Source organism: Pseudomonas sp. zfem005 (genome assembly GCF_032621735.1).
In the GTDB taxonomy this organism is placed as follows: Bacteria; Pseudomonadota; Gammaproteobacteria; order Pseudomonadales; family Pseudomonadaceae; genus Metapseudomonas; species Metapseudomonas solani.
In genome coordinates this window covers 1-55,351 of the sequence record NZ_JAVYJE010000020.1, presented here as the reverse complement: position 1 = coordinate 55,351, position 55,351 = coordinate 1, and the positions used below count along the sequence as shown (strand labels likewise).

Annotated in this window: 54 protein-coding genes, 1 pseudogene and 1 riboswitch; of the genes and pseudogenes, 11 read left to right on the top strand and 44 right to left on the bottom strand. The window is 67.7% G+C overall.

The annotated features are described in order from the left end of the window. Positions 1–191: 191 nt before the first annotated feature. The 4 genes from RTW82_RS30725 to RTW82_RS30710 all read right to left on the bottom strand — a co-directional run bounded on the left by RTW82_RS30725 (position 192) and on the right by RTW82_RS30710 (position 3,769). Positions 192–1,250 (bottom strand): DUF2167 domain-containing protein, encoded by a 1,059-nt coding sequence (locus RTW82_RS30725; protein ID WP_043246203.1) that lies wholly within the window; start codon positions 1,248–1,250, stop codon positions 192–194. A 136-nt stretch (positions 1,251–1,386) separates the two neighbouring features. Then, complete coding sequence (locus tag RTW82_RS30720; RefSeq protein WP_021222715.1) at positions 1,387–1,935, bottom strand: glutathione peroxidase; 549 nt, start codon at positions 1,933–1,935, stop codon at positions 1,387–1,389. 177 nt (positions 1,936–2,112) lie between these two features. Next, positions 2,113–3,312: an MFS transporter gene (locus tag RTW82_RS30715; protein WP_316927451.1), complete on the bottom strand. Its 1,200-nt coding sequence runs from the start codon at positions 3,310–3,312 to the stop codon at positions 2,113–2,115. A gap of 43 nt (positions 3,313–3,355) precedes the next feature. Further along, positions 3,356–3,769, bottom strand: a complete 414-nt coding sequence (locus RTW82_RS30710; protein WP_316927450.1) for a MarR family winged helix-turn-helix transcriptional regulator — start codon at positions 3,767–3,769, stop codon at positions 3,356–3,358. Between the two features lie 162 nt (positions 3,770–3,931). Here RTW82_RS30710 and RTW82_RS30705 point away from each other — a divergent pair, with 162 nt between their 5' ends. Together RTW82_RS30705 and sph are read left to right on the top strand one after the other, a co-directional pair. Then, positions 3,932–5,752 (top strand): acyl-CoA dehydrogenase C-terminal domain-containing protein, encoded by a 1,821-nt coding sequence (locus RTW82_RS30705; protein ID WP_316927449.1) that lies wholly within the window; start codon positions 3,932–3,934, stop codon positions 5,750–5,752. A 168-nt stretch (positions 5,753–5,920) separates the two neighbouring features. Beyond that, positions 5,921–7,474, top strand: a complete 1,554-nt coding sequence (gene sph / locus RTW82_RS30700; RefSeq protein ID WP_316927448.1) for a sphingomyelin phosphodiesterase — start codon at positions 5,921–5,923, stop codon at positions 7,472–7,474. 34 nt (positions 7,475–7,508) lie between these two features. On the opposite strand, the gene RTW82_RS30695 is transcribed toward sph, so the two are convergent. The 11 genes from RTW82_RS30695 to btuB are packed head-to-tail and all read right to left on the bottom strand — an operon-like array spanning position 7,509 to position 18,137. Next, positions 7,509–8,240 carry an adenosylcobinamide-GDP ribazoletransferase gene (locus tag RTW82_RS30695; RefSeq protein ID WP_316927447.1) on the bottom strand — a complete coding sequence of 244 codons (732 nt, stop codon included), beginning with the start codon at positions 8,238–8,240 and terminating at the stop codon, positions 7,509–7,511. Continuing rightward, the gene (gene cobC, locus RTW82_RS30690; protein WP_316927446.1) at positions 8,237–8,785 is read right to left on the bottom strand and encodes an alpha-ribazole phosphatase family protein; all 549 of its coding nucleotides are present in this window, start codon (positions 8,783–8,785) and stop codon (positions 8,237–8,239) included. Before cobC ends, RTW82_RS30695 begins: the two co-directional genes overlap by 4 nt. Continuing rightward, positions 8,782–9,840 carry a nicotinate-nucleotide--dimethylbenzimidazole phosphoribosyltransferase gene (gene cobT, locus RTW82_RS30685; protein ID WP_316927445.1) on the bottom strand — a complete coding sequence of 353 codons (1,059 nt, stop codon included), beginning with the start codon at positions 9,838–9,840 and terminating at the stop codon, positions 8,782–8,784. The genes cobC and cobT overlap by 4 nt, the downstream gene beginning before the upstream one ends. Then, positions 9,837–10,358 (bottom strand): bifunctional adenosylcobinamide kinase/adenosylcobinamide-phosphate guanylyltransferase, encoded by a 522-nt coding sequence (cobU, locus tag RTW82_RS30680; RefSeq protein ID WP_316927444.1) that lies wholly within the window; start codon positions 10,356–10,358, stop codon positions 9,837–9,839. Before cobU ends, cobT begins: the two co-directional genes overlap by 4 nt. Further along, a complete protein-coding gene (locus RTW82_RS30675) occupies positions 10,351–11,817 on the bottom strand; it encodes a cobyric acid synthase (RefSeq protein ID WP_316927443.1) in 1,467 nt (488 codons plus the stop codon). Before RTW82_RS30675 ends, cobU begins: the two co-directional genes overlap by 8 nt. Beyond that, complete coding sequence (cobD, locus tag RTW82_RS30670) at positions 11,814–12,806, bottom strand: threonine-phosphate decarboxylase CobD (protein ID WP_316927442.1); 993 nt, start codon at positions 12,804–12,806, stop codon at positions 11,814–11,816. The genes RTW82_RS30675 and cobD overlap by 4 nt, the downstream gene beginning before the upstream one ends. Continuing rightward, positions 12,799–13,707: an adenosylcobinamide-phosphate synthase CbiB gene (gene cbiB, locus RTW82_RS30665; protein WP_316927441.1), complete on the bottom strand. Its 909-nt coding sequence runs from the start codon at positions 13,705–13,707 to the stop codon at positions 12,799–12,801. Before cbiB ends, cobD begins: the two co-directional genes overlap by 8 nt. Next, positions 13,704–14,354, bottom strand: a complete 651-nt coding sequence (bluB, locus tag RTW82_RS30660; protein ID WP_316927440.1) for a 5,6-dimethylbenzimidazole synthase — start codon at positions 14,352–14,354, stop codon at positions 13,704–13,706. Before bluB ends, cbiB begins: the two co-directional genes overlap by 4 nt. After that, positions 14,351–15,649, bottom strand: a complete 1,299-nt coding sequence (locus tag RTW82_RS30655) for a cobyrinate a,c-diamide synthase (RefSeq protein ID WP_316927458.1) — start codon at positions 15,647–15,649, stop codon at positions 14,351–14,353. Before RTW82_RS30655 ends, bluB begins: the two co-directional genes overlap by 4 nt. Next, positions 15,646–16,257: a cob(I)yrinic acid a,c-diamide adenosyltransferase gene (gene cobO, locus RTW82_RS30650; RefSeq protein WP_021222700.1), complete on the bottom strand. Its 612-nt coding sequence runs from the start codon at positions 16,255–16,257 to the stop codon at positions 15,646–15,648. The genes RTW82_RS30655 and cobO overlap by 4 nt, the downstream gene beginning before the upstream one ends. 11 nt (positions 16,258–16,268) lie before the next feature. Continuing rightward, positions 16,269–18,137, bottom strand: coding sequence for a TonB-dependent vitamin B12 receptor (gene btuB, locus RTW82_RS30645; protein WP_410478880.1), 1,869 nt, complete (start codon positions 18,135–18,137; stop codon positions 16,269–16,271). Positions 18,138–18,192: 55 nt separating this feature from the next. Continuing rightward, a riboswitch (cobalamin riboswitch) is annotated at positions 18,193–18,405 on the bottom strand. A 113-nt stretch (positions 18,406–18,518) separates the two neighbouring features. Here btuB and RTW82_RS30640 point away from each other — a divergent pair. Further along, positions 18,519–18,854, top strand: coding sequence for a four-helix bundle copper-binding protein (locus RTW82_RS30640; protein WP_316927439.1), 336 nt, complete (start codon positions 18,519–18,521; stop codon positions 18,852–18,854). 1 nt (position 18,855) lies between these two features. Here the strand turns inward: RTW82_RS30640 and RTW82_RS30635 are convergent, their stop codons facing one another. The 9 genes from RTW82_RS30635 to ttcA all read right to left on the bottom strand — a co-directional run bounded on the left by RTW82_RS30635 (position 18,856) and on the right by ttcA (position 24,320). Continuing rightward, entirely contained in the window at positions 18,856–19,263 is a 408-nt protein-coding gene (locus RTW82_RS30635; protein ID WP_316927438.1) for a type II toxin-antitoxin system VapC family toxin, read from the bottom strand. Beyond that, complete coding sequence (locus RTW82_RS30630) at positions 19,263–19,499, bottom strand: AbrB/MazE/SpoVT family DNA-binding domain-containing protein (protein WP_316927437.1); 237 nt, start codon at positions 19,497–19,499, stop codon at positions 19,263–19,265. Before RTW82_RS30630 ends, RTW82_RS30635 begins: the two co-directional genes overlap by 1 nt. A 69-nt stretch (positions 19,500–19,568) precedes the next feature. Next, positions 19,569–19,889, bottom strand: coding sequence for a hypothetical protein (locus RTW82_RS30625; protein WP_184487955.1), 321 nt, complete (start codon positions 19,887–19,889; stop codon positions 19,569–19,571). Between the two features lie 4 nt (positions 19,890–19,893). Next, positions 19,894–20,556: a class I SAM-dependent methyltransferase gene (locus RTW82_RS30620; RefSeq protein ID WP_316927436.1), complete on the bottom strand. Its 663-nt coding sequence runs from the start codon at positions 20,554–20,556 to the stop codon at positions 19,894–19,896. An 8-nt stretch (positions 20,557–20,564) separates the two neighbouring features. Then, positions 20,565–21,092: a C40 family peptidase gene (locus tag RTW82_RS30615; protein ID WP_271658496.1), complete on the bottom strand. Its 528-nt coding sequence runs from the start codon at positions 21,090–21,092 to the stop codon at positions 20,565–20,567. Between the two features lie 174 nt (positions 21,093–21,266). After that, on the bottom strand, positions 21,267–21,878 hold the full coding sequence (locus RTW82_RS30610; RefSeq protein WP_031289040.1) for a C40 family peptidase: 612 nt from the start codon (positions 21,876–21,878) through the stop codon (positions 21,267–21,269). Between the two features lie 66 nt (positions 21,879–21,944). After that, positions 21,945–22,718 (bottom strand): NAD-dependent deacylase, encoded by a 774-nt coding sequence (locus tag RTW82_RS30605; RefSeq protein ID WP_316927435.1) that lies wholly within the window; start codon positions 22,716–22,718, stop codon positions 21,945–21,947. A gap of 26 nt (positions 22,719–22,744) precedes the next feature. Next, complete coding sequence (locus RTW82_RS30600) at positions 22,745–23,416, bottom strand: DNA-3-methyladenine glycosylase I (RefSeq protein WP_021222690.1); 672 nt, start codon at positions 23,414–23,416, stop codon at positions 22,745–22,747. Between the two features lie 79 nt (positions 23,417–23,495). Beyond that, the gene (gene ttcA / locus RTW82_RS30595) at positions 23,496–24,320 is read right to left on the bottom strand and encodes a tRNA 2-thiocytidine(32) synthetase TtcA (protein ID WP_021222637.1); all 825 of its coding nucleotides are present in this window, start codon (positions 24,318–24,320) and stop codon (positions 23,496–23,498) included. A 100-nt stretch (positions 24,321–24,420) separates the two neighbouring features. Here ttcA and RTW82_RS30590 point away from each other — a divergent pair, with 100 nt between their 5' ends. The 4 genes from RTW82_RS30590 to RTW82_RS30575 all read left to right on the top strand — a co-directional run bounded on the left by RTW82_RS30590 (position 24,421) and on the right by RTW82_RS30575 (position 27,103). Beyond that, positions 24,421–25,017, top strand: a complete 597-nt coding sequence (locus RTW82_RS30590) for a DNA-J related domain-containing protein (RefSeq protein WP_021222636.1) — start codon at positions 24,421–24,423, stop codon at positions 25,015–25,017. 165 nt (positions 25,018–25,182) lie between these two features. Beyond that, positions 25,183–25,782, top strand: a complete 600-nt coding sequence (locus RTW82_RS30585; RefSeq protein WP_021222635.1) for a Yip1 family protein — start codon at positions 25,183–25,185, stop codon at positions 25,780–25,782. 142 nt (positions 25,783–25,924) lie between these two features. Next, positions 25,925–26,521 (top strand): Yip1 family protein, encoded by a 597-nt coding sequence (locus tag RTW82_RS30580; protein ID WP_316927434.1) that lies wholly within the window; start codon positions 25,925–25,927, stop codon positions 26,519–26,521. Between the two features lie 87 nt (positions 26,522–26,608). Then, entirely contained in the window at positions 26,609–27,103 is a 495-nt protein-coding gene (locus tag RTW82_RS30575; protein ID WP_316927433.1) for a SprT family zinc-dependent metalloprotease, read from the top strand. Positions 27,104–27,289: 186 nt separating this feature from the next. Here the strand turns inward: RTW82_RS30575 and RTW82_RS30570 are convergent, their stop codons facing one another. From RTW82_RS30570 to RTW82_RS30550, 5 genes are all read right to left on the bottom strand, one after another. Continuing rightward, entirely contained in the window at positions 27,290–28,471 is a 1,182-nt protein-coding gene (locus tag RTW82_RS30570) for a CaiB/BaiF CoA-transferase family protein (protein WP_316927432.1), read from the bottom strand. A gap of 22 nt (positions 28,472–28,493) precedes the next feature. Beyond that, on the bottom strand, positions 28,494–30,131 hold the full coding sequence (locus RTW82_RS30565) for an AMP-binding protein (protein WP_316927431.1): 1,638 nt from the start codon (positions 30,129–30,131) through the stop codon (positions 28,494–28,496). A 99-nt stretch (positions 30,132–30,230) separates the two neighbouring features. Then, a complete protein-coding gene (locus RTW82_RS30560) occupies positions 30,231–31,061 on the bottom strand; it encodes an amidohydrolase family protein (RefSeq protein ID WP_021222631.1) in 831 nt (276 codons plus the stop codon). A 67-nt stretch (positions 31,062–31,128) separates the two neighbouring features. Beyond that, on the bottom strand, positions 31,129–32,268 hold the full coding sequence (locus tag RTW82_RS30555; protein WP_021222630.1) for an acyl-CoA dehydrogenase family protein: 1,140 nt from the start codon (positions 32,266–32,268) through the stop codon (positions 31,129–31,131). Between the two features lie 232 nt (positions 32,269–32,500). Next, on the bottom strand, positions 32,501–33,799 hold the full coding sequence (locus RTW82_RS30550; RefSeq protein WP_316927430.1) for a dicarboxylate/amino acid:cation symporter: 1,299 nt from the start codon (positions 33,797–33,799) through the stop codon (positions 32,501–32,503). A gap of 322 nt (positions 33,800–34,121) precedes the next feature. Between RTW82_RS30550 and RTW82_RS30545 the strand changes: the two genes are divergently transcribed. Then, the gene (locus RTW82_RS30545; protein ID WP_316927429.1) at positions 34,122–35,120 is read left to right on the top strand and encodes an AraC family transcriptional regulator; all 999 of its coding nucleotides are present in this window, start codon (positions 34,122–34,124) and stop codon (positions 35,118–35,120) included. An 88-nt stretch (positions 35,121–35,208) separates the two neighbouring features. Here RTW82_RS30545 and RTW82_RS30540 read toward each other — a convergent pair whose 3' ends face one another. Next, positions 35,209–35,529: a putative quinol monooxygenase gene (locus RTW82_RS30540; RefSeq protein WP_316927428.1), complete on the bottom strand. Its 321-nt coding sequence runs from the start codon at positions 35,527–35,529 to the stop codon at positions 35,209–35,211. Positions 35,530–35,690: 161 nt separating this feature from the next. Between RTW82_RS30540 and RTW82_RS30535 the strand changes: the two genes are divergently transcribed. Further along, complete coding sequence (locus RTW82_RS30535; protein ID WP_316927427.1) at positions 35,691–36,281, top strand: NAD(P)H-dependent oxidoreductase; 591 nt, start codon at positions 35,691–35,693, stop codon at positions 36,279–36,281. A gap of 108 nt (positions 36,282–36,389) precedes the next feature. Here RTW82_RS30535 and modC read toward each other — a convergent pair whose 3' ends face one another. The 3 genes from modC to modA are packed head-to-tail and all read right to left on the bottom strand — an operon-like array spanning position 36,390 to position 38,943. Continuing rightward, a complete protein-coding gene (gene modC, locus RTW82_RS30530; protein ID WP_316927426.1) occupies positions 36,390–37,478 on the bottom strand; it encodes a molybdenum ABC transporter ATP-binding protein in 1,089 nt (362 codons plus the stop codon). Positions 37,479–37,497: 19 nt separating this feature from the next. Further along, positions 37,498–38,178: a molybdate ABC transporter permease subunit gene (modB, locus tag RTW82_RS30525; protein WP_316927425.1), complete on the bottom strand. Its 681-nt coding sequence runs from the start codon at positions 38,176–38,178 to the stop codon at positions 37,498–37,500. Between the two features lie 21 nt (positions 38,179–38,199). Continuing rightward, a complete protein-coding gene (gene modA, locus RTW82_RS30520) occupies positions 38,200–38,943 on the bottom strand; it encodes a molybdate ABC transporter substrate-binding protein (protein ID WP_265170489.1) in 744 nt (247 codons plus the stop codon). A 479-nt stretch (positions 38,944–39,422) separates the two neighbouring features. Between modA and RTW82_RS30515 the strand changes: the two genes are divergently transcribed. Continuing rightward, entirely contained in the window at positions 39,423–40,217 is a 795-nt protein-coding gene (locus tag RTW82_RS30515) for a transporter substrate-binding domain-containing protein (protein WP_316927424.1), read from the top strand. 12 nt (positions 40,218–40,229) lie between these two features. Here RTW82_RS30515 and RTW82_RS30510 read toward each other — a convergent pair whose 3' ends face one another. The 8 genes from RTW82_RS30510 to pqqA form a co-directional block, all read right to left on the bottom strand. Beyond that, entirely contained in the window at positions 40,230–41,909 is a 1,680-nt protein-coding gene (locus RTW82_RS30510; protein ID WP_316927423.1) for a NahK/ErcS family hybrid sensor histidine kinase/response regulator, read from the bottom strand. Beyond that, positions 41,893–43,056, bottom strand: coding sequence for an alcohol dehydrogenase-like regulatory protein ErcA (gene ercA / locus RTW82_RS30505; protein ID WP_271658508.1), 1,164 nt, complete (start codon positions 43,054–43,056; stop codon positions 41,893–41,895). The genes RTW82_RS30510 and ercA overlap by 17 nt, the downstream gene beginning before the upstream one ends. A gap of 141 nt (positions 43,057–43,197) precedes the next feature. Next, complete coding sequence (locus RTW82_RS30500) at positions 43,198–45,054, bottom strand: S9 family peptidase (RefSeq protein WP_316927422.1); 1,857 nt, start codon at positions 45,052–45,054, stop codon at positions 43,198–43,200. A 24-nt stretch (positions 45,055–45,078) separates the two neighbouring features. Further along, entirely contained in the window at positions 45,079–46,242 is a 1,164-nt protein-coding gene (pqqE, locus tag RTW82_RS30495) for a pyrroloquinoline quinone biosynthesis protein PqqE (RefSeq protein WP_316927421.1), read from the bottom strand. After that, the gene (gene pqqD / locus RTW82_RS30490) at positions 46,214–46,492 is read right to left on the bottom strand and encodes a pyrroloquinoline quinone biosynthesis peptide chaperone PqqD (protein WP_043241947.1); all 279 of its coding nucleotides are present in this window, start codon (positions 46,490–46,492) and stop codon (positions 46,214–46,216) included. Before pqqD ends, pqqE begins: the two co-directional genes overlap by 29 nt. Next, a complete protein-coding gene (gene pqqC / locus RTW82_RS30485) occupies positions 46,489–47,241 on the bottom strand; it encodes a pyrroloquinoline-quinone synthase PqqC (RefSeq protein ID WP_316927420.1) in 753 nt (250 codons plus the stop codon). Before pqqC ends, pqqD begins: the two co-directional genes overlap by 4 nt. 28 nt (positions 47,242–47,269) lie before the next feature. After that, positions 47,270–48,184: a pyrroloquinoline quinone biosynthesis protein PqqB gene (gene pqqB, locus RTW82_RS30480; RefSeq protein ID WP_265169318.1), complete on the bottom strand. Its 915-nt coding sequence runs from the start codon at positions 48,182–48,184 to the stop codon at positions 47,270–47,272. A gap of 44 nt (positions 48,185–48,228) precedes the next feature. Further along, entirely contained in the window at positions 48,229–48,300 is a 72-nt protein-coding gene (pqqA, locus tag RTW82_RS30475) for a pyrroloquinoline quinone precursor peptide PqqA (RefSeq protein WP_003243383.1), read from the bottom strand. Positions 48,301–48,708: 408 nt separating this feature from the next. Between pqqA and RTW82_RS30470 the strand changes: the two genes are divergently transcribed. Next, the gene (locus tag RTW82_RS30470) at positions 48,709–50,661 is read left to right on the top strand and encodes a sigma-54-dependent Fis family transcriptional regulator (RefSeq protein WP_316927419.1); all 1,953 of its coding nucleotides are present in this window, start codon (positions 48,709–48,711) and stop codon (positions 50,659–50,661) included. 132 nt (positions 50,662–50,793) lie between these two features. Here the strand turns inward: RTW82_RS30470 and aldA are convergent, their stop codons facing one another. The 3 genes and pseudogenes from aldA to RTW82_RS30455 all read right to left on the bottom strand — a co-directional run. After that, positions 50,794–52,230, bottom strand: a complete 1,437-nt coding sequence (gene aldA / locus RTW82_RS30465; RefSeq protein WP_316927418.1) for an aldehyde dehydrogenase — start codon at positions 52,228–52,230, stop codon at positions 50,794–50,796. Between the two features lie 59 nt (positions 52,231–52,289). Continuing rightward, positions 52,290–54,458, bottom strand: coding sequence for a PQQ-dependent dehydrogenase, methanol/ethanol family (locus RTW82_RS30460; protein WP_316927417.1), 2,169 nt, complete (start codon positions 54,456–54,458; stop codon positions 52,290–52,292). Positions 54,459–55,214: 756 nt separating this feature from the next. Further along, positions 55,215–55,351: pseudogene (locus tag RTW82_RS30455) on the bottom strand (IS1595 family transposase); the annotation flags it as partial.

Sequence of the window (55,351 nt, the reverse complement as noted above, 5' to 3'; positions counted from 1 at the left end):
GCACCGGTAAAGACCGAGCAATAACTTGGGGATCGCAAAGTAGCACAGGTAGGTAGAAAAACTGTAGCTCGTGAAAGAGATATCAGCACTGCGCCTACAAGCGCAGAGGCATAATTCACAGATGGCCATTAGCCTTCATTCCATAAAAAAGCCCGGACAGGTCCGGGCTTTTTTCATTCACTCGAGGTCATTCACTCGACGATCTTGGGCTTGTCGTCCTTGTTCATGTCCATCACCGTCGCCGCCGGCTCGCTCACCACCACGGGCTGCGGTTCGGGAGCGGGCTGCGGCTGGGCCTCGGCGGGTGCTTCCTTCTTCTTGCCGCGGATGCGGTTGATGATCCAGGCGCCGATGGCCAGGGGCACGAAGAAGAACTTCTTCAGGAACACCAGCAGGATGGCGAACAGGCCGGCCTTGGCGGCGACCTTGCCGGCGATCAGGGCGCCCAGGCCATAGGCCGCGACCTTGTCCAGCTCGGGGTTGAAGTCGGCGTAGCGGTTGCCCGGGTTGAACTCGGTCATGGCCAGCACCGCCGGCAGGTTCTGCTCGATGGTCGGCAGCTGGTCCATGTTGGCGATGAAGTTCAGCACCAGCACGCCCTTACGGCCCAGCACGCGGATGTTGTAGTTCAGGGTGTGGGTCTCGGCGTCACCGAACTTCAGCTCCTTGGCCCAGTGCAGCTTGCGGCCTTCGGCGTCGTAGCGCGGCTGGGCGGCCCAGCCGATCAGTTGCACCGGCTCGTAGCCGTTCTCGGCACGCCACTTGTTGTCGGCCTTGGCCTCTTCCTTCATGTCCTTGAGCATGTCGCCGTAGTCGATGTCAGCGGCATCTTCGTCGGAGACGTAGCCGTTCTCTTCGTACTCAACCGTCACCGCCCAGGACTCGTCGGCCAGTGGCGAGATGCCCTTGGGCAGAATCATGCCCAGCGGCAGGACTTCATCCGGCGGGTTGCCCCAGGCATCGGTCAGCACGCGTTCGGCGTCTTCACCAGCGAGGAAGACAAACTGCTCGGGGACGTCGAGGGTGGCGAGGTTGTCGCCGATCACCACCTTGCCCTGCTGGAAGTTCAGGCTGGCGAGGAACTCTTCCTCGGACATCGTCTGGCCATCTTCCTCGATGGTGGCCTCGCCCTCCTCTTCCGCCTGGGTGGCGGCAACGGGTTCTTCGGCGGGGGCTTCGGGTTTGGCGGCGAATGCGGAAGGAATGGCGGCGGCGATAAGGCCGGCCAGGATCAGTTCCTTGATCGACATGGGTAACTCCATGGATGGGCAAAAAGACAGGCGCGAGACGTTACCACGGGCCGGGCCGGGAAAACGGAACCAGCCGAAATATTCGGAAATATTTATCCCGCGCTACGGAACTTTTTGCAAAACATTGGCAATGCGATCAGGGGGTACTGGCCAAAGCCTGCTCCACTGCCTTCACCAGATCCTCGTCATCGGGTTTGGTGAGGCTGGAGAAGTGCGCAATCACCTTGCCCTGGCGATCCACCACGTACTTGTAGAAGTTCCAGCGCGGGCTCTGCCCGGACTGGGCGATGAGGTCGCGGTAGAGCGGCGTCGCCTCGTCCCCGGTGACGTGCTGCGGCTGGGTCATGGCGAAGGTCACGCCGTAGTTCACGTAGCAGACCTTGGCGGTCTCGGCGTTGTCGTCGGCTTCCTGCTTGAAGTCGTCGGAGGGCACGCCCAGCACTTCCAGCCCCTGGTCCTTGTAGCGCTGGTAGAGCGCCTCCAGGCCCTTGAACTGCGGGGTGAAGCCGCAGTGGCTGGCGGTGTTGACCACCACCAGCGGCTTGCCGGCGAAGCGCTGGCAGAGGTCGATGGTTTCCTTGGAACGCAGCTGCTGCATCGAGTGCTGCAGCAACGGCACGCACTCGGTGGCCAGGGCGGGCCCGGCGACAGAGGCCAGCAGGGGGAGAAGGAAGAGACGTTTCATCGGGCACTCCACGCGGCAGGGGCAATGCTCGAAGGCTACCCCCGCCCTGCGGAAGCGGCAATCAGCACAGGCTCATGTTCAGCTGCAGCAACGCCAGGCCGCCGCGCTGCCAGCCCCACCAGGCCAGCGCCAGCAGCAGGGTCGCCCCCACGCCGAGCGCCAGCCCCAGGCGCAGGCTCATGCCAGTGCCTGCAGGCGCGCCACAGGCCGCTCACGCACCGGCCAGTTCAGTGCCGCCGCCATCAGGCTGAGGAGGATGGAAATCTGCCAGACCATGTCGTAGCTGCCCGTGTGGTCGTAGAGGTAGCCGCCCAGCCAGCCGCCGAGGAAGGCGCCGAGCTGGTGGAAGAGGAAGACGATACCACCGAGCATCGACAGGTTGCGCACGCCGAACAGGGTGGCCACGGTGCCGTTGGTCAGGGGCACGGTGGAGAGCCACAGCAGCCCCATGGCGATGCCGAAGGCGTAGGCGCTCCAGGTGCTCAGCGGCGAGTAGACGAAGGCGACGATCACCACCGCGCGCAGCAGGTAGAGCACCGTGAGCAGGCGCGGCTTGGACAGGCGCCCGCCGAGCCAGCCGGCTATATAGGTGCCGAACACGTTGAACAGCCCCACCAGCGCCAGCACCGTGGTACCCACCTGGGCCGGCAGGTGCTGGTCCACCAGGTAGGCCGGCAGGTGCACGCCGATGAACACCACCTGGAAGCCGCAGACGAAGAAGCCCAGCGCCAGCAGCCAGAAGCCGGAATGGCTGCACGCCTCGCGCAGTGCCTCGCCCAGGGTCTGCTCATGGGCGGCCACCGGCAGCGGCTGGTCCTTGAGCATTCCCGCCAGGGGCACGATCAGCGCCACCAGCAGCCCCAGTGCCAGCAACGCCGACGACCAGCCCAGCCAGCCGATCAGCCCGAGGGTGCCCGGCAGCATGGCGAACTGGCCGAAGGAGCCGGCAGCGGCGGCGATGCCCATGGCCATGCTGCGCTTCTCCGGCGGCACTGCGCGGCCGACCACGCCGAGAATCACCGAGAACGAAGTGCCCGACAGGCCGATGCCGATCAGCAGCCCCGCGCTCAGCGAGAGCCCCATGGGCGAGTGGGAATACCCCATCAGCACCAGGCCGACGGCGTAGAGCACCCCGCCGATCACCACCGTCTTCATCGCCCCGAAGCGGTCGGCGATGGCCCCGGTCACCGGCTGCGCCAGGCCCCAGATCAGGTTCTGCAGGGCGATGGCGAAAGCGAACACCTCGCGCCCCCAGCCGAACTCGGCACTCATGGGCGCCAGGAACAGGCCGAAGCCGTGGCGGATGCCGAGGGACAGGGCCAGGATCAGCGACGCCCCCAGGAGAATCCAGCCACTCGTGCGCCATACGGAAGTCATAGAAGGTCCTCTACGGGTATATACCCGCGTTATCGCGAAAAAATCAGTCCAGGGTTTCCAGTTCGCCCAGCAGTGACATCAGCGCATCGCGCCGCTCATCGCCCAGGCGCTCGGTCATCCGCGCCTGCACGCCCTCCCAGGCCTGCAACGCCGCCGCGACGCAGCCCTGGCCTTCGGCAGTCAGGGCCACCAGGCGGTTGCGCTGGTCCTCGCCCTCGCCCATCCGCACCAGGCCCCTGCCCTCCAGCACCCGCAGGTTGCGGCCCAGAGTACTGCGGTCCAGCCCCAGGGCCTCGGCCAGGTCGGTGATGCTCGGCTGGTCGAGGCGCTGCAGGTTCTTCAGCAGCGAGTACTGGGCGACGTTGATCCCGACATGCTCCAGGGCGTCGTCGTAGATGCGGGTCAGGTTGCGGCTGGCGCGGCGCAGCCGCGTGCACAGGCATTGGGTCGTGATCATGGATGCGTGTATATACCCGCATCTAATCATCGTCAATGGAAATCAGCCTGGTGGCCGGCATTGTCCGAACTGCCAGAGGCCTCCGTTACCGCTGCCAAGGCCGCGCCGGCACGGGCGCCGTATAAATCGGCACGTCTGCCACCTGCGTTCCGAGGTTCACCGATGCCCAGCTACAAGGCGCCCCTGCGCGACACCCGTTTCCTGCTCAACGAGGTCTTCGACTTCCCTGCCCACTACCGCGCCCTGGCCAATGGCGGCGAAGCCACGCCGGACATGGTCGAGGCCATCCTCGGCGAGTGCGCGAAGCTCTGCGAAGAGGTCATCGCCCCGCTCTACCACAGCGGCGACGAGGAAGGCTGCCACCTGGAGAACGGCGACGTGCGCACGCCCAAGGGCTACAAGGAAGCCTACGACGCCTATGTGGCCGGCGGCTGGCAGGGGCTCTCGCACCCGGTCGAGTACGGCGGCCAGGGCCTGCCCATGAGCCTCGGCGCCCTCAAGCAGGAGATGCTCGGCACCGCCAACTGGCCCTTCTCCATGTACCCGGGCCTGTCCCTCGGTGCCATGAACACCCTCATGCAACACGGCACCGAGGAGCAGAAACGCACCTACCTGACGCCCCTCACCGAAGGCCGCTGGGCCGGCACCATGTGCCTCACCGAGCCCCAGTGCGGCACCGACCTGGGCCAGGTGAAGACCCGTGCCGACGCCAACGCCGACGGCAGCTACGCCCTCACCGGCACCAAGATCTTCATCTCCTCCGGCGACCACGACCTCACCGAGAACATCATCCACATCGTCCTCGCCCGCCTGCCCGACGCGCCCAAGGGCACCCGTGGCATCTCCCTGTTCATCGTGCCCAAGTTCCTCCCCGGCGCCGACGGCGGCCTCGGCCCGCGCAACGGCGTGAGCTGCGGCGCCCTGGAAAAGAAGATGGGGATCAAGGCCTCCAGCACCTGCGTGATGAACTTCGACAGCGCCACCGGCTACCTCATCGGCCCGCCGAACAAGGGCCTGGAATGCATGTTCACCTTCATGAACAGCGCACGCATCGGCACCGCCATCCAGGGCGTGGCCACCGCCGAACTGGCCTACCAGGGCGCCCTGGCCTATGCCCGCGAGCGCCGCTCCATGCGCGCCCTCTCCGGCACCAAGGAGCCGGGCGAAGTGGCCGACGTGCTGATGCACCACGGCGACGTGCGCCGCATGCTGCTGACCCAGAAGGCCGTGGCCGAGGGCGGCCGCGCGCTGGTCTACCTGGCCACCCAGTACGCCGACCGCATGATCGAAGGCATCCTGCAGAACGACACCGCCAAGTACGAGCACTGGGACGACAAGCTCGGCTTCCTCACCCCCATCCTCAAGGGCTGCCTCACCGAGCTGGGCCTGGAAAGCGCCAACCTCGGCATGCAGGTGTTCGGCGGCCATGGCTACATCCGCGAGCACGGTATGGAGCAGATCGTCCGCGACGCGCGCATCGCCACCCTCTACGAAGGCACCACCGGCATCCAGGCCCTCGACCTGCTCGGCCGCAAGGTGCTGCTGATGACCCAGGGCAAGGCGGTGCGCGACTTCAGCGGCCAGGTGGCGCGCTTCGCCCTCGACCTGCTGAAGACCGAACCGGCCATGCGCGGCCGCGCCCTGACCCTGCTGAAGATCGCCGGCCAGTGGAACGTGCTGACCCTGCGCATCGCGCTGCGCGCGCGCAAGGACCGCGACCTGGTGGGCACCGCCAGCCACGACTTCCTCATGTACTCCGGCTACGCCGCACTCGCCTACTCCTGGGCCCTGCAGGAAGCCGCCGCGCGCCGCCTGCTGCGTGATGGCGGCACCGAGTCGGAGGACTTCTACCGCGCCAAGCTGGCCACCAGCGCCTTCTACTTCGACCGCCTGCTGCCCCGCGCCAAGGGCCACGCCAGCGCGATGCTCAAGCCGACGAAATCGGTGATGGGCCTGCAGAGCGAGCACTTCCTCTTCGAGTGATTCAGCCGCTGGAACGGGCCTCCCGCATGGGAGGCCCGCCGTGACACACCGTTGTAAAACAGCTGGGGTTTTCTACAAGGAAATTAAGGACAGCAGTAACCGGTCCGCCGTCGGGCGGTGGCCTCTCACCGCCCTCAGCATCCACTCATCTCGGACATGCAGATGACAATGACCACTCGCATCACCTGGACGATGCTCACCCTTTTTGCCCTCCTCACCGCCACCCAAACCCCGGCCGCGCCTGACCCCAGGCCTGATGCCTACAACCTGCTGACCCACAACGCCTTCTTCCTCACGCCTCTGCCGTTCAAGTTCAGCTGGAACAACCAGGAGCGCGCGCGCCTGATGACCCGCGCCGCGTACGTGGAAGATCGCGACCTGGTGATCTTCAACGAGCTGTTCGACAACGCCGCCTCCGATATCCTGCTGAACGGCCTGAAGGACCGCTACCCGCACCAGACCCCGGTATTGGGCCGCTCCACCAGCGGCTGGGACGAGAGCACCGGCAACCCCGCCGCCAAGCTCGAGGACGGCGGCGTCGCCATCGTCAGCCGCTGGCCCATCGTGCGCCGGGTCCAGTACCTCTACCGCGACGCCTGTGGCGCCGACGGGCTGGCCAACAAGGGCTTCGTCTACGTCAAGGTACTGCGCGGCGAGCGCCCCTTCCACGTCATCGCCACCCACACCCAGGCCGCCGACGCCGCCTGCCCCGATGGTGGGCAAGCGGTGCGGGAAAGCCAGTTCCGGGAAATGCGCGCCTTCATCGACCGGCAGAACATCCCGGCGAACGAAGTGCTCTTCGTCGGTGGCGACCTCAACGTCGTGCGCGGCAGCGCCGAGTATCCGCGTGTGCTGGCCCAGCTGGACCTGCGCGCGCCCGACAGCTACGCCGGCGCCCCCGCCACCTGGGACACCCGGCGCAACGGTGTGACCGGCTACCAGTACCCCTACAAGGACAATGGCCCCGGCAAGGCGCCGACCAACCCGCCGGAATACCTCGACTACATCCTGGTTTCCAACCGCCACGGCCAGGTGTCCTACTGGCACAACCAGGCGCTGGACATGCCCTCCCCGCGCTGGAGCGCCAGCGACGGCGTGAACAACTGGCACTACCAGGACTACTCCGACCACTACCCGGTCGCCGCCTTCACCTACGCCGACCCGCAGCGCACGCCGCAGCAGGCCTTCAAGCCCACCGACAACCGCTACGCCCGTGTGGTGCTGCGCAGTGTCGACAACGGCAACGCCCTGCGCACCGGGGAGAAGGCCACCAACTGGGTCACCGTCACCGGCAACGGCCGCGACGACGCCAGCACCTTCAGCCTCAATGACTGGGACCACTTCGCCAGCTTCTGCGTGCGAAATGGCGACTACGTGACCCTGGAGTCCCGCGCCTACCCGGGCTACTTCCTCACCTGGTACGAACACGGCGCCGGCAAGTACGGCTACTACCCGGCGGCCGGGAAGCCCTCGCGGCACCTGCGCGTGCAGATCGACAACGACCAGGGGCAATGCCTGAAGGATGGTGACCAGGTGGCATTCATCGACTACAGCGGCCAGCGCCCGCTGCCCGGCCGCGACTACTACCTGAAGATCTGGCCCGACGGCGCCTGGAAGGACCACCTGTTCCTCTGGGGCGAGAGTTACGACGCCAGCCGCTTCCGCGTGGAAGTCGCACCGACCGCGGTCTACGAGAACTGGTACGACAGGCTGCGTTTCTGAGCCCTGACAGCGCCGGGGCCTTGCGCCCCGGCGTTCACCCCAGCAGCGCCAACGCCACCAGCACGGCCACCTCGGCCAGCTCCACCAGCGCCCCGGCCGTGTCGCCGGTGGTGCCGCCCAGCCGCCGCAGCAAGCCGCACCGCCACCAGGCGAATACGGCCAGGGCGGCCGCCAGGGACACCAGCGCCCCCCAGCCGAATACCAACCCGAGCAACACATGGGCGCCCAGTACCCAGGGCAGCTCCCGGCGAGGCAGGTGCTCGGCCAGGGCCTGCCCCAGCCCGCCCGGACGAACGTAAGGCGTGGTCATGAACAGCAGCGGCAGCAGCCCCCGCGCCAGCCAGGGCGCCAGCAACAGCGCGGCGATGGGGCCCTGCTCCAGCAGGGCGACCAGGGCAGAAAACTTCAGCAGCAGGACCAGCACCAATACGACCACCGCAATGGGGCCGCTGCGCGGGTCCTTCATGATGGTCAGGGTGCGCTCGCGGTCGCCGTAGCCGCCCACCCAGGCATCCGCCGTATCGGCCAGCCCGTCCAGGTGCAGGCCACCGCTCAAGGCCACCCAGGCGGCGAGCAGCAGCGCGGCCTTGAGCAGCACCGAGGTGTCACCCAGCAGCCATTCCAGCGCCAGCAGCGCCAGGCCGAGCAGCCCCCCCACCAGTGGGTAGAACAGCAGCGAGCGCCCCACCTGCAACGGCTCGGGCATGCCCGGCAGGCGCACCGGCAGGCGGGTGAGGAATTGCAGGGCGATCAGCAGCGGGATCATGGCAAAACGATCCGGTGCAGCGTGGCGTGGGGCACCTCCACCTGCATCAACTGGGCTCGGGGCAGGCCCCGCGCACGGGCCAGCAGCAGGCGGATCACCCCGCCGTGGCTGACCACCAGCAGGCGCTGGCCGGCGAAGCCTTCCTGCAGCCGAGCAGCCGCGGCGTGGACGCGGGCCTCGAAGTCCAGCAGCGTTTCGCCCCCGGGCGGGGTGAAGCTGTAGGGGTCGTTCCAGAACAGGCCCAGCCCGGCTTCGTCGGTGGCCATCAACTGGGCGGCAGTGCGGCCCTCCCAGGCGCCGAAATGCAGTTCGCGCAGGTCGGCATCGAAGCGCAGCGGCAGGTCCAGGCGCCCGGCCAGCTCCTCGGCGAAGCGCGCGCAGCGTTGCAGTGGCGAGGCGACGATGGCGTCCCAGGGGCCGGCCCCCTCCACTGCGCTGCGCATCTGCGCCCAGCCGGTTTCGGTCAGGGCGTCGTCCAGGCTGCCGCGAAAACCTGCGCCCAGTTCGGTCTCGCCGTGGCGCAGCAGGTCGATGACCAGGCTCATGCCGGGCGATCCGAAACGGCGGCTTCGGCGAAGGTGGCCATGCCGTTGTGCAGGTCACAGGCCAGGCGCAGCAGCGGCAAGGCGATGGCGGCACCGCTGCCCTCGCCAAGGCGCAGGCCGAGGTCGAGCAGGGTTTGCGCCTGCAGCTCCGCCAGCACGGCCTGGTGGCCCGGCTCGGCGGAGCGGTGGGAGAACAGCAGCCAGTCGCGGCAGGCCGGGTTCATGCGCACCGCGCACAGGGCGGCCACGCTGCAGATGAAGCCATCCACCAGCACCGGGATGCCGCGCTGGGCGCAGCCGAGGTAGGCACCGGCCAGGGCGGCGACCTCGAAGCCGCCGAGGCGGCGCAGGCTTTCCAGCGGGCCATGGCAATGGGGGCTGTGCAGGGCCAGGGCGCGCTCGATCACCTCGGCCTTGTGCTGCACGCCCTTGTCGTCCAGCCCGGTGCCGGGGCCGACCAGTTGCGCCGCCGGGGTGCCCAGCAGCGCGCAGGCCAGGGCGCTGGCGGCGGTGGTGTTGCCGATGCCCATCTCGCCGCCGAGGTAGATGTCCGCGCCCGACTCCACCGCGCGCACGGCGCTGGCGCGGCCGGCCTCCAGGGCGGCCAGGCACTGGGCATCGCTCATGGCCGGCTCGCGGGCGAAGTTGGCAGTGCCGGCGCCCAGGCCCAGGTGCAGCACGCCGGGCAGTTTTTCCAGGGGCACGGCGGTGCCCAGGTCGACCAGTTCCAGGGTGGCGCCGAGGCTGTGGGCCAGCACGCTGATGGCCGCGCCGCCGCGCACGAAGTTGCGCAGCATCTCGCCGGTCACCGCCTGCGGGTAGGCGGAAACGCCCTCCGCCACCACGCCGTGGTCGCCGGCGAACACGGCGAACCAGGGCCGCGCTACCTCGGGACGGTCGCTGCCCTGCATGGCGGCCAGGGTGATGGCCAGGCCTTCCAGCTGGCCCAGGGCGCCTCGCGGCTTGGTCAACTGGTCCTGGCGGGTCTGGGCCCGGGTGCGGGCGACATGGTCCTGGGGCTGGCATTCGGCCAACCACCACGCGAAGGTGTTCATAGGGGCTCTCCCTTTAACAGCAAGGGCAGGCCGGCGACGGTGAAGGTCACGCGGGTGCAGCGCTCGGCCAGGGCCTGGTGCAGCCAACCGGCTTCATCGACGTAGCGGCGGGTCAGTTCGCCCAGGGGCACGACCCCGAGGCCGGTTTCGTTGCTCACCAGCAGCACCCGCCCCGGCAGCTCGCCGATGCAGGCCAGCAGGGCATCGCGCTCGGCGACGAGGCGCGCCTCGTCCTCCAGCATCAGCAGGTTGGTCAGCCACAGGGTCAGGCAATCCACCAGCAGGCAGGTGCCGGGGGCGGCATGCTCGCGCAGCACCCGGGCCAGTTCGACGGGCTCTTCCACCAGGCCCCAGTGGTCGGGGCGGCGGGCGCGGTGGCTGGCCACGCGCTGGCTCATTTCTCCGTCCAGGGGCTGGCTGGTGGCGATGTAGGTGACGGCCAGGCCGGATTCAGTGGCGAGGCGTTCGGCCAGGCGGCTCTTGCCCGAGCGGGCGCCGCCGAGGATGAGTTCAACCATGGACGGGCTCCAGGCCGCAGAGGCGGCGCAGCAGGTCGGTATCCAGGTGGCGCTCGACCTGGTCGGCCAGGCGCTCAATGTCACGCTCGCGCAGCGCCGGGTAGTCCACCGCCTGCACTTCGGCGAGGCCGGCCCAGCGCAGCAGCGCATCACGGGCCTCGGCGCCTTCGAACAGACCGTGCAGGTAGGTGCCAAGCACCTGGCCGTCGGCGCTCATGGCACCGTCGGCGCGGCCATCGTCCAGCCGCACCGCCGGTTGCTCCAGGGCAGCACCGCGACTGACCCCGGCGTGGATCTCGTAGCCGCTCACCGGTGCGTTCTCGAGGCCCAGGTAGCCGCGCACGTTACGCAGCTGCTTCTCCGGCTCCAGCACCGTGTCGAAGGCCAGCAGGCCGAGGCCGGCGCTGCTGCCGGCGGGCCCTTCCAGGCCATGAGGGTCGTCGATGCGCTCACCGAGCATCTGCAGGCCGCCGCAGATGCCCAGCAGCTTGCCGCCGTAGCGCAGGTGGCGGGCGATGGCCAGATCCCAGCCCTGCTGGCGGAGGAAGGCCAGGTCGGCGCGCACGCTCTTGGAGCCGGGTAGCACGATCAGGTCCGCCGCCGGCATCGCCTGGCCGGGGCCGACCAGGGTCAGCTGCACCTGCGGGTGCAGGCGCAACGGGTCGAAATCGGTGTGGTTGCTGATGCGTGGCAGCACCGGCACCACCACCTTCAGCGCCTCGCGGGGCTTGGCGTCCTGGCGCCGGTCGATAGCGTCCTCCGCCTCCAGGTGGAAGTCGGTGAGGTACGGCAGCACGCCGAGCACCGGCTTGCCGGTGCGTTGTTCCAGCCAGTCGAGGCCCGGCTGCAGCAAGGCGATGTCGCCGCGGAAACGGTTGATCACGAAGCCTTTCACCCGCGCCTGCTCGCTTTCCGAGAGCAACGCCAGGGTGCCCACCAGGTGGGCGAAGACGCCGCCCCGGTCGATGTCGGCGATGAGGATCACCGGGCAGTCCACCGCCTCGGCGAAGCCCATGTTGGCGATGTCGTTGGCGCGCAGGTTGATCTCCGCCGGCGAGCCCGCCCCTTCCACCATCACCACCTGATAACCGGCTTCGAGGCGCTGGTGGGAGGCCAGCACCGCCTGCATCGCCACCTTCTTGTAGTCGTGGTAGGCGACGGCGTTCATCGAGGTGATGGCGCGGCCGTGGATGATCACCTGGGCGCCGACGTCGGTATTGGGCTTGAGCAGCACCGGGTTCATGTCGGTGTGCGGCGCCAGCCCGCAGGCCTGGGCCTGCACCGCCTGGGCGCGGCCGATCTCGCCGCCGTCGGCGGTCACCGCGCTGTTCAGCGCCATGTTCTGCGGCTTGAACGGCACCACCGCCACGCCCTGGCGCTTGAGCCAGCGGCACAGCGCGGTCACCAGGGTGCTCTTGCCGGCGTCGGAGGTGGTGCCCTGCACCATCAGCGTGGTCATGCGAGCTCCCGGGCGAAGCCGCTCAGGGCCTGGTCCAGGCGCCGCCAGCCGGCTTCGTCCGGTGGCAGGCCGAAGCGCAGGCTCGACGGCGTGAGGAACAGGCGGGTAAGGATGCCGTGGGCGGCGAGGTATTCGTGCATCACCCCGGCATGGGGCATGGCCACCCACTGGAACAGGGCGCAGCCACCGGTGGGCTGCAGGCCGTTGTCGGTGAGCAGGCGCGCCAGGCGCTGGCCGTCCACCAGCAGGCGCTCACGCTGCCGGGCCTGGCCGTCGGCGTCTTGCAGCAGGGTCTTGGCGATGAAACGGGCGGGGCCGCTCACGGCCCAGGGGCCGAGCAGCTCCTCCATTTCATCGAGCAGCTCCTGGGCGGCGCAGACGAACCCCAGGCGCAGCCCGGCGAGGCCGAAGAACTTGCCGAAGGAGCGCAGCACGATGAGCCCCGGCAGGTGGCTGATGCGCGCCAGGCTCTGGTCCGGGGTGCAGTCCATGAAGGCTTCGTCCACCACCAGCCAGCCGCCGCGCTCGGCCAGGCGCGCATGCCAGTCCAGCAGCAGCTCCGGCGAGTAGCGCTGGCCGGTGGGGTTGTTCGGGTTGACAACCACCAGCACGTCCAGGCGGTCGATGGCGCGACGGGCACCGGCTTCGCTGATCTCTTCCAGGCGATGGCCGACCCGGCGCCAGGCGGCGGCATGCTCGGCGTAACAGGGCGAGAGGATGCCCACCTGGGAGGTACGGCGAATGCGCGGCAGTGCCTGGATGGCGGCCTGGGAGCCGGCCACCGGCAACAGGGTCGGGGCCTTGTAATAGCGGCGGGCGGCCTCTTCCAGGCCGTCGTCCTGCTCGGGCAGGCGGGCCCAGGCGGCGCCGGGCACCTCCGGCAGGGTCCAGCCGTAGGGCGCCAGGCCGGTGGAGAGATCGAGCCAGTCGGCCTCAGGGATGCGATAACGCTGCGCGGCGGCGCGCAGCCTGCCTCCATGTTCAAGCAAAGAGCCATCCTCCGATGATCAGCACGCCCACCCAGAGCATCACGCCCTGGCGCACCAGGTCCATGCCGCGGTCGATGTCTTCGGCCCGCGCGGGCTCGCCCAGCCCCAGGTGCGGGCGCTCGTGCAACTCGCCGTGGTAGACGGCCGGGCCGCCCAGTTGCACACCCAGCGCACCGGCGCCGGCGGCCATCACCGGCCCCGCGTTGGGGCTGTCCCAGAGCGGCGCCTGCTTGCGCCAGCAGTGCAGCGCCACGGCCGTCTTGCCGAGCAGCGCGTAGGTCAGTGCCACCAGGCGCGCGGGAATGTAGTTGAGAACGTCATCGATGCGCGCGGCGGCCCAGCCGAAGCGCTCGAAGCGCGCGTTGCGGTAGCCCCACATGGCGTCGAGGGTGTTGCTCAGGCGGTACAGCACCACGCCCGGCGCACCGGCAACGGCGAACCAGAACAGCGCGGCGAACACCGCATCGCTGCCGTTCTCCAGCACCGACTCGGTGGCAGCACGGGCCACGGCGCCTTCGTCCAGCTCGCGGGTTTCGCGGCTGACCATGTAGCCGACGCGCTGGCGCGCCTGCTCCAGGTCACCGGCCTCGAGGGCGCGGGCCACCGGCTCGGCGTGTTCATTGAGGCTGCGCAGGCCGATGGCGGCGTAGAGGGCGATGACGCCCACCAGGGTGCCCACCCAGGGCAGCTCGGCCAGCCACCAGGCGGCCAGGGTCAGCGGCAGCACGGCGATCACCCAGGCGCTGACGCCATGGCTACGCCAGCCCCGACCACCGGGATTGAAGCGTTGCTCGAGGCGCTTGGCCCAGTTGCCGAAGGCCACCAGAGGGTGCCAGCGCCGTGGCTCGCCGAGAACGGCATCCAGCACCACGGCGGCCAATGTCAGGATGCCCAGGCTCATTCCTTGTTTCCCCACTGGTTCTCGAACAGTAATTCGGACAACGGGCGCGGCTGCGCCCAGCCCTCCAGCGCCAGCATCGGCGCCGGGTAGAAGGCCTCCACCGGACCCAGGCAGAGCACCGCCAGGGGCTTGCTGCCGGGCGGCATGCCGAGCAGCTCGGCCAGGGCCTGCGGGTCGAACAGCGAGACCCAGCCCAGGCCCAGCCCTTCGGCGCGGGCGGCGAGCCAGAGATTCTGAATCGCGCAGGCCAGGGACGCCATATCCATTTCCGGCAGGGTGCGTCGGCCGAAGACATGGGCCTCGCGCCCGTCCATCAGCGCGGCGACCAGCAGCTCGGCGCAGTCGCGGATGCCTTCGACCTTGAGCCGCATGAATTCGTCGGAGCGCTCGCCCAGGGTCTCGGCGGTGCGCACCCGCTCCGCCTCCACCAGGCCGTGGATATCCTCGCGCAGCGCCGGCTCGGTGACGCGAATGAAGCGCCAGGGCTGCATCAGGCCGACGCTGGGCGCCTGGTGCGCCGCCTCCAGCAGCCGTGCGAGCAGCTCGGGCGCCACCTCGCCGCCGCTGAAGTGACGCATGTCGCGACGCTCGGCGATGGCACGGTAGACGGCGGCGCGTTCCTCGGGGCTGAAGGCGTTGTCGGTCATGGGCGCAGGAGCTCCGCCGCCGCAGCGGGATTGGAAGGCAGGTAGAAGTGGATATAGGACGCGGTGAGGCGGCCGATGCGGAACACCGCCTCGGCCACCGGCTTGTCGTTCGGGCAGGTGCCGCGCGCCAGGGGCTGCAGCGACGAGTCGAGGCGCGAATGGTGGTAGGTGTGGCCACGCAAGGCACCGCCGGGCAGCTCGACTTCCTGCAGGGCCAGGGCCACCAGGCGCTTCTGCATCACCGCGCTGCCGGGCAGCAGGCCCACCAGTTCGGCGCGCGCGCCTTCGGCGTCGGTCAGTGCATCCAGCAGGTAGAGCATGCCGCCGCACTCGGCGAGCATCGGCTTGCCAGCGTCGCAGTGGGCACGGATCGCCGCCGCCATGGCGCGGTTCTCCGCCAACGGCGCCAGGTGCAGTTCGGGGTAGCCACCGGGCAGGTAGAGGCTGTCCACCTCGGGCAGCGCGGCGTCGGTCAGCGGCGAGAAGAACTGCAGCTCGGCACCCAGGGCGCGCAGCAGGTCGAGGTTGGCCTGGTAGGTGAAGGCGAAGGAGGTGTCGCGGGCGACGCCGATGCGCACGCCTTCGAGCAGCGGTTGCAGCTCATGGGCCGGCGGCGCCTCGAAGGCTACGGCCGGTGGCAGCTCCACCGAGGCGCTGGCGGCCAGGGCATCGGCGGCGGCGTCCAGGCGCGCATCCAGGTCAGCCAGTTCCTCGGCCTGTACCAGCCCCAGGTGGCGGCTGGGCAACTCGACCTCGGCGCTGCGCGGCAGGGAGCCGTACCAGCGGATCCAGTCCGGCAGGCTGTCGCGGATCAGGTCGCTGTGGCGCTGGCTGCCAACGCGGTTGCCGAGCACGCCGGAGAACGGCAGGCCCGGTTGATAGGTGGCCAGGCCCACGGCCAGGGCGCCGAAGGTCTGGGCCATGGCGGCGCCGTTGATCACCGCCATCACCGGCACGCCGAAGCAGCGCGCCAGGTCGGCAGCCGAGGGCGAGCCGTCGAACAGGCCCATCACTCCTTCGATAAGGATCAGGTCCGCCTCGGCGGCGGCCTCCCAGAGCAGGCGGCGGCTTTCCGCCTCGCCGATCATCCACAGGTCCAGCTGGTACACCGGTGCGCCGGAGGCACGGGCGAGGATCATCGGGTCGAGGAAATCCGGCCCGCACTTGAACACCCGCACGCGCTTGCCCTGGCGGGTGTGCAGGCGCGCCAGGGCGGCGGTGACGGTGGTCTTGCCCTGGCCGGACGCCGGGGCGGCGATCAGCAGGGCCGGGCAATGGCGCGTGGAGGTGCTCAGAATTCCACTCCTTTCTGCGCCTTCACCCCGGACTTGAAGGCGTGCTTGACCAGGCTCATCTCGGTGACGGTATCGGCGGCGTCGATCAGACCCTGGGGCGCGCCACGGCCGGTGGCGACCACGTGCTGCAGCTCGGGGCGCGATTCGATGTCGCGGAGCACGGTCTCCAGGTCGAGGTAGCCGTGCTTGAGGGCGATGTTCAGCTCATCCAGTACCACCAGGCCCACCTGCGGGTCGTTGAGCAGCTGCGCCGCGACGGCCCAGGCCTGCTGCGCCTTGTCGATGTCGCGCTGGCGGTCCTGGGTGTCCCAGGTGTAGCCCTCGCCCATCACGTGGTAGGCGACCTCGTCCGGGAAGCGGCGGAAGAAGGCTTCCTCGCCGGTGGACATGCCGCCCTTGATGAACTGCACCACGCCCACCTTCACCCCGTGCCCGAGGGCGCGGGCGACCATGCCGAAGGCCGAGCTGCTCTTGCCCTTGCCGTTGCCGGTGTGCACCAGCAACAGGCCGTACTCGTCCTGGGCCTGGGCGATCTTCTCGTCGATCAGGGCTTTCTTGCGCTGCATGCGCGCCTTGTGGCGGGCATCGCGTTCGATGGATTCGGTCATGGGGGCTCCTGTCAGAGGGCTTGGTAGCGGACGCTGAAGAACACTGCCTGGCCGGGCTGGTTGTAGTCCAGCGCGGTTTCGTAGTCGGCATCCAGCAGGTTGGTGACCTTGGCCTGCAAGCGCCACTCCTCGTTCAGCCAGTATTCGCCGCGCAGGTCGAGGGTGGCATAGCCGGCCACCTGGTTGCGGTTGGCCAGGTCGTCGTAGCTGCGGCCTTCGGCGTGCAGCGTGGCGCCCAGGCCGAAGCGGCCGATGCGCCGATCGAGGTCGAGGTTGAAGCTCTGTTGCGGGCGGCGCGGCAGCTCGTTGCCGGCGTTGCTGCCGTGGTCGCGGTTCTCGGCGTCGAGGAAGGTGGCGTTGGCGTTCCAGTCCCAGCCCAGCCACTGGCTGCCGAGCACCAGCTCGAGGCCGTCGATGCGGGCCTTGCCGATGTTGTTGGGGCCGCCGTACGGGCCGAGGGTGGAGTCGTAGGCGATCAGGTCGTCGACATGGGTGCGGTAGGCGTTGACCGACCAGTGGCCCCAGTCGTGCTGCCCGGTGAGCGCGGCCTCGAAGCTCTCGGAGGTTTCCGCGTCCAGGCCCGGGTTGCCGTAGCCGGGGTAGTAAAGCTCGTTGAAGCTGGGCGCCTTGAAGGCGGTGCCGTAGCTCAGGCTGAAGCGCAATTCATCGGTGAACGCGTAGCCCCAGGCGGCGTTGCCGGTGTCGTGGGTGCCGAACTGCTCGTTGTCGTCGCGGCGCAACGAGAGCTGCCAATCCTGCTGGCCGGCCTGCCCCAGGTACTGGGCGAACCAGCCCCGGTTGCGGCGCGTGTCCTCGTCGAAGGCGGTGGAGCTGCTGACCCGGTCGCGCTGCCAGTCATAGCCCAGGGTCAGCACGTGGCCTTCGGCAAGGGTCAGGTCGTTGAGCCAGGAGGCGCTGTCGCGGGTCGAGTCGAAGCGGGCGTCGAACAGGCCATCGGTTTGGCTGGTGGACTTGTCCTCGCTGCGCCCGGCTCGCAGGGTGATATCCCAGATGTCCTGCGGGCTGAAGCGCGCCCGGCCGCCCATCACTTCCTGGCGGTTGTCGGCGTTGGCGTTGTGGCCCCCGAACGGGTGCTGGTAGCCGCTGCTGTCGATGTCGTCGTAGTCGTTGTGGGCCTTGGCGCGCATCAGCGTGCCATCCAGGGCCAGGCCGCCGAGCTGCACGCCGGCGTTCAGGGTGCCGGACAGGTTGCGGTAGCCATCGGCGTCGGGCTCGTAGTAGTTGCTGCCCTGGCGGCGGGAGTTGATACCGTCGGTGTCCTGGCTGCTGACGCCGAGGTTGTACCAGGCCTGCTCATCGCCGCCGGCCACCCCGGCGCTGCCCTGGTAGCTGTCATGAGTGCCGTAGCCGGCGGAGAACCAGGGCTTGGCCGCGCCATCGCCGTGCCCCTTGCGGGTGAAGATCTGGATCACGCCGCCGATGGCTTCGGAGCCATAAAGGCTGGAGCGCGGGCCACGGACCACTTCGATGCGCTCGATCAGCTCCACCGGCAGGTCCTGGAAGGCCGCCAGCCCGGCGCTGACGGAACCGACCTTGACACCGTCGATCAGCACCAGCACGTGGTCGGACTCACTGCCGCGCATGAACAGCGTGGTGTTCTTGCCGGGGCCGCCGTTGTTGCTGAGGGTCACGCCCGGCACCTTGCGCAGCAGCTCGGGCACGGAGCTCGCCTGGCTGCGCTCGATGGCCGCACGGTCGATCACGGTGGTGGCGGCCAGGCTGGCGCGCACGGGCTGCTCGCTGCGGGTGGCGGTGACCACCTGCTCGTCGAGTTCGAGGGGCGCGGCGGCCAGCGGGGAAATGCACGAAATGCCGAGAACAGCCAGCAGCGCCGGCCTCGGGGAAGCGTATCGGTTCAAGATCGGTCTCCGTCGCGCCACCCGCGCGACCTTCTGGGGTGATGCATGGGCGATCCCATGCGCAGTCACACCAGGCCGGTCTCCGGGCTTGCGAGTGGAACCGTCGGTTCCCCGTCCGCGCCTTCCCATGCCTGGGCACAGTGGCTGTTGCGGAGGTTGATTCGCCTACCGTTGCGGGGGCAGCGCCGGATTATTCGGGAGAATGGACCGGCTTCCCTGTTTCACCCCGCCGGCAAAACCGCGGGGCACCTGGTGCAAGGCGCGCAGCTTAGTGGCCGGGGTGGCCAGGGTCAATCAGCGGGCGGCGGGCGGGAAATAGGTCGAACTGACAGGCGCCAGGCCGCGTCCACTCAACAGGACCCACTCCTTGAGGAGACCTCCATGATCCGCGAACGCTATGCCTCCTGCATCCAGGCCTGCAACGCCTGCGCCATCGCCTGCGAACACTGCGCCGCCTCCTGCCTGCGCGAGGAAGACGCCGCACACATGGCGCTTTGCATCCGCACCGACCGCGACTGCGCCGACCTGTGCCGCCTCGCCGCCCTGCTGATGGCCCGCGACAGCCCCCTGGCCGACGAGATCTGCCGCCTCTGCGCCATCGCCTGCCAGGCCTGCGCCGAGGAATGCGCCAAGCATGACCACGAACACTGCCAGGAATGCGCGCAGGCCTGCCAGCGCTGCGTGGTGGAATGCGAGGCGATGGCGAAGGCGGCTTGAGTCAGGATTCGCCAGGGCTGATCAGCTGCAACCCTGGAAAGTAACTGCGATAACGCCGCACATCGCGCGTCAGCAGGGCGCAGCCTTCCACCGACGCATGGGCGCCGATGAAGAAGTCGGCCAGCACGCCCTCCTTCACGCCTCCCGCCCGACGATAGCGGGCAAAGGCCTTTCCCGCGAGGAAGAGCGCCGGACGTGGGATTTCCAGCAGCTGTAGCTGCAATTGCTCGATCGTCTCGTCGAGGGCTTCGAAGCGATCGAAGGTGAGCGCCAGCTCGGCGTAGACCACCGCGTTGATCGCCAGCGCATGCACCCAGGACTGGGCGCGCAGTTGGTGGATCGACCAATCGGCCCAATGGGGATCATCGGCCAGGACGTCGATCAGCACATTGGTATCGACCAGCACCATCAGTCTTCGCCGCGCAGCAGGGCCATCAGCTCGTCGGTGCGCCACTGGCGCCCGGCCTTGCCGCGAGCGGTCTCGAAACGGTCCGCCGCCTGGGGCTCGGGGTCGACGCGGTTGAGCACCACTTCGCCCTGCTGGTTGACGCTGAATTCCACGGACATGCCCGGGTGCAGGCCGAGCGCATCGCGGATCGGCTTGGGGATCGTAACCTGGCCCTTGCTGGTGACTGTGGTCGGCATGGCGGCATCCTCGGTATTACCAGATGGATGACGGTAATACCTGGGCACGGGCGGGGCAACCGTGTGCCTTCAATGCCGCGGCTCGAATCCCGCCGGCTTGCCCGCCAGCCAGTCGACGAAGGTGCGCAGGCGCTCGTCGGCCATCAGCGCGTCGCGGCTGTTGTAGGTCAGCGCCAGCTCCTTTTCGCTGAACAGGCGGTGGATCTGGTTGTGGCACGGCCGGCAGACCCAGAGGGTGGCGGTAATGCGCTCGCTTCGGGCGAAGCGCTTCTGCACGTAGGTCTTGCCGTGCAGGGCCTTGGGGATCAGGTGATGGCGGGTCAAAGGCGCGGCGCGCTTGCAGAGTTCGCAGGCGTCCGGCTGGGGCGGCAGACGGATGGGCTCGGCCACGGACTCAGCGCTTGCGGCAGAGGGTCAGCCCGTCGCCGATGGGCAGCAGCGAGAGATCGACGCGGGCATCGGTCTTGAGCGCGCGGTTCAGGGCCTTGATGGCGCGGGTGTCGGCGCTGTCGGGGCTGGCTTCCAGCACGCGGCCGCTCCACAGCACGTTATCGAACAGCACCAGGCCACCGCTGCGCACCAGGGCCAGGGCGTGTTCCAGGTAGGCGGGGTAGTTGGCCTTGTCGGCGTCGATGAAGATCAGGTCGAAGCTGCCGGCCTGCCCTTCCCGCTCCAGGCGCCCGAGGGTTTCCAGGGCCGGGGCCAGTTGCAGGTCGATGCGGGCTTCGACGCCGGCTTCCTGCCAGTAGCGCCGGGCGACGGCGTTGTAGTCGCCGGGCAGGTCGCAGCAGAGGATGCGGCCGTCCGCCGGCATGGCCTCGGCCATCACCAAGGCGCTGTAGCCGGTGAAGGTGCCGATCTCGAGGATGCGTCGCGCGCCGGTGAGGCGCACCAGCATGGCCATGAACTGACCCTGCTCGGGGGCGATCTGCCAGCGCGCCGTGGGCAGTTGCGCGGTCTCCTCGCGCAGGCGCGCCAGCAACGGCGTCTCGCGCAGGGAGACGTCGAGCAGGTAGCGATAGAGGTCGTCGTCGAGGTTGAGCGTCCGGGTGGTCATGCAGCCTCTCAGGGCGTGCTAGCCAGATGCGAGTCGAGCAGCACGCGCTTGGCGTTCAGGTAGCTTTTCTGCCAGTAGCTGTTGGACAGGCTGTCGAGGCGTACCGTTCCGCCGCTGGAAGGCGCATGGACGAAGCGCCCCTCACCGACGTAGATGCCGGCGTGGCTGACCTGGCCACCGCCGTTGGTGGCGAAGAACACCAGGTCGCCGCTCTGCAGGGCGTTCATGCCAATGGTCGGCACGCGCATGGCGATGAGCTCGCGGGTGGAACGCGGCAGGCTGATGCCGGCAGCGTCGCGGTACACGTAGCCGATCAGGCCGCTGCAATCGAAGCCGCTGTCCGGCGTGTTGCCGCCGTAGCGGTAGGGCGTACCCACCAGGCCGAGGGCGCGGAACAGCACGTCATCGGCCGCCGGCGAGGACGGCGCCTGGACCACGGGCGGGGTGTAGGTCGGAGCGGGAGCCGGCGCATGGCTGGAGCAGGCACCGAGCAGGGCGAGCAGCGCGATGAGGGTGAGACGGTGCAATGCGGGCATGGCAAGTCAGTCCTGACTTGAGGTTTGCACGCTAATGTGCTGATCCCGCTCGAATAATGCAAGCAAAAAGCCATCGCCGCTGCGCTTGGGCGGCAACCCGTACCTATATAAAGGGAGGCGGAAACGACTCGGCCCGGAACAGAGTCCGGGCCGATGGGTGCATCTGGATCGCTATCAGCGGTGCATCGAACCCTGCGCCGAGGCGTTCATCGACGGGGAGACCTGCGCCAGGACGCGCTTGGCTTCCATGTAGCTGGCGTTCCAGTAGCGATCATCCAGGCTGTCGACCCGCACACCGCCGCTGCGGTGGCTGGAGGAATGGATGAACTGGTCGTCGCCGATGTAGATGCCGGCGTGGCTGACGCGACCACGACCACGATTATTGAAGAAGACGATGTCGCCCGGCTTCAGTTCGCTGCGCGCAATGACCGGCGCATCGAGGTTGATCATTTCACGGGTGGAGCGCGGCAGCTGGATGCCCGCCTCTTCCTTGAACAGGTAACCGACGAAGCCGCTGCAATCGAAGCCGGTCTTCAGCGAGCGACCACCGAAGCGGTAGGGAGTCCCCACCAGCTCGAAGCCACGCTCGAGAACGTTGTCAGCGAGGGACGGCAGCTGGTAGGGCTCGTCGTCCATCATGTCCGCCATGTCCTGGACGCTCGGCTCTTCGATGACGGCCTGAGGTTCCGGAGTGACGGCTACTTGCGGCTTTGGCGAGACGCCGGCGCAAGCGGTAAGAAACAGTGCAAACGCAATGGGCACGAGGGGTGCGAAGCGACTGAGCATGGGCACGACCGTGTCGAAAATTATAAGAAGGCGCGAATATGCCCTCTATCGATCTAATTTGCAAATTTAATCGATCGAAATGTGACTCAGTAGTTCCTGCAAAACATCTAAGGCCTTTCCCTTCAGATGTACGTCGACTGAGCGTGCGAGGTCGGTGCTGGCGGGGTTGATTTCCGCCGTGAAGCCGCCTTGTTGGCGGGTGCGCATCACCGGTTCGATGATGTAGGGGAAGCTCGCCGTGGTGCCTACAGCCAGCACCGCATCGAAGCCCTTGCGCAGTTGCGCGTAGAGGGTGTCGATGGCCTCTTCGGGGAGCATTTCCTCGAACAGGACGACGGGAGGCCGGAGGATACCACCGCATACATTGCATTTGGGAGGCAAAGGCCGTTCCAGGTGCTGCGACAGTTGGTCGCTCTCGGCACCGCACGACTGGCAGAACAGCGGCGACAGCTCGCCGTGGATCTCGATCAGCCGCTCCGGCGGCGACCCCGCCTGGCGGTGATAGCCGTCGATGTTCTGCGTCAGCACCCAGCATTCCGGCTTCAGCCGCTGCAATTGCGCAATGGCTTCATGCCCGGCATTGGGGCGCGCGGCCAGACAGGCGCTGCCGAGTTGGGCGAGGTACTTCCAGCACAGCGCCGGGTCGCGCCGCAGCATGGGCCCGGAGATGGCCTCCTCGATCGGGATGCCCTCCTCCGTCATGCCGTTATAGAGACCACCGAGCCCCCGGTAGGTGGGCAGGCCGGAATCCGCCGAAAGCCCGGCACCGGTGATGACCAGGATGCGCTCGGCACGCTTGAGCTCCCCAGCGACGCGGGCGATAGCCGACGAATGATCCATGCAAGCCTCCTGCTCGATGAAACGGGTCAGTGGTTGACGGTGTAGGCCAGCATCGCCGACAGGTGGCACAGCGGCCGGCCGCTTTCCTCGTGCCACCGGTTGAAGGCGGCCTGCACCAGCGCCAGGTCGCGCAGGCTGGTGGGTACCTTGTCGATGATGTCCTGGGCCTTGAGCGCCGCAACCATGTCGTTGGAAGGGACGAAGGTGTCCTTACCGACCATGCGCAGGAAACGCGGCGCCGAAAGCCCGCCCATCTGGCTGCCGTGCTTGGCCAGGTATTTCCACAGCCCGACGATGTCGGACGTCGGCCAATCGGCGATCAGCGCACCGAAGCTGCCCTTCTCGCGACGCACGTCGAGGATGAACTGGGCGTTGCGCGGCACACTCTTGAGCTTGCCCAGGTGGCGGATCAGCCGCGCATCCTGCATCAGCCGCTCCAGGTGCTCGGCCCCCATCAGCACCACCTTCTCCGGGTCGAAACCGAAGAACACTTCCTCGAAGGCCGGCCACTTGGCGTCCACCAGGCTGTGCTTGAGCCCGGCACGGAACACCCGCAGGGCCAGCAGCGACAGGTAGCGGTCATCGCTCAGCTCGCGCAGCTCGGCATCGCTGCGCGGCTGCGGCAGGCGCGCTTCCAGGGCCTCGGCCGAACCGAAGCGGTTGAGGCAGTACTCGTGAAGCCAGCGGTAATCACGCATAAAAAGGGCCTTGGCTAGAAAGCTTGAAGCTTGAAGCTTGAAGCCTTCCGGCTTCAGGCTCTCGGCTTCCAGCTCCACTTCAGATATTGACGACGTCCAGGGTGCGCGGCGCGGCGCTTTCGTCGATGCGCAGGTTGGTGAAGTCGAACAGGTTGCGGTCGGCCAGCTGCGAAGGCACCACGTTCTGCAGGGCGCGGAACATGATCTCGGTGCGGCCCGGCGACTTGCGCTCCCAGTCCTGGAGCATCTCCTTGACCACCTGGCGCTGCAGGTTCTCCTGGGAGCCACAGAGGTTGCACGGGATGATCGGGAACTCCTTGAGCTGCGAGTAGGCCTCGATATCGGCCTCGTTGCAGTACGCCAGCGGGCGGATCACCACGTTGCGGCCGTCGTCGGCGCGCAGCTTCGGCGGCATGGCCTTGAGGGTGCCGCCATAGAACATGTTGAGGAAGAAGGTTTCCAGGATGTCGTCGCGGTGGTGACCGAGGGCCATTTTGGTCGCGCCGATCTCGTCGGCGAAGGTGTAGAGCGTGCCCCGGCGCAGGCGCGAGCACAGCGAGCAGGTGGTCTTGCCTTCCGGGATCTTCTCCTTGACCACCGAATAGGTGTCCTTCTCGACGATGTGGTACTCGACGCCGATGGAGTCCAGGTAGGCCGGCAGCACGTGCTCGGGGAAGCCGGGCTGCTTCTGGTCCATGTTCACCGCCACGATCTCGAACTTGATCGGCGCGACCTTCTGCAGGTACAGCAGGACGTCGAGCATGGTGTAGCTGTCCTTGCCGCCGGACAGGCAGACCATGACCTTGTCGCCCTCCTCGATCATGTTGAAGTCGGCGATGGCTTCGCCAGCGAGGCGACGGATGCGTTTCTGCAGTTTGTTCTGGTTGACCGAAAGGGTGCCCATGGTGCTCTGGAATCCGGGGAGGGGTGCGAAAAGCTGGCTATTTTACGCACAAAGCGCGCGCCGCCCCAGCCCTCTGTTTCGCTGTGCTAGCCTGCGCCCGATGAACGACGAACTAGACCCCTCCCTCGACCTCGCCGACCAGCTCCTGGTGCTGCTCCGCCAGCAACCGGACGGCATCGGCGAATTCGACCTGATCCAGCGCCTGAAGGCCGGCCACTCCACCCACATCCCCAACCTGGGCCTCGGTGATCGCCTGGTACTGTTCCGCACCCACTTCCTGCTGTTCAACGCCCTCTATCTATTACGCGACCGGCTCTGGGCCGAAGGAACCGCCTTTCTCGCCATCAGCCCGCTGAGCATCCAGCTGCTGCCTTACGCAGCGGGCAGTGACGCCCTCACCGAACACGACCCGCTGCGCACCTACTACCTGGACACCCGTCACCTGCGCGACACCACCGAGCGGGATGTCGAGAAACTGCTCTCGAGCTTCTGGACGCGCATGCAGGGCGGGGACGAGAAGCTCGCCGCCCTCGAGCTGTTCGAACTGGTGAACAGCGAGGAAGCGCTCAACCTCGGGGTGATCAAGCATCGCTACCGCCAACTGGTGAGCCAGCATCACCCCGATCGCGGCGGCAGCACCGAGCGCATCCAGTCGATCAACAAGGCGATGGAAATACTTCAGCGCTATTACAGCTGAGCACTAAGTCTGATTTGCTCTAAAGCCACGGCAGACGCGGACTCCAGCCTGTACCTATACTGCGACACAAGGTCGCATGCGTCGGCCGGGCACCGGGCGGCGCTGGCTATGCGTCCCAGGCGCTTCGCTGGGGGGCGACCTCATAATAATGAGGAGGTGTTCAGAATGATCCACCACGTTTGGGGGCTCTTCACCCATCCCGATCAGGAATGGCAGGAAATCCGTGGCGAGGAAGAAAGCATCAGCCACATGTACCTCACCCATATCCTGGTACTCGCAGCCATACCCGTTGTCTCTGCCTATATAGGAACCACCCAGGTCGGCTGGGCCATCGGCAAGGGCGATCCGGTCATGCTCACGCAGTCCAGCGCGATGCAGATGACCATCCTCTCCTACCTCGCCATGCTCGCCGGTGTCGCCGTCATGGGCGCCTTCATCCACTGGATGGCGCGCACCTACGACGCCTCGCCAAGTTTCACCGAATGCGTCGTGTTCGCCGCGTACTGCGCCACGCCGCTGTTCATCGGCGGGCTCGCGGCGCTCTACCCGCACCTGTGGCTGGGCATGATGATCGGCACCGCCGCCATCTGCTACACGGTCTACCTGCTCTACGTGGGCATACCGACCTTCATGAACATTCCATCCGACGAGGGCTTCCTGTTCTCCAGCTCGGTGCTGGCCGTGGGCCTGGTGGTGCTGGTGGCGATGATCGCCGCCTCCGTCATCTTCTGGGGCATGGGCGTAGGCCCGGTCTACATCCGCTGACCCTTTTCACCCGTAGCACGGAGGCCGCCCATGGGCGGCCTCTTCGTTTGCCGCCCGCTCGGCCAAAAAGTTGAAACCCTCTCCCCTGCCGTTCTCTAACTCCTTGAGTCCTGCGCCCTCGTCGCGCCCAAGGAGAACAGACATGGCCCCTCATCTACTCACGCTCTTTACCCGGCCGGAACGCGCCTGGCAGGAAATCCGCCAGGAAGAGACGCACAACAGCCTGCATTACCTCGCCCACCTGCTGCTGCTCTCGCTGATCCCGGCGGTCAGCCTCTACATAGGCACCACCGTGGTCGGCTGGAGCCTGGCGGAGAACGAAGTGGTGCGCCTCGCCTCCGGCAGCGCCCTGCAACTGAGCGTCGCGCTCTACATCGCCACCGTGGCCGGCGTGCTAGTCATGGGCGCCTTCGTGCGCTGGATGTCCCGCGTGTTCGAAACCCGCCCCGGGTTCAACGAGTGCGTGGGCTTCATCGCCTACACCGCCACCCCGCTGTTCATCGCCGGGATCGCCAGCCTCTACCCCAGCCGCTGGCTGGCCGTGGCGGTGCTGGCACTGGCCGGCGCCTACTCCAGCTTCCTGCTGTTCGTCGGCATCCCGGTGTTCATGCGCCTGAGGCAGGAGCAAAGCTTCCTCTACGCCTCGTCCATCTGGGCCGTTGGGCTGCTGGTAATGGTCAACGTGCTGGTCTCGGTGATCCTGCACTGGCACCTGTACCTGATGCCGGAATACGTCTAGAACGGCGCACCACGACCGCTCGGCAGGAGAACGATTCGGCCGGTGGCGGCTTTGCTGCATAATTGCGGGCTCTGGAGAGCCCCCTTTATGCCCGAGCTGCTACACGCCCGCGTCGAAGCCTGCTACCAGCAGGCGGAAGCTTTTTTCCAACGCCGGTTCCCCCGCCCCGAAGTCAGCTTCAAGTTGCGGGGCCAGAAGGCCGGCGTCGCCCACCTGGATGAGAACAAGCTGCGCTTCAACCCCCAGCTGTATCGCGAGAACCAGGACGATTTCCTCAAGCAGACCGTTGCCCACGAAGTGGCGCACCTGGTCGCCCACCAACTGTTCGGCCACCGCATCCAGCCCCATGGCGAGGAATGGCAGCTGATCATGCGGGGCGTCTACGAGCTGCCGCCCAACCGCTGCCACAGCTACGACGTCAAGCGCCGTAAGGTCACCCGCTACCTGTACCGCTGCGCCTGCCCGGACGGCGACTACCCCTTCTCCTCCCAGCGCCACGCCCTGGTGGCGCGCGGGCGTCGTTACTACTGCCGACGCTGCAAGGTGACCCTGGTGTTCAGCGGGGAACAGCGGCAAGAGTAAGGGCGGAACCTCGGGCACGAGCCCGTAGGGCGGGTGCAACCCGCCGATGCACAGGTCCGCTGAAGCTTGAAGCTTGAAGCAACGAGTGTGGGAGCGAATTTATTCGCGAAACTGGGGCCCGATTGGTGGGCTGAAGCCCACCCTACGCCACCCCCCTGCCTCTATCCATATACGCCGAATGCACGCCTACCCGGTCACCTTGCCGGCTTTCAGCGAGGCGATCTGCTCGGCGGTGTAGCCCAGCTCGGCCAGCACCTCGGCGGTGTGGGCGCCTACGGGTGCGCCGACATGGCGCGGTGCGGGCAGGCCGCTGGAGAACTTGATCGGGCAGGCGATCTGCCGTTGCGCCGGCAGCCCGTCGCGGGGCACTTCGGTGACCAGGCCGCGCGCCTCGATCTGCGGGTGCCGCACCGCTTCGGAGAGCGGCAGCATCGGCTCGACGCAGGCATCCAGGGCGGCGAACACCTCGCTCCATTCGGCAAAGTCGCGCTTCTCGAACTCGATCTCGATGGCGCGCTTGAGCTCGCGCTGGTCCTCCGGCTTGGGCGATAGCCCGCGTGCGGCCAGGTCCGGCCGGCCGATGGCGGCGCAGAACGGCTGCATGAACTGCGGTTCCAGGCTGCCCACCGAGAACCAGCGGCCGTCACGGGTGCGGTAGTAGTCGTAGAAGCTGCCGCCGTTCAGCGCCTGGTTCTCCATGTCCGGCTCCACGCCGGCACCGAGATAGCCCGCACCGGCCATGCCGTGCAGGCTGAAGGCGCAGTCGGTCATGCTCACGTCCACGTGCTGCCCCTCCCCCGTCACCTGGCGCTGGATCACCGCCGCCAGCAGGCCCATCACCCCGTGCAGCGAGCCGCCGGCGATATCCGCCAGTTGCACGCCCAGGGGCAGCGGGCCGCTTTCCTGGCGCCCGGTGTAGCTGGCGATGCCGGCCACGGCCAGGTAGTTGATGTCGTGGCCGGCACGGTCACGGAAGGGGCCGCTCTGGCCGTAGCCGGTGATGGAGACGTAGATCAGCCTGGGGTTGATCGCCTTCAGCGCCTCGTAGCCCACGCCCAGCTTGTCCATCACCCCGGGGCGGAACTGCTCCAGCACGATGTCGTACTCGGCCACCAGCTGGCGCACCACCTCCACCGCCTCGGGGCGCTTGAGGTCGAGGGCGATGCTGCGCTTGTTGCGGTTCAGGTAGGCGTGGCTGGTGGAAGTGCCGCCGTCATGGGGCGGCAACACGCGCACCAGGTCCATGCGGCTGGGGGATTCGACGCGCAGCACCTCGGCGCCCATGTCGGCCAGCAGCAGCGAGGCGAAGGGCCCCGGCAGCAGGGTGGAGAAATCGAGGATCTTCAGCGAAGCGAGCGGGCCTGTCATGGCGACTCCATAGCGGTTCGGTTCATTCCCAATGCAGCGGCTGGTGCCTGTCCAGGCACGCGGCCACTGCGGCGAAGCGTTGTTCCAGCACGTTGCGGCGGATCTTCATGGTCGGCGTCATGCAGCCGTTATCCACCGTCCAGGGCTCGCGCACCAGCACGAAATGGCTGATGCGCTCATGGGCCAGGAGGCGCTCGTTGAGGGCCTGCAGGCTGGCCGCCAGCTCGGCCTCGATTTGCCCACGCGTCTGCGCCCGGGCCACCGGGCTAAGCTCGATCAGCGCCAGCGGCTGGTCCAGGCCGTTGCCCATCAGGCACACCTGCTCCACCCAGAGGTTCTTGGCGATCTCGCCCTCGATGGGGGCCGGCGCCACATACTTGCCCTTGCTGGTCTTGAAGATGTCCTTCACCCGCCCGGTGATGCGCAGGTAGCCGTCGGCGTCGATCTCGCCCTTGTCGCCGGTGTGCAACCAGCCCAGCTGCAGCGTATCGGCGGTCTTCTCCGGCTCCAGGTAGTAGCCGGCCATCAGCGCGCGGCTGCGGTAGAGGATCTCGCCGTTCTCGGCGATGCGCACCTCGTTGTCCGGCATCACCCGGCCGACGCTGCCGAAGCGCACCTGGCCCGGGCGGTTGAAGTTGCCGTAGGCGAAGTTCTCGGTCATGCCATAGCCCTCGCAAATGGTCAGGCCGATGCGCTGGTACCACTCCAGCAGCGCCACCGGGATCGGCGCCGCACCGCTGACCAGCACCCGCGCACGGTCCAGCCCCAGCCCCTGGCGCACCTTGCGCGCCACCAGCGCCCCCAGCAGCGGGATGCGCAGCAGGCGGTCCAGCTTGGCCTGGGGCAGCTTCTCCAGCACGCCCTGCTGGAAGCGCGTCCACAACCGCGGTACGGAGAAGAACACCGTCGGCCGCACCCGCTTGAGGTCGGCGGCGAAGGTCTCCAGGGATTCGACGAAGGCGATGGCGCCCCCGCAATACAGGCTGTTGGTTTCCACCAGGAAACGCTCCGCCGCGTGGGACAGCGGCAGGTAGGAGAAGAACTGCTCGCGCTCGTTGAGCCCCATCTCCGCCACCGAGCGGCTGGAAGCGAAAGCGAAGGCTTCGGCCCGTTGCATCACACCCTTGGGCTGGCCGGTGGTGCCGGAGGTGTAGAGGATGCTGAGCAGGTCGTCGGGCCGCTGCACATGCCCATCGCGCAGCGGCTCATGGGCAGCGAGCAGCGCGTGCCACTGGTGCGGCGCGCTCAGGGTCGGGTACGGCATGGCGACGCGGATGACCTCGGCGGGGATGCCGGCCGCGAACCTCTCCGCCTCGTCCAGCTTGCCGAGGATGATCACCTTGCACGCCGAGTGACGCAGCACGTAGTCGATGCTCTCGGCGGATTGCAGCGGGTAGAGCGGCACGCTGACCAGCCCGGCGAGCATGATCGCCAGGTCGCTGATGATCCACTCGGCGCAGTTCTTCGCCAGGATCGCCACCCGGTCGCCCGGCGCGCAGCCCAGCGCCTGCAGCGCACTGGCCAGGCGCCGCGCCTGGTCGTCGGCCTGGCGCCAGGTCAGGTCATGCCACTGGCGCTCCACCGGCTGGCTGAGCCAGACGCGGTCCGGCGTGGTGCCCACCCAATGGGCGAGCCGCTGCAACGGCAGTTGATCGGTCATTGCTGAACCCTCCTTGTTGTTCTTGTAATGGTCGGAGCTTGTCACGTTATTCGCCGCCTATCCGCCCTCCTCCCGGGCACGGCGGCTCGCCGGATAGCCTCACAGCCGGAACACCTGGCGGGCGTTGCCCTGGAGGAACTTCGCCTCGATCTCCGCTGGCAGCGCCAGCTCCTTCACCTGGGTCATGCAGCGCTCCAGGGACAGCTGCGGGAAGTTGCTGCCGAACAGCACCTTGTCCTGGCCGTAGCTGCGCATGAACTGCAGCAGCGCCTGGGGGTAGTAGCGCGGCAGGTAGGCGGAGGTGTCGATGTAGATGTTGTCGTGCTTCCAGGCCAGGCCGATCATTTCCTCGGTCCAGGGATGGCCGATGTGCCCGGCGACGATGCGCAGCTCGGGGAAATCCAGCGCCACCTCGTCCAGGTAAGGCACCGGGCGGCCGGTCTCCGAGGGCATCAGCGGGCCGGTGTGGCCCACCTGGGTGCAGAAGGGAATATCCAGCTCGATGCACTTCACGTAGAGCGGGTAGTAGAGCCGGTGGTTGGGCGGCAGCTTCCACAACCAGGGCACCACGCGCAGCGCCTTGCAGCCCAGTTCCAGCACCGCCCGCTCCAGCTCGCGCACCGCCGCCAGGGGCTTGCCCAGGTCGACGGTGGCGACCCCGACGAAGCGGTCGGGGAAGGCGCGGGTGTACTCGGCCACCAGGTCGTTGTCGAACACCCAGCGCTCTGGCCTGCACCAGGCGGCGAGCATGAGTTTGTCCACGCCCGCGCGGTCCATCTCCGCCACCGTCTGCTCGGGTGTCAGCGGCTGGTCGAGCAAGTGCGCGGAACCGGATTTCTCGAACAGCCGGACCACCTCCGGCAACAGCTCGCGGGCGCGACCGTTGGCGGGTTGGGCCCAGGCGTCGATGGCGCCCAGCGGTGCATTCATGGCGATGGCCTCCTGGCGTTTACTCAGTGGCTGAACTCTAGCCCGGCCCGGGGCGCCGGGCTGGGGTTCAGAGCTTCATGCCGCGGCTGATGATCTCCTTCATGATCTCCGAGGTGCCGGCGAAGATGCGCTGGATGCGCGCATTCGCGTACATCTTGCAGATCGGGTACTCCCACATGTAGCCCCAGCCGCCGTGCAGCTGCACACCCTCGTCCACCACCTTGCACAGCAGCTCGGTGGTGAACAGCTTGGCCTCGGCGGCCACTTCGGGGGTCAGCTTGCGCTGGTTGTGGTCCATCACGCAGCGGTCGGTGAAGACCTGGGCGACGTCGATCTGGGTGCGCATCTCGGCCAGCTTGAAGCGGGTGTTCTGGAAGTGCGAAACGGGCCGGTCGAAGGCCTTGCGCTCCTTCACGTAGTCGATGGTGGTCTGCAGCGCCGCTTCGGCACCGGCCACCGCGCCGCAGGCGTTGGTCAGACGCTCCTGGGCGAGCATGTTCATCAGGTAGAAGAAGCCGCCCTTGGCATCGCCCAGCAGGTTCTCCTTGGGCACCTTGACGTTGTTGAAGAACAGCTCGGCGGTGTCCTGGCTCTTCATGCCCAACTTCTTCAGGTTGCGCCCGCGCTCGAAGCCGATCATGTCGCGCTCCACCAGGAACAGGCCCATGGCGTGCTTGTTGGCCGGGTCGGTCTTGGCCGCGACTATCACCAGGTCGGCCAGCAGGCCGTTGGAGATGAACACCTTGGAGCCGTTCAGCTCGTAATGGTCGCCCTTGTCCACCGCGGTGGTGCGCATGCCGGCCAGGTCGGAACCGGCCGAGGGCTCGGTCATGGCCACCGCGAGGATGATCTCGCCGCTGATGATCCCCGGCAGGAAGCGCGCCTTCTGCTCGGCGTTGCCGTACTCCGCGATGTAGGGGCCGCACAGCGCCGAGTGCAGCGGGATCATGAAGCCCGGTTCGTTGATGTGGGCCAGCTCCTCGCACATGATCTGCTCGTAGCGGAAGTCCTTCAGCCCGGCGCCGCCGTACTCCTCGTCCGCCCAGGGCAGCAGGAAGCCCATCTCGCCAGCCTTGCGCCACACCGCACGATCCACCACGCCCGCCTCTTCCCAGGCTTCCTGGTGCGGCACCACTTCCTTCTGCAGGAAGGCACGGAACGAGTCGCGGAACATGTTGTGTTCGGTTTCGAAATGGATGCGCTGCATGCGAAGGGTCTCCCTGGAAAAAATCGTTCCGCAGGGTAGGCGGCGCCCGCCCAAGCGCTCAATGACACAAGCGCTCAGGGTCGATTGACCCATGTGCTCATGGGTACCCGCGCACGCCAGGCAAGGGGATCGGCGCGCTACGTCCCACTTTCCTGCGCCCATAAAAAAGCCCGTCACGAGACGGGCCTGGAAAATCTCCTCCCCGTGGGGAGGGAGGAGAGAATTACGCGGTTCAGACGCGCTGGGCTTCTGCCTGCGGCGCGGCATTGCCATTGCCATTGCCAGCCAGTTCGCGGTCCAGCGTGTCGGTGTCCAGCTGCTTGCACCACTTGGCGACGACGAGGGTCGCCACGCCGTTGCCCACCAGGTTGGTCAGGGCGCGGGCTTCGGACATGAAGCGGTCGATGCCGAGGATCAGCGCCAGGCCCGCAACCGGCAGGTGGCCGACGGCGGAGATGGTGGCGGCGAGGACGATGAAGCCGCTACCGGTGACGCCGGCGGCGCCCTTGGAAGCGATCAGCAGCACCAACAGCAGGGTGATCTGGTGGGTGATGTCCATCGGCGTGTCGGTGGCCTGGGCGATGAACACCGCGGCCATGGTCAGGTAGATAGAGGTGCCGTCGAGGTTGAAGGAGTAACCGGTGGGGATCACCAGGCCGACGACCGACTTGTTGGCGCCGAGTTTTTCCATCTTGGCGATCATGCGCGGCAGGGCCGACTCGGAGGACGAGGTGCCCAGCACGATCAGCAGTTCTTCGCGGATGTACTTGATGAACTTGAGGATGCTAAAGCCGTGGGCACGGGCGATGCTGCCCAGGACCACCAGCACGAACAGCAGGCAGGTGATGTAGAAGCACAGCATCAGCTGGCCGAGCTGCACCAGCGAACCCACGCCGTACTGGCCGATGGTGAAGGCCATGGCACCGAAGGCACCGATGGGCGCGACCTTCATGATCACGTTGATGATGTTGAACATCACCTGGGAGATGCGCTCGATGAACTCGAACACCGGGCGGCCGTAGTCGCCCATGCGGTGCAGCGCATAACCGAACAGCACGGAGAAGAACAGCACCTGGAGGATGTCGCCGTTGGCGAAGGCGCCGACCACGGTCCCGGGGATGACGTTCATCAGGAAGTCGATGGTGGACTGCTTCTCACCGGCAGCGGCGTAGGCCGCGATGCCCTTGATATCCAGGGTGGTCGGGTCGACATGCATGCCGGCGCCGGGCTGGAATACGTTCACCACGATCAGGCCGATCACCAGCGCCAGGGTGGAAACGATCTCGAAATACAGCAGCGCGTAGCCGCCGGTCTTGCCGACGGCCTTCATGCTTTGCATGCCGGCGATGCCGGTCACCACGGTGCAGAAGATGATCGGCGCGATGGCCATTTTGATCAGCTTGACGAAGCTGTCGCCCAGGGGCTTCAGGGCAACGCCGGTCTGCGGGAAGAAATGGCCGATCAGGATGCCGATGGCGATGGCCACCAGAACCTGGAAATAAAGGCTTTTGTAGAGGGGTTGACGGGTCATGGCAGATCCTCTCGGGTGGTGCGGGGCCTGATTCCGTACAGGGGCGCACCACCGGTCTCAATCACCTCCCTTGCTGGGAGACTTTGTTGTTCTGCGATCCAAACCAATGGATGGCGCTGCTCCTATCGCAAGGGCTGTGCCAACCCGTCTTGCCGGCGCAATGCCTAGTGCGCCGTGGCCTACAGAAAATGGCCGGACGCTGTAGGACAATCCCTCGGGCGGATTCCCGCCAGCGAAGCAGGGGGATTCCCGCCACATCCACCCCTTGTCGCCTGCTTCTGCCACGACCTACCATCGGTCACCCCGAGCCAGGAAGCCGCCCATGCGCGAGCGCACCATCGCCAGCCACTTCGTCCGAGCCGCCTTGCGCGGCCCCGCACGCCAGGGCGTGGACTGCACCGCCATCCTGCGCAACGCCGGCATCCAGGCCGCGCTGCTGGACGAGCCACGGGCACGCATCGCCCCCGAGCAGTTCAGCCGCTTGATGCAGTTGTTGTGGGAGGCGCTGGACGACGAGTACATGGGATTCGGCCGCCAGCGCAGCAAGCGCGGCACCTTCGCCATGATGTGCCACGCCATCATCCACTGCCGCAGCCTCGAGAAAGCCCTGGGGCGAGGCGCGATGTTCTACGGCCTGTTCCCCGAGGCGCCGCGCATCCTGCTGGAGCGCGAGGGCGAATCGGTGCGCCTGACGGTGGACGACGCCACGCTCTGGGACCCGGACCACTTCCTGGTGGAAAGCCTGCTGGTGATCTGGCACCGCCTCGGCAGCTGGCTGATCGGCCAGCGCATCCGCCTGGAGGAAGCCACCTTCGCCTACGCCGAGCCCGAGCACGTGGGCGAATACGAGCTGCTGTTCCCCACCACCCGCCGCTTCGACGCGCCCTGCACCAGCCTGCTGTTCCAGGCGCGCTACCTGGCCATGCCGCTGCTGCAGGACGAGCGCACCCTCAAGCACTTCCTCGAACACTCGCCGGCCGACCTGCTGGCCCGTCCCGACGGCGGCGACAGCCTGAACAGCCAGATCCGTCGCCTGCTGGGCCGCGACTGCCGCGACTGGCCGGACCTGGAAAAGGTCGCCCAGCACCTGCACATCAGCCCGCAGACCCTGCGCCGCCACCTGCGCGAGGAAGGCACCAGCTTCCAGGAACTGAAGGACCACCTGCGCCGCGACCTGGCCATCTACCACCTGGGCCGCGACGAACTGGCCATCCAGGCCATCGCCGAACAGCTTGGCTTCTCCGAGCCCTCGGCCTTCCACCGCGCGTTCAAGAAATGGACCGGCCTCACCCCCGGCGCCTACCGCGCCCAGGAAGCCTGACCGCCCCGGCGCAGCCCGAGTTGTAACCTGGGATGTAGCCTGGGCTTCAGCCCAGGGGATACCCGGAACACCCGATGAACGACGCGGCTCACCCCGCCTTCACCATCGCCGCCGCGCTGAGCATCTCGATCTCGCGGATCTCGAAATCCCGCACCAGGAATTCCATGCGCCGCTCGTGGAAGGCCTGCATGTGCGGCAGGGACGAATGGCGCTCCAGGTCCGCCCGCGAACGCCACACCTCGAAGAAGATGAACAGCGTCGGGTCCCGGGCGTCGCGCAGCATGTGGTATTCGATGCAGCCCGCCTCCGCGCGGCTCGGCTCGACATAGGCGCGGAACAGCGCCTCGAACGCGTCGGCGCGCTCCGGGCGCAGCTGGGCATGGAGGATGAAGGCACAGGTATCGCTCATGGCATGGGGCTCCGCTGACTGAAAGGCGCCGCAGCCTATCGCAACAGTTCCCCACTCATTCGTGCTTTTCACGCAAAGGCGATTTGTCTGGAAGGCGGTTTTTCCGGGCCGGTTCACTGGGTAGTCTGCCGGCCATCGAGAACCTCACGAGGCCACCAGCCATGAAAAAGATCCTCCTGCTCAACGGCGGCAAGCAGTTCGCCCACTCCGACGGCCGCTACAACCGCACCCTGCACGAAGCCGCCCTGGCCTTCCTCGACCGCTCGGGCTTCGACGTGAAGGAGACCTTCATCGACGGCGGCTACGACACCGCCGAAGAAGTGCAGAAATTCCTCTGGGCCGACGTCATCGTCTGGCAGATGCCCGGTTGGTGGATGGGCGCGCCCTGGACCGTGAAGAAATACATCGACGAAGTCTTCACCGCCGGCCACGGCAGCCTCTACGCCAACGATGGCCGCACCCGCTCCGACGCCTCGCAGAAGTACGGCAGCGGCGGCCTGCTGCACGGCAAGCAGTACATGATCTCCGCCACCTGGAACGCCCCGCAGCAAGCCTTCGACGACCCCAGCGACTTCTTCGAGGCCAAGGGTGTGGACGCGGTCTACTTCCCCTTCCACAAGGCCAACCAGTTCCTCGGCATGACCGGCCTGCCCACCTTCCTCGCCGTCGACGTGATGAAGCGCCCGGATATCGCAGGCGACATCGCCCGCTACGAAGCCCACCTGGCCAAGGTATTCGGCGCCAGCGCCTGATGCCGTAGGTCGAAACGCAACTTGTAGGATGGGTAGAGCGAAGCGAAACCCATCATCCGCGAGGTTCCGCCGGGCACTCGGAACACCGACCTCCCCCTGCGAAGCCCCTCAGGCTAACAGCGCCACCGACTTGATCTGCGCCCACAGCTGCTGGCCCGGGTGCAGGCCGAGCTGGTCGCGGGAATAGCGGGTGATGCGCGCCAGCATCGCCGTGCCGTCCACATCCAGGCGCACCAGCACATGGGCGGCGTTGTCCGCGGGAATTTCCTCGCGCACCGTCGCCGGCAGCAGGTTGAGGATGCTGCTGTCCGCCTGGCGCTGCAGGCTCAGGCTCACATCCCGGGCGCGCACCTTGAAGCGCACGCGCCGGCCACGCTCCGCCGGGGCGTGGGCCACGCGCATGCTCAGGCCGCTGTCCGGCAGGCCGAGGCTGAGCAGGTCGTACTCCGGGTCATGGCCGATCACCCGCCCTTCTACCACCACGCCGGCGTCATCATCCAACGCGGTGGGCAGGTCCAGCCGCGCCAGGGTTTCGCCCAGGGGCCCGCTGGCCAGCACGCGGCCTTCGTCCATCAGCACCAGATGATCGGCCAGCCGCGCCACCTCGTCCGGCGAATGGCTGACATAGAGCACCGGGATATCCAGTTCGTCATGCAGGCGCTCCAGGTACGGCAGGATCTCCGCCTTGCGCTTGCCATCCAGCGCCGCCAGGGGCTCGTCCATCAGCAGCAGGCGCGGGCTGGTCAGCAGCGCCCGGGCCATGCCCACGCGCTGCCGCTCGCCACCGGACAGGCGTGCCGGCATGCGTTCCAGCAAATGGCCGATGCCCAGCAGCTCCACCGCCTGCTCCAGCTTCACCCGCCGCTCGGCGACGGGGATGCGCTTCTCGCCGTAGGCCAGGTTGCGCCGCACCGACAGGTGCTCGAACAGGCTCGCCTCCTGGAACACGTAGCCCAGGGCGCGCTTGTGGGTGGGCACGAAAAGCCCGCGCTCGCTGTCCTGCCAGGTCTCGCCGTTGATCTCCAGGCGCCCGCACGCGTTGCGCTCTAGCCCGGCGATGCAGCGCAGCAGGCTGGTCTTGCCGGAACCGGAATGGCCGAACAGCGCGGTGACGCCACGCCCGGGCAGGGCGAGGTCGACGTCCAGCTCGAAGCCGGGCCAGGCCAGGTAGAGGCGCGCACGTATTTCGTGACTCATGCCGCGAGGGTCCTTGGGGTCAGGTCCAGCCCGGCTTCATGCGCCGGCTGGAATACAGGGCCAGCAGTATGAGGAAGGAGAACACCACCATGCCACCGGCCAGCCAGTGGGCCTGGGTATATTCCATGGCCTCGACGTGATCGAAGATCTGCACCGACACCACCCGGGTCTTCTCCGGGATATTGCCGCCGATCATCAGCACCACGCCGAACTCCCCCACCGTGTGGGCGAAGCCGAGGATGGAGGCGGTAACGAAGCCCGGTCGGGCCAGTGGCAGCACCACGGTGACGAAGCTGTCCCAGGGGCTGGCGCGCAGGGTGGCCGCCACTTCCAGCGGGCGCGGGCCCATGGCCTCGAAGGCGTTCTGCAGCGGCTGCACCACGAAGGGCAGCGAATAGAAGACCGACCCCACCACCAGGCCGGCGAAGGTGAAGGGCAAGGTACCCAGCCCAATGGACTGGGTGAACTGGCCGATGAAACCGTGGGGGCCCATGCTCACCAGCAGGTAGAAGCCGATCACCGTGGGCGGCAGCACCAGCGGCAATGCCACCACCGCCCCCACGGGACCTTTCAGCCAGGAGTCGGTGCGCGCCAGCCACCAGGCAATGGGCGTTCCCACCAGCAGCAACAGGGCCGTGGTCAGGGTCGCCAGCTCCAGGGTCAGCCAGATCGCCGCCCAGTCGTCACCACTCAGTGGCATCGCACCGCTCCCTCATTCAACTCAAAGCGCGTAGCCGTAGGACTTGATCACCGCGACGGCCTTGTCGCCCTTCAGGTAGTCGACCAGCGCCTTGGCGGCGGCGTTGTCCTTGCCCTTGGCGAGGATCACCGCGTCCTGCTTGATCGGGTCATGCAGCTCGGCCGGCACTATCCAGGCAGAGCCGCCGGTCACCTTGCCATCCTTGTAGATCTGCGACAACGCGACGAAGCCCAGCTCGGCGTTGCCGCTGGAGATGAACTGCTGCGCCTGGGTGATGTTCTGGCCTTCCACCAGCTTGCCCTTGACCTGGGCGGTCAGGCCCAGCTTCTCCAGCACCTGGGTAGCTGCCAGGCCGTAGGGCGCGGCTTTCGGGTTGGCGATGGACAGGTGCTTGTATTCGTTCTTCTTCAGCACCTCGCCCTTGGCGTCGACGTAACCGTCCTTGGCCGACCACAGGGCCAGGGTGCCGACGGCGTAGGTGAAGCGAGTGCCGGCAACGGTGTCGCCTTCCTTCTCCAGCTTGGCCGGGGTGCTGTCGTCGGCGGCGAGGAAGACTTCGAACGGCGCGCCGTTCTTGATCTGCGCATAGAACTGGCCGGTGGCACCGGTGGCGATCACCAGCTTGTGGCCGGTGTCTTTCTCGAAGTCCTTGGCGATGGCCTGGATCGGTGCGGTGAAGTTGGCGGCGACCGCGACCTGGACGTCCTGGGCCATAGCCAGGTTGGCGGTGGTGCAGGCAGCAAGCGCGATGAACAGACGGGACATGTGGCCCATGGAGCACTCCTTTGTTTTTGTGTGAGGTTGAGCAGCGCGTGAAGCGGGAGCCGACTCTACCCCTTCGCTATGTATAAAACTATACAGCGAATAAAATTTTCTTCGCGCCCGTCACAGGCCTGCAACACGGGCCGGCGACACTGGCTGCGGCTGAGGGACCAGCCCCCATCTGACGCCGCACGCGGCTCACATGGCCATGACGGAAAAGTCCGGCGCCGCCCCGCCCTCCCCGCGCCGCTATCGCCTCCGCCTCCCCTGCCGCGGAAACCTCATGGCCGCCCCTTGCGGCCATTTTTGTACCCGCCCAGCCCCCCGTTCATCCGCCTCCCCCGTCCCGATCCTGACCGGGTTCTCAAGTTCACCCGAGGAGCAGAGACGGCGCTTTGCCATCATGCTAGAAATGCGCCCGCCAGCGGACGGCCACGGCGGCCTGACTACACTTCCCTGGCGCCTGCCCGGAAAGAGCCACCATGTCACCGATCAAGCCCATCACCTTAATCCTCGCCTGCTTCCTCGCCCTTCAGGCCCAGGCAGCCGAACCCGCGAAGCTGGTGTTCTGCTACGAGGACCAGGACTCCTGGCCCTGGGTGATGCTCGACGACAAAGGCCTCAACCAGGCGCTGTTCGACCGCGTGCAGAGCGCCCTGAAACTGACCATCGAACGCCAGCCGATGCCCTGGAAGCGCTGCCTCGACGGCCTCGCCCGGGGCCAGTACGACGGCGCCTTCGCCTCCTCCTTCAAGGCCGAGCGCCAGGTCATGGGCCACTACCCGTACCGCGCTGATGGTTCGCTGGATACCGACAAGCGCCTGCACAGCGCCTCCTACTCGCTGTACCGCCTGCGCGGCAGCCAGGCCGACTGGGACGGCAACACCTTCACGGGCATCCAGGGCCGGGTCGCGTCCCTCAGCGGCTTCTCCATCATCGACTTCCTCAAGGCCCACGGCCTGGACGTGGAAGAAACCAGCCGCGACCCACTGGCCCTGCTGCGCATGCTCCACGGCCACCGCTTCGAAGCCGCCGCCATGCAGACCCTGCGCGCCGATCAGCTCCTGGCCAGCCACCCGGACCTCGGCGAAGGCATCGAGAAACGCCCCGTGCCGCTGGAGCAGAAGGACTACTACCTGATGCTGTCCAACCGCTTGATGGACATGAACCCCAGCCTCGCCCATGCCATCTGGGACGAGGTCGCCCGCCAGCGCGAATCGGCCGACTACCAGGCCCAGCTCAAGCAGGTCCTGGCCGCCACCCCGCACGGCAACTGACCCCACTCGGGGTCAGAGCAGCAACTGGCTCAGCACCGCCCGCAGCTTGCCCGGCTTCACCGGCTTGTTCAGCAGCGGCGCGCCGAGGGCCTGGAGGTTGCGCCGGCACTCGTCGCTGCGGTCAGCAGTGATCATCACCGCCGGAATGGCCCGGCCGAACTGCCCGCGCAGTGCCTGCACCACCTCGCAACCGGTCACGCCATGGTCGAGGTGGTAGTCGGCGAGGATCGCCTCCGGCGCGACGCCACCCAGGTTGCCCAGGGCGCTCTCCAGGTCGGGCGCGGTCACCACCTCACAACCCCACTGGCCCAGCAGCGCGGCCATGCTGTGGAGGATGCTCGCCTCGTTATCCAGCACCAACAGGCGCCGGCCCGGCAGCGGGTCGCCGGTCTGCGGGCGCACGGGGGCGTCCTCGCGGCGCGCCGGCAGCACCTCCGCCAGCGGCACCTCGATGGAAAACACCGAACCCCGCCCCGGCTGTGAACGCACGGCAATGGGACAGCCGAGGATGCCGGCGATGCGGTCGACGATGGCCAACCCCAGGCCCACGCCCTTGCGTTCGGCGGCGCGGCCACGGTCCAGCTGGTTGAACTCGAGGAAGATTGCCTGCAGCTGGTCCGCCGGAATGCCCCGGCCGCTGTCCCACACCTCCAGCCGCACCCGGTCGCCCCGGCGGCGGCAGCCCAGCAGCACGCGGCCGCGCTCGGTGTAGCGGCAGGCATTGCTGAGGAAGTTGCGCAGGATGCGCGTCAGCAGGCGGATATCGGTGCTCACCGCCAGCCCCTTGGGAATGCGCGCGCGCAGCTGCAACCCGGCGGACTGGGCAACGCTCTGGAACTCCGAGGCCAGCGGCGCCAGCAACTCGTCCAGGCGATAGGCGTCAATGTCCGGGCGGATCGCGCTCTGGTCCAGCTTGGAGATTTCCAGCAGGTCGGTGAGCAGGTCCTCGGCGCCTTCCAGGGCCAGGTGGGTGCGCTCCACCAGCAGTTGCTCGGCGCCGGGCAGGCTGCGCTCGCGCAGGGTCGAAACCAGCAGTCGCGCGGCGTTCAGCGGCTGCAGCAGGTCGTGGCTGGCGGCGGCCAGGTACTTGTCCTTGCTCTGGTTGGCAGCCTCGGCGGCGTCCCGCGCCTCGCGCAGCTGGCCGTTCAGGGTCTGCAGCTCCAGGGTGCGCGCCGCCACCCGCTGCTCCAGTTCGTCGTTGAGGGTCTGCAGGCGCTGCTGGGCGAGGATGCGCTCGGTGATGTCGGCGACGAAGCCTTCGAACAGCCCCTCCTCGTCCGGCTTCAGCAGCAGGTTCATCAGCACGTCCACATGGCTGCCATCCTGGCGACGCAGGCGCGTCTCGTAGCCGATCAACCCCTGTTGGCGCTGCAGCTCGGCACGGATGTGCACCAGCTCCGCCTCACCGCCAACGAACAGGTGGCTGGCCAGGTCGGTCAGCGACCACAGCAGTTGCTCCGGCGAGTCGTAGCCGAGCATCCGCGCCAGCGCCGGGTTGGCCGCGCGCAGGCCCTCCTGCAGGCTGGCCTGGAAGATGCCGTGCACCGCGTGCTCGAACAGCCACTTGTAGCGGTTGCGCTCGGTCTCCAGCTCCTCCAGGCGGCTCAGCAGCTCGGGGTAATGGCTCTTGCGCGCCGAGTGGCTGCCCAGCCCGAGCAGCGCCTGGCGCTGCTCCTCAGAGGGCCTCGGCATACACCACCTCGACATCCCGCTGGCTCGACTCGCGCGGGTTGGTGAGGATGCAGGGGTCCTCCATCGCATGGCGCGACAGGAAGGGGATGTCGGAGGTGGAAACGCCGTGCAGCTTCAGCGTCTCGTGGAAGCCCACCGACTGCTTGAAGGCGATCAGGTGTTCCACCAGGCGCTGGCGGATCTGGTTGTGGTTGAGCCCGCGCGGGTCGATGCCCAGGGTCTCGGCCACCATGCGGAAGCGCTCCGGCGCGGCGCTGTAGTTGAAGGCCACCACATGCTCCACCAGCGCCGCGTTGCACATGCCATGGGGCAGGTCGAGGAAGCCGCCGAGGCTGTGGGACATGGCGTGCACCGCCCCGAGAATGGCGTTGGAGAAGGCCAGCCCCGCCTGCATGCTGCCGAGCATGATCTTCTCGCGCAGGGCGATGTCGTCCGGCGTGGCGATCATCTGCACCAGGTTGCCGTTGATCAGGCGCATGGCCTCCAGCGCGTGGGTGTCGGTGAGCGGCCCGCTGCCGGTGGAAACGAAAGCCTCGATGGCGTGCACCAGCGCGTCGATGCCGGTACAGGCGGAGAGGAAGGGGTCCATGCTCAGGGTGGTTTCCGGGTCGATCAGCGACACGTCCGGCACCACCGCCTTGCTGACGATGGAGAACTTCATGCGCTCGGCCTGGTTGGAGATGATCACGAACTGCGACACGTCCGCCGAGGTGCCGGCGGTGGTGGGGATAAGGATCAGCGGCGGGCTCGGCACGCGGATGGTGTCCACCCCCTCGAACTCGAGGATGCAGCGGTTGTGGGCGACCATGATGCCGATGCCCTTGGCGCAATCCATCGGGCTGCCGCCGCCCACCGCGACTATCACGTTGCAGCCCTCGCTGCGGTAGAAATCCGCCCCCAGGCGCACCTCTTCCACACGCGGGTTGGGCGAGACCTGGGTGAACAGGCAGTAGTCGATGCCCTGGGCCTGCAGGCTGGCCTCCACATCGGCGACCCAGCCGGCGGCCAGCACGCCGGGGTCGGACACCACCAGCACCTTGCGCGCACCGAAGGTGCTCGCGTAGTTGCCGACGTTATGCCGGCAGCCGGCGCCGAAGATGATTTCGGGGGACACGAATTTACGCAGTTGGCTGATGTCGTGGCGCATGAATCCGCCTGATCGTTCTTGTTATGGGATGGGAAGCAGACTACTGGAATCAGGGGCGTTTTCAATCCGACCAATGGGTGCCAGCCGATTGCGAGTCGCCCGTTTCAGTGCTTGTGAACCTCCCACCCCATCGCCATGCGATCAGAGCAACCGCCGATAGAACCCGTACTCCGCCTCCAGCGCATGGGCGAGATTGGCCGCCTGGCGGAAGCCGTGGCCTTCGTCGGGGTAGAGGTGCACCTCCACCTCGCGGCCCCGCTGGCGCAGGGCGTCGACCATGGAACAGGTTTGCGCGGGGACGACCACGGCGTCGCGGCCGCCCTGGAAGAAGATCAGCGGCACCTCGATGTCATCCAGGCGCTGCAGCGGGGTGCGCTGGCGGTAGCGCTCGGCGTCGAGGTCGGGGTCGCCGATCAGCCAGTCGAGGTAGTCGGCCTCGAACTTGTGGGTGACCCGGCGCAGGGCCAGCGGGTCGCTGACCCCGTAGAGGCTGGCGCCGCCACGGAAGGCGCGGCTGTCGGCCAGGGCCAGCAGGGCGCTGTAGCCGCCGGCGCTGCCGCCGCGGATAAAGGCCCGTGCGCCGTCGGTACGCCCGTCGGCGGCCAGGTGGGCGACCGCCGCGCAGGCGTCCTCCACCTCGATGCGCCCCCACTCGCCACGCAGGCGCTGGCGGTAGGCGCGGCCGTAGCCGCTGCTGCCCCGGTAGTTGAGGTCGAGCACGGCGAAGCCGCGCTGGGTCCAGAACTGGATGCGCGGGTCGAACTGCGGGTAGCAGGCGGATGTCGGCCCACCGTGCATGAACACCAGCAATGGCGGGCGCTCGTCGGCCGGGCCGCGCACCTCGGCATGGCGTGGCGGGTAGAAGAAGCCATGGGCGCGCTCGCCCTGGCCGCTGTCGAAGCCCAGGGGCTCGGGGCGTGACAGCTGCGCCTCGCCCAGCGGTTGCTCGCCGCCGGCCAGTACCTCGACGCGACCGTCCACGCGGTCGATGGCGATCACCGCCGGCAGCCGGTCCGGCGCCGTGGCGATGGCATAGAAATGGGCCTCGTCGGCTGCCAGGGCGCGGAAGCGGCTGAAAGCGTCGGCCAGGCGTCGCTCCCCCGCCCCGCCCTGCTCCGCCAGCACGCCGAAGCCCTGCTCGAAGCGGCTCGACAGCAACCCACCCGCCTCCAGCGGCAACCAGGTGCAGGCGCCCAGTTGCCAGGGCGCGGCGGCGTGGTCGGCCTCGGCACACCCCGCCACCGGACGCCAGCCCCGGGTGGATTCCTCCCAGGGTTGCCAGCCGGCGTGGCGGTCGCTCAGGCACAGCAAACGACCATCGGCGGCGAAGCGCGGCTGCTGCAGGGATTCGCCGCCTGCGGCACCGGCCAGCACGCGGTGCCCTTGCCAGTTGCCCCTGTCGTCGCGCTGCGCCTCGCACAGGCGGGTCTCGGTCCAGGGTTGCTCGGGGCGGTCCCACTCGATCCAGGCCAGGCGTTGGCCGGTGCCGTCCAGCACCGGGGCGGCGTAGAAGTCGGCGCCCTCGGCAATCACCGAGCGGGTGCCATCGGCCAGGGCGATGCTCACCAGGCGGTTGCGCACCGCCTCACCACCGTGACGCTCTTCCACTGCCAGCAACGCTTCGCCCTGGGCGTCGAATTGCAGGTCGCCGAAGCGGCTGCCGGGCTGCCGCGTCAGTGGCCGAGGCGCGCCGTCGACGCGCTGGAGATAAAGCTGCTGGTCCGCCTCGTTGACGAAGGCGACACCCTCGGCGGTGGGGCAGAAGGCGCCGCCGCCGTACTCGTGCACCCGGCTGCGCAGGGAGAAGCCCGCCGGTGTCAGGCAGCGCGCCTCACCGTGGCGCCACAACCAGAGGGTGGTGCGCGCGTCCGCCGGGTCGAACTGGCTCCACAGCAGGCCGTGGGCGCAGCGTTTCAGCTCGGCGAAATCGTGGCTGGCCGCTGCCGCATCGAGGGCGCTGAAGGTGCTGGGCCAGGTGCCGTAGGGGGCGATGGGCATCGGGATTCCTCCTGCGGCGAAGGCTCAGGCCTTGGCGATCAGCTGCGCATTGCCCGGGTTGCGGAACACCAGTTCGCCCATCCCCCGTGGCGCCTCCTCGGCCTGGCGGCGGGCGTCGAGGATGATGCCGTGGTGCGCCGACTTGCTGCACACCGGGTCGGCGTTGGCGGCATCCCCGGTGAGCATGAAGGCCTGGCAGCGGCAGCCGCCGAAGTCGCGGTCCTTCTCGTCGCAGGAGCGGCACGGCTCGGGCATCCAGGCATCGCCACGGAAGCGGTTGAAGCCGAAGGAGTGCTGCCAGATGTGGCGGATGCTGTGCTCGCGCACATTGGGGAACTGCACCGGCAGCTGCCGTGCGCTGTGGCAGGGCAAGGCGGTGCCGTCGGGGGTGATGTCGAGGAACAGGTTGCCCCAGCCGTTCATGCAGGCCTTGGGGCGCTCCTCGTAGTAGTCCGGGGTGACGAAGATCAGCTTGCAGGGGTGGTTCTGGGCCGCCAGCTTGTCCCGGTAGGCGTTGGTGATGGCCTCGGCGCGCTCCAGCTGCTCGCGGGTCGGCAGCAGGCCGGCGCGGTTGAGCTCGGCCCAGCCGTAGAACTGGCAGGTGGCGAGTTCGACGAAGTCCGCCTCCAGCTCCAGGCACAGGTCGATGATGCGCTCGATGTTGTCGATGTTGTGCCGGTGGGTGACGAAGTTGAGCACCATCGGGTAGCCCGCCGCCTTCACCGCCCGGGCCATGGCCAGCTTCTGGGCGAAGGCCTTGCGCGAGCCGGCCAGCAGGTTGTTCACCTCCTCGTCGGCAGCCTGGAAGCTGATCTGGATATGGTCCAGCCCCGCCTCGGCGAACTCGGCGATACGCGTCTCGGTGAGGCCGATGCCGGAAGTGATCAGGTTGGTGTAATAGCCCATGCCGCGTGCCGCGCGGATCAGCTCGGCCAGGTCCTGGCGAACCAGCGGCTCGCCACCGGAAAATCCCAACTGCGCCGCCCCCAGCTCACGGGCCTGGCGGAACACCTCGATCCACTCGGCGGTGGACAGCTCCGCGCCCTGGCGGTCGAAATCCAGGGGGTTGGAGCAATACGGGCACTGCAGCGGGCAGCGATAGGTCAGTTCGGCCAGCAGCCATAAAGGTGGGCCGGGCTGGCGGGCCGTGCCAAGCGGTTCAACGCAACTCGATCCAGAACTGAGCACTGGCCACCTCCATGAACGCGAGGATGTCCTCGTCCACCCCCGGCACATCGGGGAAGCGCCCGGTGAGGTCGTCGATGATGGCGGCGACGCTGCGCTGGCCGTCGATCAGCTTGAGGATTTCGCTGGCGCTCTCGTTGAGCTTGATCATGCCTTCCGGGTAGAGCAGCACGTGGCAGCCCTGGGCCGGCTCGAACTGGAAGCGGAAGCCCCGGCGCAGTTGCGGGGTCTTCGATTGCAGCACCTCGCTCATTGCCCCAGCCCCCGGTGCCAGACCCGCTCGCGGGTCACCGTGTGGTAGGGCGGGCGCTCCAGCTCGTAGGCCATGCTCATGGCGTCGAGCATGCTCCACAGCACGTCGAGCTTGAACTGCAGGATCTCCAGCATGCGCGCCTGCTGCTCCACCGTGCGGTAGTGCGCCAGGGTGATGCGCAGGCCGTGCTCCACATCGCGCCGGGCCTGGGACAGGCGCGAGCGGAAGTAGTCGTAGCCGGCCGGGTCGATCCAGGGGTAATGGGTGGGCCAGGCGTCCAGCCGCGACTGGTGGATCTGCGGCGCGAAGAGTTCGGTCAGCGAGCTGCTCGCCGCCTCCTGCCAGCTGGCGCGGCGGGCGAAGTTGACGTAGGCGTCCACGGCGAAGCGCACCCCCGGCAGCACCAGCTCCTGGGACAGCACCTGCTCGCGGTCCAGCCCCACCGCCTCGGCCAGGCGCAGCCAGGCTTCGATGCCGCCCGCCTCGCCCGGTGCGCCGTCGTGGTCCTGGATGCGCTGGATCCATTCGCGGCGGGTGTCGCGGTCCGGGCAGTTGGCGAGAATCGTCGCATCCTTCAGCGGGATGCACACCTGGTAGTAGAAGCGGTTGGCCACCCAGCCCTGGATCTGCTCGCGGCTGGCGCGGCCCTGGTACATGGCCACATGGAAGGGGTGGTGGATGTGGTAGTAGGCGCCCTTGGCGCGCAGTGCCTGTTCGAATTGCTCGGGACTCATGGCGGTCTGTTGCATGGACAGCTCCTTGTTATGCGCCACCGGCTCAGAGGCGGATGGCCATGCCATCGCGGGCCACTTCGATGCCGCGCGCGTCCAGTTCGGCGCGCTCGGCGGAATCGGCATCGAGGATGGGGTTGGTGTTGTTGATGTGGATGAGTACCCGGCGCTTGTCCTGAAGGCCGCCCAGCACCTCCAGCATGCCGCCGGGGCCGCTCTGCGGCAGGTGGCCCATCTCGCTGCCGAGCTTGTCGCCCACCTCGCACAGGCGCATCTCGTCGTCGCGCCAGAGCGTGCCGTCCACCAGCAGGCAGTCGGCGCGGCGCATCCAGCCCAGCAGCGCCTCGTCAACCTGGCCCAGGCCCGGCGCATAGAACAGCGAGCCGCCGGTGCGCAGGTCCTCGACGAACAGGCCGATGTTGTCGCCCGGGTGCGGGTTGCCCCGGTGCGGCGAATAGGGCGGCGCGCTGCTGCGCAGGGCGATGGCGGTGAAGCGCAGCCCCGGGCAGGCGGGAATGGTGAAGGGCTCGCCGTCCAGGGCGATGGGGTTCCAGGCCAGACCGCCGTTCCAGTGCTGCAGCATGGTGAACAGCGGGAAGCCGCTGGTCAGGTCCTGGTGGACCATCTCCGTGCACCACACCGAATGCGGGCAGCCCTCGCGCAGGGTCAGCAGGCCGGTGACGTGGTCGATCTGGCTGTCCATCAGCAGCACGGCGGCGATGGCCGTGTCGCGCAGGCGCCGGGCCGGCTGCAACGTCGGGAAGGCCTCGATCTGCGCGCGAATGTCGGGGGAGGCGTTGCACAGCACCCAGTTGACCCCGTCATCGCTCAGGGCGATGGAGGACTGGGTGCGCGCCTCGGCGTTGAGGGTGCCGGCGCGCAGGCCGGCGCAGTTGCGGCAGTTGCAGTTCCACTGCGGAAAGCCCCCGCCGGCGGCGGAGCCGAGAATCTGGATATGCATGGGAACCCCTGTCGGGAAGCCCCGGCGGACCGGGGCAAGGACGATCAGCGGTTGGCGAAGTACATGGTCACTTCGAAGCCGATGCGCAGGTCGGTATAGGCGGGTTTAGTCCACATGGGTCGTTCCTCTTCTTATGGCGCCGGAGAATTCCGGCAGGTTTGAGTTAACCACCAGGCCCGACACCCCCGAATGCTACTTTCGAACGAGTTCCGGTCCTGATTTGGTAGCGTGCGTGCGACAGCTGTGCGCCCGCCCGCTACAGCTGTCGCATTTCTGCGACGGCTGCCCACGCGCCCCACACGGCACGGCCTGGCGACGAAGTGCCCTGGACCGGGCCTTGCGGCGGCGACTGAAGCTTTCGGCATGTGCCTTGCTGTATCCGTGCCATCTCCGACGGATGGATAACTGCAGGCAACTGCTCTGCGGTCTATGGTTGGAGCGTCCGGCCGGGCTGCCGGTTCGACCAAAACAACAAGACGCCGAGGCGCGCCCCCAGGGGCGACCATCGGCCAACGGGAGTGCCTATGACCTTGCATGCCTCGGAGACCAGCGCCAGCGAACTCGCGGCCTTCGTCGACCACCATTTCTCCGGGCGCGGCATCCGCCCCGACGGGCTCATCGCCCAGTCCTGGTACCGCAGCGTCACCCAGCACCGCCTCAACCCACGCGGGCGCGGCGAGAAGAACATCCTCACCGCCGCCGAGATCCGCCAGCACCAGGCCCAGCACCAGGAATACCTGGCCATCGCCAGCCAGGGCGTCACCGGCCTCGCCCGCCGTGTGGTGCAGGCCGGCTTCGCGGTGCTGCTCAGCGACGAGGACGGCATCACCCTGGATGCGCGGCTGCCCGCCGAGCGCGACCTCTACACCCAGTCCGGCCTGATCGTCGGCGCCCGCTGGGATGAATCCGTGGCCGGCACCAACGGCATCGGCACCGCCCTGGCGGCCGGCCAGGCGCTGACCATCCACCGCCAGGAACACTTCCTCACCTCCAATGCGCGGCTGAGCTGCTCGGTGTCGCCGATCTTCGATGCCCAGGGCCACCTGCGCGGCTGCCTCAACGCCACCTGCCTGAACAGCGACGGGCCCAAGGAGGCGCAGTACCTGACCCTGCAACTGGTGATCATGTACGCCCGATTGATCGAGAACGCCCACTTCCGCCAGAGCTACCGCGACCGCCTGACCCTGGCCATCAAGCCCCGTGACGACATCACCGACCTGGCCAACGAACAGCTGCTGGCCCTCGATGAACAGGGCCGGGTGATCGGTGCCAACCGCGCCGCCTTCGTCGCCTACGAAGAGACCCAGGGCAGCGCCCTGCTCGGCCGGCGCATCGACAGCCTGCTGCCGGCCGACGTCGATGAGCTGCTCAGCCTCACCAGCGGCGGCGCCCGTGGCGTGCGCCTGCGCGCCCTGCAGGGCGAGGCGCTGGTGGACGTCGGCCTGCGCATTCCCGCCGGGCACCTGCGCCCCGCCACGCCCGCTCCGCAGGTGCGCACACCGGCCAGCGAGCACCCCAATCTGGAACGCCTGGGCGGCGGCGACCCGCAGTTGCAACAGGGCGTGCGGCGCATCCGCAAGGTGATCGACAAGGGCATCCCCATCCTCATCACCGGCGAGACCGGCACCGGCAAGGAGGCCTTCGCCCGCGCCATACACCAGGCCAGCGCCCGGCGTGCCGGGCCCTTCGTGGCGCTCAACTGCGCGGCGATCCCGGAGACGCTGATCGAGAGCGAACTGTTCGGCTACCGCGGCGGCAGCTTCACCGGCGCCAGCAAGAAAGGCATGAAGGGCAAGCTGGAGCTGGCCAACGGCGGCACCCTGTTCCTCGACGAGATCGGCGACATGCCCGCCCACCTGCAGACGCGCCTGCTGCGCGTGCTGGCCGAGCGCGAAATCTTCCCCCTGGGCGCCGAAGCACCAGTGCCGCTGGATGTGCAGGTGGTCTCCGCCACCCACCAGGACCTGGCCGGGATGATCCAGGCCAAGCTGTTCCGCGAGGACCTGTTCTACCGCCTCAGCGGCATGACCCTGGCCCTGCCGGCCCTGCGCGAACGCAGCGACCGCGCCGAGCTGATCGAGGCCCTGCTCGCCGCCCAACCCGGCGCCGAGGGGCTGCGCCTGGACGAAGCGGCCCGCCAGCGCCTGCTCGCCCATCCCTGGCCGGGGAATATCCGCCAGTTGCTCAATGCCCTGCGTTACGCGGTGGCCCTGGCCGAGGACGGCGTGATCGACTGCGACTGCCTGCCCGCCGAACTGCATCAGGCCGCCCTCCCCGCCACGCTCGCGCCACGCACCGAAAGCCCCGCCAGCCTCGCCGGCCAGCTGGGCGACGACGAGGCCCGGCACCTGCTGGCCACCCTGCGCCAGCACCGCTGGAACATCAGCGCCGCGGCCGAGGCCTCGGGCATTTCCCGCTCCACGCTGTACCGCAAGATGAAGAAACACGGCATCGTCCAGCCCAATGAAATGTTCTGATCCGTAGGGGCGAATTCATTCGCCCAGCCTGTAGCCCGGGCTTCAGCCCGGGAGAGGGGGGATTCCCGGACTGAAGTCCGGGCTACGGAGGCCCGTGCGGTTCGTGGCACCCCGTTCCCCCCTCCCCTCACCTCACTCCTGGATGTACACCACGTGGGTGTGGGTGAACTCGTACAGCCCGTGCTTGCCGTCCGCACCACCGATGCCGGATTTGCGCGTGCCGGCGTGGTAGCCCTGCATGGCCTCGAAGTTCTCGCGGTTGACGTAGGTCTCGCCGAAGTCGATCTCGCGGCTGGCCTTCAGCGCCGCGCCGAGGCTGCGGGTGTAGATGGATGAGGTCAGGCCGTACTCACTGTCGTTGGCCAGGGCGATGGCTTCGTCGAGGTCGTCGACGATCTGGATCGGCAGCACCGGGCCGAAGATCTCCTTGCGCATGATCTCCATGTCCGCCTTGCAGCCGGCCAGCACCGTGGGCTGGTAGTGGAAGCCCTTGCCCTTGTCGGCCACGGCGCCGCCGGTCACCACCTGGGCACCCTGGCCCTGGGCGGTGCGCACCATCTGCGCGACCTTGTCGAGGCCGGCCTGGTTGATCAGCGGGCCCATGTCCAGCTCGGCGTTTTCGGAGGGGTCGCCGTAGCGGGTGGCGGCCATGGCCGAGGCGATCTTGTCGATGAAGGCATCGGCCACCTTGCGCTCCACGTAGACGCGCTCGGCGCAGTTGCACACCTGCCCGGTGTTGATCACCCGCGAGGCGGTGATGGCGGTCACCGCCAGGTCCAGGTCGGCGTCGGCGAGGACAATGGCCGGGGCCTTGCCGCCCAGCTCCAGGTTGAGCTTGGTGATGTTCGGCGCGGCGGCGGCCATGATCCGCGCGCCGGTGCCGACGCTGCCGGTAAAGCTGATCAGGTCCACGCCCGCGTGGCTGGTGAGGCTGTGGCCAACGCTGGCGCCGCGCCCGCCAACGACGTTGAACACACCGCTGGGCAGGTCGGTCTCGGCCACCAGGCGGGCGAATTCGTAGCAGTTGATCGGCGTCTCTTCGCTGGGCTTGATGACGATGGTGTTGCCGGTCAGCAGGGCCGGCGCCATCTTCCGGGCGATGAGGAAGAACGGGAAGTTCCACGGCAGGATGCCGGCCACCACACCCAGCGGCTTGCGCAGCAGGAACACGTGCTCGTTGACCCGGTCGCTGGTCAGCACCTCGCCTTCCAGACGGCGTGCCCACTCGGCCATGTAGTCCAGGTAATCGGCGGTGAAGTCGACTTCCACCCGCGCCAGCGCCGGGACCTTGCCCTGCTCGCGGGTGATGATCCTAGCCAGGCGCTCGGCATTGGCGCGCACCTTGGCGGCGATCTGGCGCAGGTAGCCGGCACGCTCGATGGCCGGCTTGGCGGCCCAGGCCTTCTGCGCGCCACGGGCAGCGGCGATGGCGCGCTCCACCTGCTCGATGGGGGATTCCGGCACCCGCGCCAGCAGCTCGGCGTTGGCCGGGTTGTGCACCTCGATGTGCTGGTCGCTGCCGACGAAGGCGTTGGCGATGTAGTTCTGGTAGAGGGGGGTCTCGGTCATGGTCGCTCTCGCTTGCTTTCAGGGAGTGGAACGGGCGGGCATCCGGCCCGCCCGGCGGATCACTTGGCGCTGAAGCGCGTCCAGGCGTCGCCTTCCTGCTTCAGGTCATGGGCGCGCTTGATCAGGTACTGGCGGATCTGCTCGACCTCGGCGGCGTTGAACGCCTCGGCGAAGGACGGCATGCCGTCGGGCACGCGACCGCCATAGAGGATGCCGAGGAACATCTGGTGCTTCTCGCTCGTCAGCTTGCGCAGGTCCGGCAGCACGCCGCCGCTCACCGCATGGATGCCGTGGCACTGCGAGCAATGGCCGTCGTAGAGCTTGGCGCCGGCCTCCACATCCGCAGCGCTGGCGGTCAGCGGCGGCGGCTGCGGGGCGTCGGCCGGCGGTGCCGGTTCCTGCAGCTTGGCGGTGCCGCCGAGCTTGTAGGTCAGCACCTGGGAGAACGGCTGCACGCCGGCCCGCAGGGACAGGGCCCCGGCGAAGGTGGAGAAGGCCCCGCCCCAGCCCGCCATGAAGGTCACGTACTGCTCGCCGTCGACGCTGTAGGTCACCGGTGCCGCCATCACGCCGCTGGCAGCGGGTTGCTCCCAGAGCTTCTTGCCGCTGTCGGCGGCGTAGGCGATCACCCGGCCATCGGCGCTGCCCTCGAACACCAGGTTGCCCGCGGTGCTCAGGGTGCCGCCGTTGAAGATGGTGACGTAGGGCACTTCCCAGGCCGGTTCCTGCTTCACCGGGTCCCAGGCGATCAGCTTGCCGGACCAGGTCTTGGCCATTTCCAGCAGGCCGTCCGGGCCCTCGGGCATCATCCCGGTCTTCAGGCCCAGCTGGTACATGCTCTTGAACGGGTTGCGCTTGGGCGCATCCGGGATGTGCTCGTAGTAGGCCGACATGATGTGCGCCGGGATGTACACCAGCCCGGTGTTGGGGTTGTAGGACATCGGGTGCCAGTCATGGGCGCCCCAGAAGGCCGGGGTCACCAGGTTGCGCTTGCCGTTCTTCCAGTAGGCGGCGTTCTCCTCGTCGACGATGGGCCGGCCGGTCTTCATGTCCATGCCCTTGGTCCAGTTCTGCGGCACGATGCCCTTGGCCGAGAGCAGCTCGCCGGTGGCGCGGTCGATGACGTAGAAGAAGCCGTTCTTCGGCGCCTGCATCAGCACCTTGCGCTGCTTACCCTCGATGGGCAGCTCGGCGAGGATCATGTGCTGGGTGGCGGTGAAGTCCCAGGCGTCGCCGGGGGTGGTCTGGTAGTGCCAGGCGTATTCGCCGGTGTCGGCGTTGACCGCGACTATGGAGGACAGGAACAGGTTGTCGCCCTTGGCCTGGCTGCGCCATTTCGGGTCCCACAGCGAACCGTTGCCGACGCCGATGTAGAGCAGGTTCAGCTCCGGGTCGAAGGCGAAGGAGTCCCAGGCGGTGCCACCGCCGCCCTGCTCGACGAAGGCGTCGCCGAACCAGGTCTTCTGGGCGATCTCCATGGCCTTGTCTTCCGGCGGCAGCTTGGGGTCGCCCGGCACGGTGAAGAAGCGCCAGGCCTGCTTGCCGGTCTCGGCGTCGTAGGCGGTGACATAGCCGCGCACGCCGAACTCGGCGCCGCCGTTGCCGATGATCACCTTGCCGTTCACCACGCGCGGCGCGCCGGTGATGGTGTAGCTGCGCTTCTTGTCGTTGCGCGTGTCCACCGACCAGACGCGCTTGCCGGTCTTGGCGTCGATGGCCTCCAGGCGGCCGTCGAGCACGCCGACGTAGATCTTGTCCTTCCACACCGCCACGCCACGGTTCACCGCGTCGCAGCAGGCCTCGCCGGCGCGGTTGCGGTCCGATTGCGGGTCGTACTTCCACAGCAGCTTGCCGTTGCGCGCATCCAGCGCGTAGACCACCGAGAACGGGCCGGTGGTGTACATCACCCCGTCCACCACGATGGGGGTGGCTTCCACGCCACGGTCCAGGTCGAGCTTGTAGCTCCAGGCCAGGCCGAGCTTGCCGACGTTGTTGTCGTTGATGGTCTTCAGCGGGCTGTAGCGCTGCTCGTCGTAGGTACGCCCGTGGCTCATCCAGTTACCGGGCTCCTGGTCGGCGGCGATGATGCGCTTGCCGTCCACGTCGGCCGCCCATGCGACCGAGGAACAGGCCACGCCCAGGGTGAGGGCGGCGATCAGGTGCTTGAAGGTCGAGGCGGCGGGCGGCGGCTCCGAGCCTCCGCTGCATTGCAGGCCAATGTGCTTCATCAGTGGGTCTCCGATTCTTATTAGGGCCGCAGCCTCGCGCCACGGTCCCAGCCCTATCGCAATGGCTGTGCCAGCGTTGCGCTGGATGGCTGCAGGGCCCGTGGCAGAAGGGTTTGACGGTTTTATCGGAGAGGCACCGCGAACCTCGCCAGGCGGGCACATGTCGCAGGTGCGGGACAGGCGCAACGAGAGGTGGAACAGCTGTGTCAGGGCCGTGGGAGCAACCCGTGGCGTAGGGTGGATGACGCTTCATCCATCCACCATTGCGGCGTCCAGCCCCACATAGTGGTTGCCGGCCTACACGCAACCGTAGGTTGGCGCCGAGCGCAGCGAGGCCCAACGGAGCGATGCCCGGCCTTGCGACGTTGGGCTTCGTACCTCAGCCCAACCTACGGAGACTCCGTGTTTAACGACCAACACCGCTTGGTGGATGAAAAAGCGCCATCCACCCTACGAATTACCGCGCCCGAACCAACCTCGGCGGTAGACCGGAACCTAGGGTGGATGACGCCTCACCCATCCACCATTGCGGCGTCCAGCCCCACATAGTGATTGCCGGCCTGCATGCAACCGTAGGTTGGCGCCGAGCGCAGCGAGGCCCAACGGAGCGACGCCCGACCGAGCCGCACATGCCGACCTGTGGGAGCGGCTTCAGCCGCGAAAGACCCGCCGCCAGCACGGGGCTTCGAGCGGCCGGATGCACCATCGCGAATGAATTCGCTCCCACGAAGTGGATAACCGATGGGCAAAAAAAGGCTATGTCTGCGTTAGCTGTTGCACTGGATAGCCGCCGAGCGATTCCTTCATACAAATCAACGGGTTGAGATCATTTCCATAACGCTCGAGCAGGCGTCGCCAGCCCAGGTAGTTCTCCAGGTACTTGGTCGCGACAC

Bases quoted from the DNA above. Each gene is read 5' to 3' on its own strand.
- RTW82_RS30725 (WP_043246203.1), bottom strand. From the start codon at position 1,250: ATGTCGATCAAGGAACTGATCCTGGCCGGCCTTATCGCCGCCGCCATT.
- RTW82_RS30720 (WP_021222715.1), bottom strand. From the start codon at position 1,935: ATGAAACGTCTCTTCCTTCTCCCCCTGCTGGCCTCTGTCGCCGGGCCC.
- RTW82_RS30715 (WP_316927451.1), bottom strand. From the start codon at position 3,312: ATGACTTCCGTATGGCGCACGAGTGGCTGGATTCTCCTGGGGGCGTCG.
- RTW82_RS30710 (WP_316927450.1), bottom strand. From the start codon at position 3,769: ATGATCACGACCCAATGCCTGTGCACGCGGCTGCGCCGCGCCAGCCGC.
- RTW82_RS30705 (WP_316927449.1), top strand. From the start codon at position 3,932: ATGCCCAGCTACAAGGCGCCCCTGCGCGACACCCGTTTCCTGCTCAAC.
- sph (WP_316927448.1), top strand. From the start codon at position 5,921: ATGACCACTCGCATCACCTGGACGATGCTCACCCTTTTTGCCCTCCTC.
- RTW82_RS30695 (WP_316927447.1), bottom strand. From the start codon at position 8,240: ATGATCCCGCTGCTGATCGCCCTGCAATTCCTCACCCGCCTGCCGGTG.
- cobC (WP_316927446.1), bottom strand. From the start codon at position 8,785: ATGAGCCTGGTCATCGACCTGCTGCGCCACGGCGAGACCGAACTGGGC.
- cobT (WP_316927445.1), bottom strand. From the start codon at position 9,840: ATGAACACCTTCGCGTGGTGGTTGGCCGAATGCCAGCCCCAGGACCAT.
- cobU (WP_316927444.1), bottom strand. From the start codon at position 10,358: ATGGTTGAACTCATCCTCGGCGGCGCCCGCTCGGGCAAGAGCCGCCTG.
- RTW82_RS30675 (WP_316927443.1), bottom strand. From the start codon at position 11,817: ATGACCACGCTGATGGTGCAGGGCACCACCTCCGACGCCGGCAAGAGC.
- cbiB (WP_316927441.1), bottom strand. From the start codon at position 13,707: ATGAGCCTGGGCATCCTGACATTGGCCGCCGTGGTGCTGGATGCCGTT.
- bluB (WP_316927440.1), bottom strand. From the start codon at position 14,354: ATGACCGACAACGCCTTCAGCCCCGAGGAACGCGCCGCCGTCTACCGT.
- cobO (WP_021222700.1), bottom strand. From the start codon at position 16,257: ATGACCGAATCCATCGAACGCGATGCCCGCCACAAGGCGCGCATGCAG.
- RTW82_RS30640 (WP_316927439.1), top strand. From the start codon at position 18,519: ATGATCCGCGAACGCTATGCCTCCTGCATCCAGGCCTGCAACGCCTGC.
- RTW82_RS30635 (WP_316927438.1), bottom strand. From the start codon at position 19,263: ATGGTGCTGGTCGATACCAATGTGCTGATCGACGTCCTGGCCGATGAT.
- RTW82_RS30630 (WP_316927437.1), bottom strand. From the start codon at position 19,499: ATGCCGACCACAGTCACCAGCAAGGGCCAGGTTACGATCCCCAAGCCG.
- RTW82_RS30620 (WP_316927436.1), bottom strand. From the start codon at position 20,556: ATGACCACCCGGACGCTCAACCTCGACGACGACCTCTATCGCTACCTG.
- RTW82_RS30615 (WP_271658496.1), bottom strand. From the start codon at position 21,092: ATGCCCGCATTGCACCGTCTCACCCTCATCGCGCTGCTCGCCCTGCTC.
- RTW82_RS30610 (WP_031289040.1), bottom strand. From the start codon at position 21,878: ATGCTCAGTCGCTTCGCACCCCTCGTGCCCATTGCGTTTGCACTGTTT.
- RTW82_RS30605 (WP_316927435.1), bottom strand. From the start codon at position 22,718: ATGGATCATTCGTCGGCTATCGCCCGCGTCGCTGGGGAGCTCAAGCGT.
- RTW82_RS30600 (WP_021222690.1), bottom strand. From the start codon at position 23,416: ATGCGTGATTACCGCTGGCTTCACGAGTACTGCCTCAACCGCTTCGGT.
- ttcA (WP_021222637.1), bottom strand. From the start codon at position 24,320: ATGGGCACCCTTTCGGTCAACCAGAACAAACTGCAGAAACGCATCCGT.
- RTW82_RS30590 (WP_021222636.1), top strand. From the start codon at position 24,421: ATGAACGACGAACTAGACCCCTCCCTCGACCTCGCCGACCAGCTCCTG.
- RTW82_RS30585 (WP_021222635.1), top strand. From the start codon at position 25,183: ATGATCCACCACGTTTGGGGGCTCTTCACCCATCCCGATCAGGAATGG.
- RTW82_RS30580 (WP_316927434.1), top strand. From the start codon at position 25,925: ATGGCCCCTCATCTACTCACGCTCTTTACCCGGCCGGAACGCGCCTGG.
- RTW82_RS30575 (WP_316927433.1), top strand. From the start codon at position 26,609: ATGCCCGAGCTGCTACACGCCCGCGTCGAAGCCTGCTACCAGCAGGCG.
- RTW82_RS30570 (WP_316927432.1), bottom strand. From the start codon at position 28,471: ATGACAGGCCCGCTCGCTTCGCTGAAGATCCTCGATTTCTCCACCCTG.
- RTW82_RS30565 (WP_316927431.1), bottom strand. From the start codon at position 30,131: ATGACCGATCAACTGCCGTTGCAGCGGCTCGCCCATTGGGTGGGCACC.
- RTW82_RS30560 (WP_021222631.1), bottom strand. From the start codon at position 31,061: ATGAATGCACCGCTGGGCGCCATCGACGCCTGGGCCCAACCCGCCAAC.
- RTW82_RS30555 (WP_021222630.1), bottom strand. From the start codon at position 32,268: ATGCAGCGCATCCATTTCGAAACCGAACACAACATGTTCCGCGACTCG.
- RTW82_RS30550 (WP_316927430.1), bottom strand. From the start codon at position 33,799: ATGACCCGTCAACCCCTCTACAAAAGCCTTTATTTCCAGGTTCTGGTG.
- RTW82_RS30545 (WP_316927429.1), top strand. From the start codon at position 34,122: ATGCGCGAGCGCACCATCGCCAGCCACTTCGTCCGAGCCGCCTTGCGC.
- RTW82_RS30540 (WP_316927428.1), bottom strand. From the start codon at position 35,529: ATGAGCGATACCTGTGCCTTCATCCTCCATGCCCAGCTGCGCCCGGAG.
- RTW82_RS30535 (WP_316927427.1), top strand. From the start codon at position 35,691: ATGAAAAAGATCCTCCTGCTCAACGGCGGCAAGCAGTTCGCCCACTCC.
- modC (WP_316927426.1), bottom strand. From the start codon at position 37,478: ATGAGTCACGAAATACGTGCGCGCCTCTACCTGGCCTGGCCCGGCTTC.
- modB (WP_316927425.1), bottom strand. From the start codon at position 38,178: ATGCCACTGAGTGGTGACGACTGGGCGGCGATCTGGCTGACCCTGGAG.
- modA (WP_265170489.1), bottom strand. From the start codon at position 38,943: ATGTCCCGTCTGTTCATCGCGCTTGCTGCCTGCACCACCGCCAACCTG.
- RTW82_RS30515 (WP_316927424.1), top strand. From the start codon at position 39,423: ATGTCACCGATCAAGCCCATCACCTTAATCCTCGCCTGCTTCCTCGCC.
- RTW82_RS30510 (WP_316927423.1), bottom strand. From the start codon at position 41,909: ATGCCGAGGCCCTCTGAGGAGCAGCGCCAGGCGCTGCTCGGGCTGGGC.
- ercA (WP_271658508.1), bottom strand. From the start codon at position 43,056: ATGCGCCACGACATCAGCCAACTGCGTAAATTCGTGTCCCCCGAAATC.
- RTW82_RS30500 (WP_316927422.1), bottom strand. From the start codon at position 45,054: ATGCCCATCGCCCCCTACGGCACCTGGCCCAGCACCTTCAGCGCCCTC.
- pqqD (WP_043241947.1), bottom strand. From the start codon at position 46,492: ATGAGCGAGGTGCTGCAATCGAAGACCCCGCAACTGCGCCGGGGCTTC.
- pqqC (WP_316927420.1), bottom strand. From the start codon at position 47,241: ATGCAACAGACCGCCATGAGTCCCGAGCAATTCGAACAGGCACTGCGC.
- pqqB (WP_265169318.1), bottom strand. From the start codon at position 48,184: ATGCATATCCAGATTCTCGGCTCCGCCGCCGGCGGGGGCTTTCCGCAG.
- RTW82_RS30470 (WP_316927419.1), top strand. From the start codon at position 48,709: ATGACCTTGCATGCCTCGGAGACCAGCGCCAGCGAACTCGCGGCCTTC.
- aldA (WP_316927418.1), bottom strand. From the start codon at position 52,230: ATGACCGAGACCCCCCTCTACCAGAACTACATCGCCAACGCCTTCGTC.
- RTW82_RS30460 (WP_316927417.1), bottom strand. From the start codon at position 54,458: ATGAAGCACATTGGCCTGCAATGCAGCGGAGGCTCGGAGCCGCCGCCC.